The sequence below is a fragment of the Variovorax sp. GW823-FHT04B03 genome, assembly GCF_058796495.1.
Genome location: NZ_JBXAIT010000004.1, coordinates 335,843 through 390,374 on the forward strand (window position 1 = coordinate 335,843; position 54,532 = coordinate 390,374).

Consider the following 54,532-nt stretch of genomic DNA (forward strand, 5'->3'; position numbering starts at 1 on the left):
GCAGGTGGCGGCCATCATCCTGGAGCCGGTGCAGGGCGAAGGCGGCTTCTACGCTGCGCCGCCCGCCTTCATGCGCGCGCTGCGCGAGATCTGCGACCGCCACGGCATCCTGCTGATCGCCGACGAGATCCAGACCGGCTTCGCGCGCACCGGCAAGTGGTTCGCCATGGACCACCACGACGTGGTGCCCGACCTCATGACGATGGCCAAGAGCCTGGCCGGCGGCACGCCGCTGTCGGCCGTGTGCGGTCGCGCCGAGATCATGGACGCGCCGGCCCCCGGCGGCCTCGGCGGCACCTACGCCGCCAACGCGCTGGCCATTGCGGCGGCACATGCGGTGCTCGACGTGATCGAGGACGAACGCCTGTGCGAGCGCGCGCAGATACTGGGCGACCGACTCAAGGCACGCCTCGAAGGGCTGCGCGCCAAGGTGCCGCAGATCGCGGACGTGCGCGGCCTGGGTGCGATGGTGGCGGTCGAGTTCGCGGGTGCCGGCGGCGCGCCCGACCCCGAGTTCACGAAGCAGGTGCAAACCCGAGCGCGCGACGCGGGTTTGCTGCTGCTGACTTGCGGCGTGCACGCCAATGTGGTCCGCTTCCTGTTCCCCCTGACCATCGAAGACGCGGTGCTCGGCGAAGGCCTCGACATCCTCGCCGCCGCATTGCAAGCCTGAGACAAACCACCCATGCCACTGAAACTCCAAGACCCGACCCTGCTGCGCCAGCAGGCCTGCATCGCTGGCGCCTGGGTGAATGCCGACAACGGCACCACCGTCGCCGTCACCAACCCCGCCACCGGCGAGCAGATCGGCACCGTGCCGATGTGCGGCACCGAGGAAACCGTGCGCGCCATCGCCGCCGCCGAGAAGGCGCAGAAGGCCTGGGCCAAGGTGCCCGCCAAGGAACGCTCGGCCATCCTGCGCAAGCTCAACGACCTGATGCTGGCGAACGTGGACGACCTCGCGCTGATCATGACCACCGAGCAGGGCAAGCCCCTGGCCGAGAGCCGCGGCGAGATCGCCTACGCCGCCTCGTTCATCGAGTGGTTCGCCGAGGAAGCGCGCCGCGTGTACGGCGACACCATTCCCGCGCCACAGGCCGATCGCCGCATCCTGGCGCTGAAGCAGCCCGTGGGCGTCACCGCGGCCATCACGCCCTGGAACTTCCCCACCGCCATGCTCACGCGCAAGGCCGGGCCCGCGCTCGCGGCCGGCTGCGCCATGGTCGTGAAGCCGGCCACGCAGACGCCGTTCTCGGCGCTGGCCTTTGCGGTGCTCGCCGAGCGCGCGGGCGTGCCGAAGGGTTTGCTGTCGGTGCTCACCGGTTCGGCCAGCCAGATCGGCGGCGAGATGACGCGCAGCCCCATCGTGCGCAAGCTCACCTTCACCGGCTCGACCGAGGTGGGCCGCACGCTCATGAAGCAGTCGGCCGACACGATCAAGAAGCTGTCGCTCGAACTCGGCGGCAACGCGCCCTTCATCGTGTTCGACGATGCCGATGTGGATGCCGCCGTCGAAGGCGCGATGGTCTCCAAGTACCGCAACACCGGCCAGACCTGCGTGTGCGCGAACCGCTTGTACGTGCAGCGCGGCGTGCTCGAGGCCTTCACGCAGAAGCTCGTGGCCAAGGTCAACGCGCTGAAGGTCGGCAACGGCACCGAGGCCGGCGTCAACCAGGGCCCGCTGATCGACGCCAAGGCGGTCGAGAAGATCGAGGAGCACGTGGCGGATGCGGTCGCCAAGGGTGGCAAGGTGCTCGCGGGCGGCAAGCGCCATGCGCTGGGCGGCCTGTTCTACGAGCCGACCGTGATCGGCGGCGCCACGCCCGACATGCTGTTCGCGCGCGAGGAAACCTTCGGCCCGCTGGCGCCGATCTTCGCGTTCGACACCGAGGCCGAGGCCATCGCCGCGGCCAACGACACCGAGTTCGGCCTGGCCGCGTACTTCTACAGCCGCGACATCGGCCGCATCATGCGCGTGGCCGAGGCGCTCGAATCGGGCATCGTGGGGGTGAACACCGGGCTGGTGTCGACGGCCGAGGCGCCGTTCGGCGGCGTGAAGCAATCAGGGCTGGGGCGCGAAGGCTCGAAGTACGGGCTCGACGACTTCCTCGAGATCAAGTACGTGTGCCTTGCGGGGCTGGACAGCTAGCGCGTCAGCTCAGCAGCCAGTGCACGCTGAACAACCGCTCGGGGTCGGTCCACACCGCTCCGACGCGGAAGCCCGCGCGCACCGCCAGGGCCTGCAGGCCCTCGACGGTGAACTTGTGCGAGTACTCGGTATGCAGGGTCTCGCCTTCCTCGAACGAGAAGCGCTCGCCGCGCAGCTGCACGCTCTGCGCGCGCCGGCTCACGAGGTGCATCTCGATGCGGCGCATCGGCGCGTTGTAGAAGGCCGCGTGCGAGAAGCCATCGAGGTCGAAGTCGGCCGACAACTCCGCGTTCGCGCGCCGCAGCAGGTTGAGGTTGAACGCCGCCGTCACGCCCTGCGCGTCGTTGTAGGCCGCGTGCAGCCGGTCGGGGTCTTTCACCAGGTCGACGCCGATCAGCAGGCCGCCGCCGCGCAGCATGCGCGCCGCGAGCTGCAGGAACGCCAGCGCCTCGTCGGGCTCGAAGTTGCCGATGGTCGAACCCGGGAAGAAGCCCACGCGCCGGCCCGCCCCGGCCAGGGGCGCGGGCAGCACGAGCGGCATGGTGTAGTCGGCCGCGATGGGCTGCACCGCGAGCGCCGGGTAGTCGGCCTTCAGGCGCGCCGCCGCGGCTTCGAGGTGCTCGCCCGAGATGTCGATCGGCAGATAGCGCTTCGGTGAGTCGAGCGCATCGAGCAGCAGCCGCACCTTGGTGAGCGAACCCGCGCCGAACTCGACGATCTCGGCGTTCGGCCCGATCTGCGCGGCGATCTCGCCAGCGCAGGCCCCCAGGATGCCCAGCTCGGTGCGCGTGGGGTAGTACTCGGGCAGTTCGCAGATGCGGTCGAACAGCTGCGAGCCGGCCACGTCGTAGAAGAACTTGGGCGAGATGTGGCGCGGTGTGCGCGCCAGGCCGGCCTGCATGGCGCGGCCGAACTCGGACCACGGGGCGGTGTCGGTCGGTGTCGCGGCTTCCTGTCGCTGCAGGTGGCTGGCGAGGGCGAACGGGGCGGTCGGATTGCGCATGGTGCTCGGCTCCATCGAGGTGTCGGTCAAAGGTCTTTCGCGAGCCGCAGCCCCGAGAACTGCCAGCGTGCCGCCGGCGGAAAGAAATTGCGGTAGCTTGGCCGCGTGTGGCCGGCCGGCGTGGCCACGCTGCCGCCGCGCAGCACCAGCTGGCCCACCATGAACTTGCCGTTGTATTCGGCCGCGATGCCGGGCAGCGGCCGGAAGCCCGGGTACGGGTCGTACGAGGAACGCGTCCATTGCCAGACATGGCCGCTCATCTGCGCAATGCCGGGCGCGTCGAAGGCGGCCTCCCATTCGAACTCGGTGGGCAGCCGCGCGCCGGCCCATTCGGCGTACGCGGCGGCCTCGTAGAAGCTCAGCTGGGACACGGGCGCATCGGCCTCCATCGGCCGCACGCCGTGCAGGCCGAACACCTGCCAGCCGCCGGGCGCGGCAGGGCCGCCGCCCGCGCCGAGGGTGGCGATGCGCGGGTCGTCGGCTTCGAGCCAGTAGGCCGGGTGGCGCCAGCCCTGGGCCTGCACCGTGGCCCAGCCGTCGGACAGCCACAGCTCGGGCCGGCGGTAGCCGCCGTCGGCGATGAACTGTGCGAAGTCGCCACAGTTCACCAGCCGGTCGGCGATGGCATAGGGGCGCAGCAAGGCGGCGTGGCGCGGCGTCTCGTTGTCGAAGCAGAAGCCCTCGCCCGCATGCCCGACCTCGACCGTGCCGCCCGGCTGCTCCAGCCAGCGCACCTCGGCCGGCACGGCGGCCAGCCGCCGCGCGGGGCCGCTCGCGGGCCTGTAGGCCGGCAGCAGCGGGTTGCACGACAGCGCATGCAGGATGTCGGTGAGCAGCAGCTCCTGGTGCTGCTGCTCATGGTTCAGCCCGAGCGCGACGATGGCCTCGATGGCTGCCCAGTCGAGCGCCTCCGGCGCCGCGAGCAGCGCGAGCACCGCCTCGTCGACATGGCGGCGGTAGGCGTGCACCTCGTCGAGCGACGGCCGCGTGAGCAGCCCGCGCTGCGGCCGCGGGTGACGCGGCCCGAGCGCCTCGTAGTAGGAGTTGAAGAGGTAATGAAAACGCGCATCGAAGGGTTGGTACCCCGCCGCATGCGGCTGCAGCAGCACGGTCTCGAAGAACCACGTCGTGTGCGCCAGGTGCCACTTGGTCGGGCTGGCGTCGGGCATCGACTGGATGCACTGGTCCTCGGCGGACAGCGGCGCGGCCAGCGCCACGCCGGCGGCGCGCACCGTGCGGAATTGCTCGCGCAAGGCGCTCGCCACGGGGGCGATCGGCCGGGAAAACGTCATGGTGTCTCCAGTCGGGTGAGCCGGAAGTTTTAGCCCATACCGGCGACAAAAGCACGTAGGACAAGACGCCGCCGCCGCGCCGCCGCAGGAGCCCGTCCTGCGCGCAAGCGGCCCGGAACGCCCCGGCCCGCTGCGTATGATCCGGGCGATGCAAACCCCCTCTCCTTCGGCCAGGCCCCACGTTGTCATCATCGGCTGCGGTTTCGGCGGACTCGAGGCAGCGCGCAAGCTGCAGCGGGCCGACGTCGATGTGACGGTGATCGACAAGACCAACCACCACCTGTTCCAGCCCCTGCTCTACCAGGTGGCGACCGCCGGGCTCGCTGCGCCGTCGATCGCGGCGCCGGTGCGCGCCCTGTTCCGCAAGCAGGCCAACGTGACCACGCTGCTGGCCGAGGTGACGGGCATCGACCCGGCCGCGCGCACGGTGCAACTGGCCGATGGCAGCCAGGTGGCCTACGACCACCTGATCGTGGCGGCCGGCGCCACGCACAGCTACTTCGGGCACGACGAATGGGCGCCCGCCGCGCCGGGCCTGAAGACGCTGGCCGATGCCTTCGAGATCCGCCGCCGCGTGCTGATGTCCTTCGAGACGGCCGAGACCACCGCCGACCCCGAGCGCCGCCGCGCGCTGCTCACCTTCGTGGTGATCGGCGCCGGCCCGACCGGTGTCGAGATGGCCGGCACGCTGGCCGAGATCGCCAAGCACACGCTCGCGGGCGAGTTCCGCCGCATCGACCCCGGCAGCGCGCAGGTGCTGCTGGTCGAGGGCGGCCCGCGCGTGCTGCAGGCCATGCCCGAGAGCCTGAGCCAGAAGGCGCTCGAACAACTGGAACGGCTCGGCGTGGAGGTGCGGCTGAACGCACGCGTCACCGCCATCGACAACGCCGGCCTCGAAGTGCAGACCGGCGGCGGCCCCGACGGCGCGCCGCTGCAGAGCTACCGCATTCCCAGCAGTTGCGTGGTGTGGGCGGCCGGTGTCGCGGCCTCGCCGTTGGGCCGGCTGCTCGGCAGCGCCACGGGCGTCGAATGCGACCGCGCGGGCCGCATCAAGGTCGAGCCCGACCTGAGCCTGGCCGGCCACCCCGAGATCAGCGTGGTGGGCGACCTGGCCGCGGCCATGAGCCACGCGCCCGGCAAGCCGCCCAAGCCGGTGCCCGGCGTGTCGCCCGGCGCCAAGCAGGCCGGCCGCGCGGCGGCGGCGAACATCCTGCGCCGCCTGGCGGGCCAGCCCACGGTGCCGTTCCGCTACGCCGACTACGGCAACCTGGCCACCATCGGCCGCAACTCGGCCGTGGTCGACCTGGGCACGCCCTTCGGCCCGCTGCGCTTCAGCGGCCGGCCCGCGTGGCTGTTCTGGCTGTTCGCGCACGCGTACTTCCTCATCGGTTTCCGCAACCGCGTGGTCGTGATGTGGGACTGGGCCAGCGCCTACTGGAGCTTCCAGCGCAACGCGCGCGTGGTGGCCGACGTGCAAGGCCGCAGCGAGTCGTAGGCACGCCCCACGCCGCGCGATGACGTTGCTCTGGTGGGTCGTCTTTCATGCGCTCGATGCGCTGTTCTGGCTCTGGATCCTGCGCTGGGGCGGCGCGGCCTGGCTCGAAGGCACGTTTCTCTCGGGCTTTCTCGTGAGCATCTTCGCGCCACGCTGGGGCGCCGAGGGCCTGCGCATGTTCGCGCTGCTGATGCTGATCGTGTGCGCGATCAGCTTCGTCTGGGGGCTGTTCATGCCCGAGGTGCGCTGCTGGTACTCGGGCCACTGCTGAAGGCCCGAGGGCGCCCCTGCGAGGCGCCCCTGGCTGCGTCAGCTGCCGATCACCCCGCCGTCGATCTTCGTGATGACCACGGTCGCCGAGCGCGGCCGGCCCGCGCCGTCGGGCCACTTCGACACGGCGAGCGGGCGCTCGGGGTCGCTGCGCTCGTTGGCCGGCTCGCCCGGGTGCTGGATGTTGATGAACAGCGTGCGCAGGTCGGGCGTGGCCGTGAGGCCGGTGATCTCGCAGCCGGCCGGGCCGAGCAGAAAGCGGCGGATCTCGCCCTTGGTCGGGTCACAGGCCAGCATCTGGTTGTTCGGCAGGTTCGTGTAGTCGCCCTTGCCCAGCGTGGAGGTCGACACGTCGGTCTGGATCCACAGCACGCCGCGCGCATCGACCATCAGGCCGTCGGGGCTGCCGAAGGCGTCGCCCTTGACGTTGCCCTGCGCCTCGTAGCGCGTCTGCTTCGGGTCGCCCGCGAGCACGAGGTGGTTCCAGGCGAACTTCGTGGCGTCGAGGTCGCCGCTTTCCTTCCAGCGGATGATCTGGCCCATCGTGTTGTTGGAGCGCGGGTTGGCCGCGTCCATGAAGGGCTGGCCCGGGGCGCCGCGGTTGCTGTTGTTGGTGAGCGTGCAGTAGACCTCCTTCGTCAGCGGATCGACGGTGGTCCACTCGGGGCGATCCATCTTGGTGGCACCGAGGATGTCGCTGGCCTGGCGCGACTTGATGAGCACATCGCCCTGCGTGGCGAAGCCCTTGTTGGCCACCAGCCCGCCCTTGCCCTGCACCAGCGGCAGCCATTCGCCCGTGCCGTCGACGTCGAAGCGGCCCACGTACAGCGTGCCGTGGTCGAGCAGCTCGCGGTTGGCGGCGGCGCCGCCGGGGCGCACCTTGTCGCGGCTCACGAACTTGTAGATGTATTCGAAGCGCGAGTCCTCGCCCATGTAGACCACGGCGCGGCCGTCGTCGGTGAGCGCCACGGCGGCGCCTTCGTGCGCGGCGCGGCCCAGCGCGGTGCGCTTGCGCGGCGTGGAGTTCGGGTCTTGCGGATCGATCTCGACCACCCAGCCGTAGCGGTTCGATTCGTTCGGGTGCTTTTCGACGTCGAAGCGTTCTTCGTGCTCGTGCCAGCGGTACTTGGCGCCGTTGCCCTTCTTGAGGCCCCAGCGCTTCTGGTGCGCGTCGGGCGTGGCGGTGCCCTCGAAGTAGTCGGCGAAGTTTTCTTCGCAGGTCAGGTAGGTGCCCCACGGCGTCTGGCCGTTGGCGCAGTTGTTGAAGGTGCCGAGCACCTGCGTGCCCGAGGGATCTCCCGCGGTGCGCAGCATCGGGTGGCCGGCCGCGGGGCCGGTGAGCGTCATCGGTGTGAGCGCGGTGATGCGGCGCGCGAAACGCGAAGGCAGCACCTGCTGCCAGGCCGCGCCGTCGCGCTGCAGCTCGATCACCGACACGCCGTGCGCGTGCATTGACTTGCGCACCTTCGCGGCGCTCCAGGTCTTCATGCCGTCGGTGTGCAGCAGGCCGTCGTCCACGTACTCGTGGTTCAGCACCAGCAGGCCGCGGTTCGATCCGTCCAGCGGGAAAAAGGCCATGCCGTCGTGGTGCATGCCGGCCTGCAGCGCCTGGTCGTCGGCGGAGTCGGAAGCGTCGGTCTTGAAGGCGGGCATGCGGCCCGCGATGCCCGTGGGGTCGCCCCAGCGGTACAGCACCTGCGTGCGGTAGCCCTCGGGCACGACCACCTGGTCGACCGCCGCCATGGGCACGCTCTTGAAACCGATGGCGCGGCCCAGGCCGCTCACGGCGTTGCTACTGCCGCTGCCCGTGCTGGCACAGCCGGCCAGCGGCCCGAACAGGCCTGCCACGGCCGCCGCCAGGCCGCCGCGCACGAAGACCCGCCGCTGCGGATCGGACACGTCGTGGATGGTGGGATTGCCGGAGGGGTTCGAGTCCTCCATGCGCGCGAAGTCTTTGGCCATGTCCTGAAGGTCCGTGGGAATCGTGGGAACCCGCGATGCTCCCGCGCCCCCATGAAGCCGTCATGACAGGGGTTCGAAGCGCACGTCACCCCAGGGCTGCGAGCCGCCGTGGTTGCTGTTGTTGTTGCGTGGCTGCTCCCGCCGTTCGCGGCGCCAGTCCCAGGGCGGCGTCGGCGCGGTGTCGGCCCACAGGCCGATGTGCTGCGCGCGCGCCGCGGCCTCGAGGCGGAACAGGTCGCCGCCGCGCTTCTTCGCGATGCCGTGGTAGTCGTACACCCAGGCCCAGCCCTCGGCCACCAGGCGGCGGCCGGCGTCTTCGCCGTTGCAGCGCACGTCGGCCACAGTGCGGCCGTAGCGGTCAGTGTCGCGCTCGGTGATGACGGCCTTCTCGGCGTAGCACAGGCGGCTCAGCGCCTGGCGGCTGCGCTGGCCGTAAGGCTGCGCTTTCTCGGGTGCGTCGATGGCGGCGATGCGCACCTTGACCTGCTCGTAGGAGCCGCTGCGGCCGCAGCGCGCGGTGAGCGTGTCGCCGTCGCTCACGCCCACGACGAGGCAGGTGCGCGGCGATGCGGCGTGGGTCAGCAGCGGGAGGGAAAGGCCGAGGGAAAGAAGCAGGAAGGCGGGACGAAAGCGCATGCGGAAAGGGAGCGGAACACGGGGCCAAGAATGGCCGACGATTCTCGGCGCGAAGTGCGCGCTTCGCCCTGCGGATGCATTTGTTTTCGTCTTCGTTCAGCGCGCGGCCGGCGCGGCCGTCGACTTGCGCACCACCAGCTCCGGGCGCAGCACCACGGTGGACGCGGACAGCGCCTGTCCGTCGATCTCCTCGAACAGCATCTCGGCCGCGCGCCAGCCGAGTTCGCGGTGCGGCAGCCGGATGGTGGTGAGCGGCGGATCGACCATGTCGACCAGCGGCATGTCGTTGTGGCCGGTGATCGAGATGTCCTTCGGCACGCGCAGGCCGGCCTCGCGCAGCGCGTCGTAGGCGCCCAGTGCCACGAGGTCGTTGCAGCAGACCACGGCCTGCGGCGCGGCGCCGGCCGCGAGCATCTGCTTCATCGCGGCCGCGCCCGCTTCGCGGCTGTAGCTGGCGCACTCGACGATGCGCGCCGGCTTCATGCGGTGGTCGCGCAGCGCCTGCTCCACGCCCAGCAGGCGGCCCACGCCGGTGGGGATGGTCTGCGGCCCCGCCAGGTGCGCGATGCGCTTGTGGCCCAGGCCCACGAGGTGATCGACCGCGAGCTTCATCGCCAGCCGGTCGTCGCTCACCACGGCGGGCAGGCGGCCGGTCTCGTCGGCGCGGTTGACCAGCACCGCCGTCATGCCGGCCTTGGCGACGAAGTCGACCAGTGGGTCGTCGCGCGTGGTGGTGGCCAGGATCACGCCGTCCACGCGCTGCGCCAGCATGCGCTCGAGCACCGGCCGCGCGAGCGCCGGATCGACCACGTTGGTGACGAACACGAAGTAGCCGCGCGCCGCCGCGCTGGCCTCGATGCCTTGCAGGATCGGCGGGAACACCGCGTTCGTGATGTCGGGCACCAGCACGCCGATGGTGTGGGTGCGGCCCGTGCGCAGCGCCGAGGCCGCGCGGTTGGGCCGGTAGCCCAGGCGCTGCGCGGCCTCCTCGACCACGCGCAGCACCTCGTCGCTGATCAGCGAGCGCTTCTCGGGGCTGAGCGCGCGCGACACGGTCGACACATGCACCCCGGCGGCACGGGCGACGTCGCGGATGGTGACGGGGCTGGTAGGGGGATGGGTGCTCATTGGTGCAAACGATTGTTGGTCATCCGGTGCGCCATGGTTGGCGAATTCCCATTCTGACGTCTCGGATACCTGCCATTTTACTTTTCCGGAATCTGACTTAAGATCATGCAAACGATTGCAAGGATTGCAGATGAACATCGCCACCTCCCCCGATTCGGTGCTCGGCTTTGCGCTCGACGCCATGCAACGCACCCCCGATCCGCGCCTGCGCACCGTGATGGACGCACTCACGCGCCACCTGCACGCCTTCGTCCAGGAGGTGAAGCTGACCGAGGAAGAGTTCGAGCAGGCGCTCGAATTCATCGTCGCCATCGGCCACGCCACGGGCGAGACCAAGAACGAGGTGGTGCTGGCGGCCGACATCCTGGGCGTGTCGACCGTGGTGGCGCTGCAGAACAACCAGGACCCGCACGGCGAATCGCCGGCCGCGCTGCTCGGCCCCTTCTGGCGCGCCAACTCGCCGGCCTGCGCGGCGGGCGAGAGCATCGCGCGCTCGGGCACGCCCGGCACGCCGCTGGAGGTGACGGGCACGGTGTGCGACGTGAGCGGGCAGCCGATGGCCGATGTCACGGTCGACGTGTGGCAGGCCTCGCCGGTCGGGCTCTACGAGAACCAGGACCCGGAACAGGACGACATGAACCTGCGCGGACGCTTCACCACCGACGCGCAAGGCCGCTTTCATTTCCGCAGCGTGCGCCCCGCCGGCTACCCGGTGCCCACCGACGGGCCGTGCGGCGTGCTGCTGCGCGCGCAGCAGCGCCACCCGAACCGGCCCGCGCACCTGCACTTCATGCTGAGCAAGCCGGGCCACAAGGTGCTGGTCACGCAGGTGTTCGCCGACGACGACGAGAACCTGGAGAGCGACCCGACCTTCGGCGTGACGCGGCAACTCATCGGCCGCTTCGCGCTCGCGCCCGACGGCCGCAGCGCCACGCTGCAGTACGACTTCCAGCTCGAACCCGGCGAGATGAAGTTCCCCCGCCCACCGATCCCCTGATTCCGCAACTTCCCTTCATCCCATGAGCTTCGATCCCCAATCCCGACTCCACGGCAAGATCGCCGTCATCACCGGCGGCCTCGGCGCCATCGGCTATGCCACCGCCACGCGGCTGGCCGCGCTGGGCGCCACCTGCGTGCTGCTGCACCGCGGTGGCGACAACAACAACGCCGCCGCGCGCGCCGCCGCCCTGCCCTCAGACAGCGGCCAGCGCCACGGCGCGATCCGCGCCGACATCGTCGACACGCCGAGCCTGCAGGCCGCCGCCGCCGAGGTGAAGGCCGCGCACGGGCGCTGCGACATCCTGGTCAACAGCGCGGGCCACACGCAGCCCGTGCCCGCCGGCGACCTCGACGCGCTGACCGACGACCTCATCGACGAGCTGCTGCGCGCCAACTTCCGCGGCGTGTTCGCCACCATCCGCGCCTTCGCGCCGATGCTCAAGGCCACGGGCGACGGGCTGGTGGTCAACATCTCGTCCATCGCCGGTTTCACGGGCGTGGGCAGCAACCTCGCGTACGTCGCCGCCAAGGCCGGGCTCGACGTGGTGGGCGACGCGCTGGCCAAGGCGCTGGCGCCGGCGGTGCGCGTGGTGTCGGTGTCGCCGGGCGCGGTCGAGTCGGGCTTCGTGCCCGGGCGCGGCGCCGAGTTCGCCGACAAGATGGCCAGCACCACGCCGCTGGGACGCATCGGCAAGCCCGACGACGTGGCGGCCACCGTGGAGGCGCTGGCCACCACGCTGCGCTTCGTCACCGGCACGCGCATCGTGGTCGACGGAGGGCGCCACCTGTGAACAACGCGAAGACGCTCATCACCTGCGCCGTCACGGGCAACCTCGTGAAGCCCGAGCAGACGCCGCACCTGCCGATCACGCCGGTGCAGATCGCCGACGAATGCCTGGCCGCCGCCGAAGCCGGCGCGGCGCAGGTCCACATCCACGTGCGCCACCCGGAGACGGGCAAGCCCTCGATGGAGGTCGATCTGTACCGCGAGGTGGTCGACCGCATCCGCCGCGAGAACCGCGAGCTGATCGTGAACCTCACGACCGGGCCGGGCGGGCGCTTCATTCCCAGCGAGGACGACCCGAAGATCGCCGCGCCCGGCACCACGCTGCTGCCGCCCGAGAAGCGCGTGGAACACATCGCGCTGATCCGGCCCGACGTGTGCTCGCTCGACCTCAACACCATGAACTCCGGCCCCGACGTGGTGATCAACACGCCGAAGAACGTGCGCCGCATGGCGAAGGTGATGCGCGAGGCCGGCGTGAAGCCCGAGCTGGAGATCTTCGACTCGGGCGACATCCACCTGGCGCTGGACCTCATCGCCGACGGCACGCTCGACGGGCCCGCCATGTGGACCTTCGTGCTCGGCGTGAAGTACGGCTTCGCGCCCACACCCGAAACGCTGCTCTATGCGCGCAACCTGCTGCCGCGCGGCGCCTTCTGGAGCGCCTTCGGCATCGGCCGCACGGAGTTCCCGATCGTCGCGCAGTCGTGGCTGCTGGGCGGCCACGTGCGCGTGGGCATGGAAGACAACATCTACCTCGAGAAAGGCGTGCTGGCCGAAAGCAACGCGCAGCTCGTGGCGAAGGCGCGCGACATCCTGCGCAGCCTGGGCGGCGAGGTCGCCAACCCGCGCGAGGCCCGTGCGATGCTGGGGCTGGCCGACACCCGCGCCGTTCAGGGAGCCGCACGATGAGCGCCATCCTTCATGAACCGCGCGCCCTGCGCGTGAACGGCAAGGCCGCCAACCTCGAGGCGCTGCACCTGGAGGCCGCGCCGCAGCCCGAACCCATGGCGCCGCCCGGCCATGCCGTGGTGCGCGTGGCCGCCGCCGCCGTGAACCCGAGCGACGTGAAGGCCGCGCTGGGCCTGATGCCGCAGGCCGTCTGGCCGCGCACGCCGGGCCGCGACTTCGCGGGCACCGTCGTGAGCGGCCCGGCCGCATGGGTCGGCCGCGAGGTCTACGGCTCGGGCGGCGACGTCGGCATCACGCGCGACGGCTCGCATGCGCGCTACCTCGTGCTGCCCGAAGCGGCCCTGCGCGCCAAGCCCCAGGGCATCTCGATGGACGAGGCCGGCGCGGTGGGCGTGCCCTTCGTCACGGCCTACGAGGGCTTCAGGCGCAGCGGCATGCCGCAGGCGGGCCAGACGGTGCTGGTGCTGGGTGCCAACGGCAAGGTCGGGCAGGCGGCGGTGCAGCTGGCCGCACAGGCCGGCGCGCGCGTGATCGCGGTGCAGCGCGGCCCCGGGCCCTTCGCCGGGTTCGCGAGCGCGCCGGTCGACGTGGTCGATGCGCGCCACCACGCCGACGTGGGCGCGCAGGTGCGCGAACTCACCGACGGGCGCGGCGCGCACATCGTCTACAACACCGTGGGCAGTGCCTACTTCGAGGCCGCCAACAAGGCGATGGCCAAGGGGGCCACGCAGATCTTCATCGCCACGCACGACCGCGCGGTGCCCTTCGACATCTTCGCGTTCTACCGCGGCATGCACACCTACGTGGGCATCGACTCGCTGGCGATGGACTGCGTGGCCTCCACCGCGCAACTCGACGCGATGCGCGAAGGCTTCGAGCGCGGCACGCTGAAACCCTTTCCCGTGGCACGCCACTTCGCGCTCGACGAAGCGATCGACGCCTACCGGCTGGTGCTGTCGGGCAGCACCGACCGCGTCGTGCTGCGCCCCTGACCCCCCGAGGACACCCACCATGCATGTGACCCGTTTCAGCGAGGCGCCGCACTACGAGGCGCCCAACCACTTCGACATGCGCTGCCTGCGCCTGCAGGGCAAGGAAGCCGGCCCCTCGACGCAGATGTGGATGGGCATGAGCCAGATCCTGCCCGGCGGTCGCACCGGGCTGGACGGCTCGCCGATGGAGAAGCTCTACCTCGTGCTCGAGGGCGAACTGCACGTCGTCGGCGAACTCGACGGCGCGCACCAGGAAGACGTGCTGCTGCCCTACGACAGCTGCCGCTTCGCGCCCGGCGAGAAGCGCCAGCTCGAGAACCGAAGCAACCGCCCGGTGCTGGTGGCGCTGGTGATGGCGAACGCACCGCCCGCCTGACGCGCTCCTTTCCCAGTCAGTCAGTCATTCATCGCTCGCACCAACAAATCAACGGAGACAAGACGCATGAAGAAGACATTCCCCTGGAGCCGCCGACAGGCACTCACGATCGCTGCGGCACTCGCGGCCTGCACGCTCGGCGGCGCGCATGCACAAGGCGCGTGGCCGGGCACGCAGCCCATCAAGCTGGTCGTGCCCTTCACGGCGGGCAGCGGCACCGACATCGTCGCGCGCCTGGTCGCCGAAAAGCTCGGGCCCGCGCTGGGCACCAGCGTAATCGTGGACAACCGCCCCGGCGCGGGCGGCACGCTGGGCGCGGCCATCGCCGCCAAGGCGCCGGCCGACGGCTACACGCTGCTGGTGCATTCGGCCGGCCATCTCGTGAACCCGTGGATCTACAAGGGCCTGTCGTACGACACGCTGAAGGACTTCACGGGCGTGACGCCGATGGCCAGCCTGCCCAACGTGCTGGTGACCTCGCCGTCGCACTTCACCGACGTGAAAGACCTCGTGGCCAAGGCGAAGGCCAAGCCCGGCGGGCTGAACTACGGCTCCGCAGGGAACGGCTCGGCCACGCACATGAACGCCGAGGTGTTCCGCCTCGCGGCCGGCGTCGATGCGCAGCACGTGCCCTTTCGCGGCACGCCCGAGGCCATGACCGAGGTGATGGCCGGACGCGTCGACTGGTTCTTCGCGCCGATGGTGTCGGCGCTGCCGCTGATCAAGAGCGGCAAGCTCAAGGCACTGGCCGTGGGCACCGCCGGCCGCTCGTCCGCCCTGCCCGACGCGCCCACCACCGTGGAGGCTGGCGTGCCGGGCTCGGCCTACCTGTTCTGGGTCGGCCTGTTCGCGCCTGCAAAAACGCCGCAGCCCGTGGTGGAACGGCTGCAGGCCGAGGTCGCGAAGATCATGGTGTCGCCGGAACTGAAGGAACGGCTGGAGAAGCTCGGCGCCGAGCCCTTCACCATGCCCTCCGCGCAGTTCAACAAATTCATCGCCGACGAGACCGCAAAGGCGCAGCAGGTGGTCAAGGCCGCAGCCATCAAGGTGGACTGACCTCAGCGCAGCAGCGCCGCCAGCACCGGCGCAAGCCCCGCACCACCGGCCACGGCGGCAGCGCCGGCGCCCCACGCCACGGCGCGTGGGCGGTACGGCAACAGCAAGGCCACCGGCAACGCACCCGCCGAAAGCAAGCCCAGCCACGCGACCGTCCCGACCGTCGGGCCCCACGCCATCACGCAGGGCACGATGGCCGCGGCCAGCAGCACCATGCCGATCACGCGCAAGCCCGTGCGCCGACGCGCGGGCACTTCACGTCCGCGCGTCAGCTGCTCGTGGTGCCGGTCCATGGCAAAGCTCAGGCACGACATGCCCGCATACGCCAGCGCAAGGCCAAGCAACGAAGCCCATGCCGTCGTCATCGCGCCGCCTTCCGCAGCAGATGGCGCAACGCGCCCAGCGCTGCTGGGCCGAAGGCCACCACGCCCAGTTCGACGCCGAGGCTTTCCCAATCACTGCGCAGAAACTGCGCCAGCAGGTGATCACCCGTGGTCACGAAGTTGAGCACCGGCAGCAGCAGGCACAGCGCGGCCAGTGCACCGAGCTGCTCGCGCCACGCGCGCGCCGGCGAGCGCACGAAGGCATGCACCAGCGCCAGCGCCCACAGCGCAAAGAAGACCTGCAGTTCGCGGTCCGCGCGGTGCCCGATGCCGACCGGCACCAGCCGGTTGGCCCACAGGTAGCCCACGCAGGCAATGGCCAGCCCGGCGATGGCCGCGACATTCAGCGCTTCGACCAGCCGGTAGACCCGCGCGGTCGCACCGCCGAATTCGCCCAGGTGCTTCTGACGGCGCTTCACGATGAACAGCACGGCGCCCGAACCCATCATCGCGGTACCCGCGAGCCCGCACAGGAAGTAGAGCCACTTCATCGGCCAGCCGCCGAAGGTGACCATGTGCAGCCCGCCCATGGCCGACTGCGCGAGCATGGCCGCGCCGCCGTCCGCGGCGCCCGGCAGGCGCACGCGCTGCACCTCGCCGGTCGCGGCGGAGAACTGCACCATGCCGGTGGTGGCGCTGAGCCGGCGCGCGGATTCGTCCTCGCCGTTCCATCCGTACACGCCGATGCGCGCTGCCGCGTCGCCCGGATGATCGATGACGACCGCGCGCACCGGCTGGCCCATGCGTTCCTGGCCGCGCGCCGCGAAGGGTTCGAGCACGGGCACGGGCATCGCGCGGCCGGTGGCGGCGGGCTTGTCGATGTCGCCCAGCTCGGAGACGAAACGCACCTGCGCCTGCGGGCCGGTTCCGTAGTGCAAGGCCTTGGGGGCCGGCATGAAGCTGGTGCCCGAGATCACGAGGCCGGTGTAGGCGATCATGAACTGGAAGGGCAAGGTCAGCACCGCCACGGCGTTGTGCGCGTCGAGCCAGCTGCGCTGGCCTTTCTTGGGGCGGAAGGTGAAGAAGTCCTTGAAGATGCGCTTGTGCGTGATGACGCCCGACACCAGCGCCACCAGCATCGCCATCGCGGCGATGCCGACGATCCACAGGCCGACGGTGCCGGCGTGCAGCTCGTAGTGGAAGTCGACGAAGTGGTGGCCGCCGAGCGTGGCGCGCGCCGCGTGGCCGCCGTCTTCCTTCAGCGGCTTGCCGGTGGCGGGGTCGAGCGCGACGCCTGCGTACTGCCGGTTGGCGTCGAACCAGAACACCCGCAACTCGCCGCCGCCCTGCGCGTCCGAAGGCCACAGCTCCCACATCGAGGCGCCCGGGTGGTGCTCGGCCATGTAGGCCATGCCCCAGGCCAGGCGCTGCGCGCGGTCGGCCGTGGGCTCGCCCTTCTCCTTCTTGGCTGCGGCGGCGGCTTCCTCGGCGTGGTGCTCCGGCGTCATCCAGTGGGTGATGGGCTCGTCGAACACGGCCAGCGTGCCGGTGAGGAACACCGCGAACAGCAGCCACGAGAACCACAGGCCGCACCAGGTGTGCAGCCAGGCCTGGGCCTGGCGAAAGCCCCCTTGCGAGGGCGCCTTGGCTTTCTTCGTGCTCATGCGCCGCCTCCCGCGCCGCGCAAGGCCAGGCCGAGCCCGGCCAGCACCACGGCCGGCAGCAGCAGGCCGGCCCACGCACGCGGCAGCGACACGGGCGCGAACGCCCAGATCACGGCGACGGTGTAGACCGCGAAGCTGAACTGCATGCCCCCGAGCGCGGCCTCGGCGGGGCCGGCCGGCAGCACGGCGGCCAGGAAGACGGCGGCGGCCGAGGCCAGCGCGTAGCCGCCGAACACGGCGGCCGCGACGCGGGACAGCAGCCGCAGGGCGGGAGAAAAGGAGGAGGTGCGGGTGTTCATCGGGGACCGGAAAACGGGGCGCGGACATGCGCCCCTCCCCTACATGACAAACGAGAACGAAAAAAGGGTCATGCCCCCGCTCTTTTCCGGTCAGAACGCGTAGCTCAGCGTCGCCACCGCGTTGCGCGGCGTGCCGAAGTAGGCCTGCCCGTCGATGTTGCTGTAGTACTTCTTGTCGAAGAGGTTCTCGATGTTCAGCTGCAGCGCCAGCTTGGGCGTGAAGGCGTAGCGCGCCATCAGGCTCACGACCGCGCGCGAGCCCTGCTGGTAGCGCAGGTCGACATCGCCCACGCTGTAGGCGTAGTAGGTGCGGTTCTGCCAGTTGACGCCGCCGCCCAGCGTGAGCCGGTGCCACGCGCCGGGCAGCCGGTAGGTGGTGAACAGCGTGGCCTGCGTGGTCGGCATGGCGGTGTTGATGCGGTTGCCGTTGCCTTCGCGGCCCAGCGTGCGCGCGATGCCCGCGTTCAGCTGCCAGCCCGGAGCCAGCTCGCCCGACACCTGCAGCTCGATGCCCTTGCTGGTCACGCCGCGCGCGCCGTAATAGGCGCCTTCGCTCGAGTTGGGCACGAGCTTCGTGCCGTCGCGCTGCGCCACGTTCTCCTGCTCGGCGCGGAAGACGGCGATGGAGGTGTTCAGCTTGCCGTTCAGGTGCTCGCCCTTGAGGCCGATCTCGTAGCTCTTTCCGGTCACCGGGTTGAGGTACGAACCGCTGGCATCGCGGTAGTTCTGCGGCTGGAAGATGTCGGTGTAGCTCGCGTACACCGAGTAGTTCTCGCTCAGGTCGTACACCAGGCCCGCGTAGGGCGTGAACACCTCGTGCTTGCGCGTGGCCGGTGCGTCGGCGGTCAGGCGCGTGGAGCGCCAGCTGTTCTGGCGTCCGCCCACGATGAGCTTGAGCGAATCGGCCAGCGACAGGCGCGCGGCGCCGTAGTAGCCGGTCTGGCGCGTCTTGGTGATGGCCGAGACCTTCAGCGGGTCCCAGCCCGGCTCGGGGTACGACGCGGCGTTCCAGTCGTAGAAGTTGCCGGTGTCGGGCAGCGGGCTGGTGCGCGGATGGCTCGCCTCCACGTAGCGCGACTGGCTGTTGCTGACGCCCACCACGAGTTCGTGCGTGCGCCCCAGCAACGTGAACGGGCCGGTGGCCTGCAGGTCGAGGCTGTTCTGGCGGAACTGGTGCTCGAAGTAGCCGGGCAGCGAGCCCAGGCCGGTGCCGGTGAGGCGGTCGAGGTCGCCGTACAGGTACAGCAGCTTGGCGTTCTGCTTGCTCTGCCGGTGCGAGCCGTTGGCCTTGAGCTTCCAGCCGTTGTCGAACTGGTGCGTGAGGTTCGCGAAGGCGGTGGTGGTGGTCGTGTCCCAGTGGGTCCACGGTGTGCCGACGGTCTTGGAGCGGTCCCAGCGCGTGGCCGTGCCGTCGCTGAAGGTCAGCGGCAGCCCGCCCCAGGTCGACGAGGTGGGCCGCGTGGCCTGCGACTCGATGCCCACGCTCAGCGTGGTGCTGGGCGTGAGGTCGGCATCGACCACGCCGTACAGCACGTGCTTGCGGCCGTGGTACATGTCGATGAAGGAGTCACGGTCTTCCGTCATGCCGATGAGGCGGGCGCGCACGCGGCCGTCTTTCGTGACCGGCGTCTGCAGGTCGACCGTGCCGCGGCGCAGGTTCCACGAACCCAGCGCGAGCGATGCGTTGCCGGCGAACACCTTGCTGTCGGCGTGCTTGCGCACCAGGTTCACCGAGGCCGAGGGGTTGCCCGCGCCGGTGAGCAGCCCCGTCGAGCCGCGCACGACCTCGATGCGGTCGTACAGCACCGGGTCGTTGGTGGAGGCGCCGAAGAAGTCGGTGGTGACCGTGGTCGGCACGCCGTCGTACTGGTAGTTGTCGATGTAGAAGCCGCGCGCGTACAGGTCGGTGCGGTCGCTGTCGGAGCTCACCGAGAACACGCCGGGCACGCTCTGCATGGCCTGGCCGAGCGACAGCAGGTTCTGGTCGTCGATCTGCTGGCGCGTGATGACGGTGACCGACTGCGGCGTCTCGCGCGGCGAGAGCGCGAGCCCGGTGGCCGCCGCCGTGGCGCGCGTGGTGTAGGCGCCGGTGCCTTCGGTGGTGCCGCTGCGGTCGGCCTCGGCCGTGACGGTGACGGGCGAGAGCGTATCGACGCCGCCGGCCCCTGCGGCGGGCGTGCCGGCCTCGCGGCGGTTCAGCGTGTAGCTGCCGTCGGTGCGCGCCACCACCTGCAGGCCGCTGCCCGCGAGCAGGCGCTCGATGGCTTCGCGTGCGGTGTAGCGGCCCGCCACCGCGGGGCTGCTGCGCCCCTGCGTGAGCGCGGGGTCGAACGACAGCGCGATGCCGTTGCCGGCCGCGAAGGCGGCGAGCGTGCGGCCCAGCGGGCCGGCGGGAATGTCGTAGGCGTGGGACGCGGCGGCGTCGAGCGAGGACGACGACGCCTGCGCGAAGGCCGGCCCTCCCGCGCCGGCCAGGCCGCCGAGGGCGAGCGCCACCAGGGCATGGCGAAGGACGGTGTTCAGGCGGCGCTCTGCGAACGGGCGCAAGGCGGACGGGCGGGATGCAGACATGGAGACGGGCCTTTCGGTTGGGCAACGGTGGGTTCTTCACCCTCCTTGCCAGCCGAAACGAAAAAAAGTCTCACCCCCGGATCGATATATTTTTCGAAGCGCCCGTCGCGCGCTCTTCGGGTGCCGCTCGCGGCACGAGCGTGACCCAGTAGCCGCGCAGGCGCGTGGCCGCATCCACCGGGTAGGTCGACACCAGCATGCGCAGCACGCCGTCGGTGTCGGCCAGCGGAAAGGCGCCCGAGACACGCAGCTCGGCCACCGCCGCGTCGCACTGCAGCAGGCCGGGGCGGTAGCGCGACAGCTCGGCGGCGAAGTCGGCCAGCCGCATGCCGTCGGCCAGCAGCATGCCCTGCGTCCAGGCCAGCACCGAGGCGTCCGCCGGACGGAAGTCGTCGATGCCGTCGGCGGTAAAGCGGGCCTGCTGCCCCGCCGGCAGCACGCGCGCGGCGGCGCGCTCGGGCGTGATGCGCACCGCGCCTTCGAGCACGGCGATGTGGGTGGCGCCGCCCGCTTCCTTGCGCACGCTGAAGCGCGTGCCCAGGGCCTCCAGCGTGCCGCCGGCGCTGGCCACGCGGAACGGGCGGTGCGCGGCGGCGGGGTCGGGCGCGGTGGCGATGAAGATCTCGCCCGCCTGCAGCACCACGCGACGCTGCGTGCCGTCGAAATGCACATCGACCGCGCTGGCGGTGTTGAGCGTGAGGCGGCTGCCGTCGGCCAGCCGCAGTTCGCGGCGCTCGCCGGTGGCGGTGCGGTGCCCGGCCATCCAGCCGCGCTCGCCCGCCATCTCGACCGCCTGCCAGCCGAGCCAGCCGGCGGGCACGGCCGCCAGCAGCGCGGCCAGCCGGCCGAGGGTGGCGCGGCGGTTGTTCGCGTTGCCGCGCGCAGGTCGCGCGAGCGACGACATCGCCAGCGCCGGCGGCAGGCCGCCGAGCTTGTTCATCAGCTGCTCGGCGCGCGCCCAGGCGCGTGCGTGGTCGGGGTGGCTCTGGCGCCAGCGCTCGCAGGCGCGGCGGTCTTCGTCGGTGACGGCGCTGTCGTGCAGCCGCATCAGCCATTCGGCGGCTTCGTCGAGCACGCGCGGGGCGAGCGTCGATGTTTCGAAATTCATCGCGCTCATCAGAATGCCTTCGTGCTTCGCACTTCGGCGCGCGCTTGCTTGGGGCGGCCCGGCGCGGCGCTCATGCCATCACCGCCAGGCAGCCCCGGAAGCCCTGCTGCATGTAGCGCTTGACCGTGACCAGCGACACGCCCAGCTCGCGCGCGATGTCCTCGTACTTCATGCCGTCGAGCTGCGACAGCAGGAAGGCCCGGCGCGCGAGCGGCTTGAGGGCGTCGAGCATCGCGTCGATCTCGTGCAGCGTCTGCAAAATCACCAGCCGCTGCTCGGGCGACGGCGCCTCGGGCTCGGGCATCACGGCCAGCGCCTCCAGGTAGGCCCGCTCCAGCGCCTGGCGCTGGTACCAGTTCACGAGGATGTTCCTGGCCACGCTCGTGAGGTAGGCGCGCGGCTGCACGATGACCTCGGGGTTGCGCGCCGTCAGCAGCCGCGCGAAGGTGTCCTGCGTCAGGTCGGCCGCGTCGCACGAGTTGCCGAGCTTCTTGCGCAGCCACGACTGCAGCCAGCCGTGGTGGTCGCTGTAGAGGGTGTGGACTTGCTGGAAGGCGGCTTCGGCAGCGGACATGGCGGGCGGCACGGCGGCGGGGGCTCCGCCTACAAATAAGAATTATTCTCATTTTAAGCAAAAAGGCCGCAGTGCCGCCCTGCCCGCGCGGCGGACTGCGTGGCTCAGGCCGGCCGGGCCGCCGCGAGCGCCACCGCGTCCGCGCCCGCCGGATAGCGCAGCGTCGCATCCGAGTCGTTCGCGGCGCGCCAGACGGCCTCGGCCACGTCGGCCGCCGTGGTCACGGCCGTGGGGTTGCCCAGCGCCGCGAAGACGCCCTGCGCCAGCGGTGCGTAGTCCGGCGGGATCAGGCCCTGCATGCGCTGCGCTCCGTTCTCGGTGAACCGCGTGCCGGGCCCGTAGCCCGGCTCGACCAGCTTCACGCGCACGTCGAACGCCGCCAGCTCGAAGGCGAGCGAGGCGGTGAAGCCCTCGATGGCGGTCTTGCTCGCGGTGTACGCGGCCACCAGCGGCATCGGCGCGAGCGTGACGGTCGAGGTGACGTTGACCAGCACCCCCGAGCGCCGCGCCCGGAACTGCGGCAGCACGGCCTGCGCCATGGCCATCATGCCGAAGGTGTTGGTCTCGAACACCTCGCGCACGGTGGCCATGGGCGTGGCCTCGAAGGCGCCGAAGAGACCGACGCCGGCGTTGTTCACGAGCACGTCGATCGGGCCCGCGTTCTCGATGGCGGCGGCGATGCTGTCGGGCTGCGTCACGTCGAGCGGCAGCACGCGCAGGTTCGGCGCGTCGGGAAAGAGGCCGTCGCGCGGCGTGCGCATGGTGGCGACGACGCGCCAGCCCTGGGCGTGGAAGTGGCGCGCGGTGGCCAGGCCGTAGCCGGAGGAGCAGCCGGTGATCAGTGCGGTTTTCAATGGGGTTCCTTGGAAGTGGGTGATGAAGAGCCCCAACGATAGGGACGAGCGACCGGACTTGCTACCATCGAACGTCGCCATTTCTTTTGCAGGAGTCCAGCCATGGCCGATCCCCTGGCCGAGGTCATCGCGCTGCTTCGCCCGCGCGCCGTGTATTCCAAGGTGATCGCGGGCGCCGGCGCCTGGGCCGTGCGCTACACGGCCTTTGGCCAGCCCAGCTTCTGCACCATGCTCGAGGGCGAGTGCATCCTGGCGGTCGACGGCCAGCCGCCGCTGGCGCTGGCCGCCGGCGACTTCCTGCTGATGCCGGCCACGCCCGGCTTCACGCTGTCGGGACTCACGCCGGCACCGCCGGTGTTTCTCGATTCGCATGAGCAGGCGGCGCGCGAGGACGCACACAACGAGGTTCACCACGGCGACCGGAACGGCCCACCCGACGTGCGCATGCTCGGCGGCTATTTCGCCTTCGATTCGCCCGACGCGGCCCTGATGGTGTCGCTGCTGCCCTCGGTGCTGCACATGCGCGGCGTCGCGCGGCTGTCGCTGCTGGTGCAGCTCGTGCGCGAAGAGTCGATGGCGCAGCGGCCGGGGCGCGACCTCGTGCTCGGGCGGCTGGTCGAGGTGCTGCTGATCGAGGCGCTGCGCTCGGCGCCCGGCGAAGGCGCGCCGCCGGGGCTGCTGCGCGCGCTGGCGGACAGCCGGCTGGCCGTCGCCGTGCGGCACATGCACGCGGACCCCGCGCGCTCATGGACGGTGGAAGAACTCGCCGGCAAGGCCGCGCTCTCGCGCTCGGCCTTCTTCGAGCGCTTCTCGCGCGCCGTGGGCCTGCCGCCGATGGAATACCTGCTGGCGTGGCGCATGGCGATCGCCAAGGACCTGCTGCGCCGCGGCGGCTGCGCGCCGGCTGAGGTGGCCGCGCGCGTCGGCTACAGCTCGGCCAGCACCTTCAGCACGGCGTTCAGCCGCCATGTGGGCCAGGCGCCGGGGCGCTACGCGCGCCAGCCCTAGCAAAGACAAAGACGGAGATCAGGCCGCCGTGCCTTCCTTCTCCTGCAGCAGGCGCCACATCACCTTGCCGCTGCCGCTCTTGGGCAGCGCATCGACGAACTCCACCTTGCGCGGAATCTTGTAGACCGCCATGTTCTCGCGGCACCAGTCGACGATCTGCTGCTCGGTCGTGTCCTTGTGCGTGGCGCGCAGCACCACCACGGCCTTGACCGATTCGCCGCGGTAGTCGTCCTTGGTCGAGATGACGCAGGCCTCCTGGATCGCGGGGTGGCGGAACATCAGCAGCTCGACCTCGGCCGGCCACACCTTGAAGCCGCTCGCGTTGATCATGCGTTTGAGGCGGTCGGTGATGAAGAAGTAGCCCTCCTCGTCCATGCGGCCCATGTCGCCCGAGCGGAAGAAACGCTTGCCCTCGAACTCGACAAAGGCGGCCCTCGTGGCGTCGGGGCGCTTCCAGTAGCCCTGGAACACCTCGGGGCCGTGGATGATGATCTCGCCCGATTCGCCAATCGGCATTTCTTGCAGCGTGTCGGGGTCGACCACGCGCGCGTCGGTGCTCATGAACGGAATGCCCAGGCACTGCTGCTTGGGGTGGTCCGAAGGGTTGGTGTGCGAGGGCGCGGCGGTCTCGGTGAGGCCGTAGCCTTCCTGGTACTTCAGGCCGTACTGCTCGAACAGGCGCTGCGCCACGGCCTGCGGCATGGCGGCGCCGCCGCCGCCGATGTGGGTCATGCTCGTGAGGTCGTAGCTCGCGAAGTTGGGGCTGGCCATGAGGTCGATGACCATGGTGGGGATGTTGGTCCAGCTCGTGACCTTCCAGCGCGAGATGAGCCGGCCCGCCACGTCGCGGTCCCAGCGCGGCATGATGACCAGCGTGGCCGCCGCGAGGATCGAGGTGTGCATCATGCTCACCACGCCGGTGATGTGGAACATCGGCACCACGGCCAGCACCACCGCCTCCGACGTCGCCTGGCCCCAGAGCTGGCCGGCCATCGCGTTGTGCATGAGGCTCGAATGGTGATGCACGCAGCCCTTGGGCAGGCCGGTGGTGCCGCTGGTGTAGGGCAGCAGCGCCATGTCGTTGGCGCCCACCACGTGCGCGGGGGCCGGGTGGCCGGCCGCGAGCGCGTCGGTCCACGCCATGACCTGGCCGTCGGCCAGCGCGGGCAGCGGGTGGCGCGTGCCGAGCCAGTCGGCCCAGGCCGGCGCGGGGGCGTCGTCGCCGGTCACGCCGGCATCGAAGGCGTCGGTGAACTGGCTCACGATGAGGTGCGACAGGCGCTGCTCGGGCGGCAGTGCGTCGCTGGCCTTGGCCAGCTCGGCCGCGAGGTCGCCGGTGGTGATCGCCACCTTGGCGTCGGGGTCGACGATGTAGTGCTTGAGCTCTTCGGCCCGGTTCATCGGGTTGACCGGCACCACGACGGCGTTGGCGCGCAGGATGGCGAAATGCGCGATCACCAGCTGCGGGCAGTTCTGCATGTTCAGCACCACGCGGTCGCCGCGCTGCACGCCCAGCGCATGCAGCGTGCCGGCCAGCCGCTCGACCTGGTCGGCCACGTCGCGGTAGCTCAGCACGCGGCCGAAGAAGACCAGCGCGGCCTTGTCGGGGTAGCGCGCCGCCGAGGTGGCCAGGTTGTGCCACAGCGAGGTCGCGGGGACGGTGATCGAATGCGGGAGGCGCTTGGGCCAGAACTTGTAATGCGGGCGTGGTTGCATGGTCTGTGAACAGGCGAAGGAGGAGGAAGGAGAGGGGAAGGAAAGCGGTGCGAAAAGGCGCAATGCGCCAGCCTAAGCCGCACCGGCCGCCGCTCCCATCGGGGAAGCCCCCGGGGCGTCACCTTGGCGACGCCCATTCTTCGTACGTCGGGTAGGCACAGCGCATCGGCTATCGTGCGGGCTCCGCTTCACCTGTGCCTGCCTGCCATGCCCGATCCCGCCCGCCCCACCTTGCGCCGACGCATCGCCCTCTTCGGTGCCGCACTGGCCGCCCTGGCCGCGGCGGGCTGCTCGCGGGTCCCCCGGTTCGGCATGTCGGCCCCGGCGACGGAGCAGCCGTCCAAGGAACCACCGACATGGTTCGTGGCCGACTGCTGGCTCGGAACCGAGGACGTGGTCCCGCCGCACAAGGGCAAGGCCGGCGGCTCGGCGGCCGGCACGCTGACGCTGGCCACCGGGGTGTTCGAATGGCGCGTGAACGCCGCACGCCTGAGCGGCCCGGCGACGATCGTCGGCTTCTACGGCCCCGCCGCCACGGGCAGCAATGGCCCGCTGGCGATCCAGCTGCCGCTGCCCAGCGAGGGGGAGCCGCGCAACGACGGCGCCGGCTACGAGCGGACCGGCACGAGCCGGTTGACGCCCGCCCAGATGGCCGACCTGATGGCCGGCCTCTGGTATGTCAGCGTGTCGACCCAGGCCTGGCCGGGCGGCGAGGTCCGGGGCCAGCTCAAGCGCAGCACCTGGGGCGTGCACGGCGGCTGACGTCGGCCCCCGATGCGATGCGCTCTGCGACTACAGACAGGCGCGGATTTCGGAGCGATACCTGCGGTTCTCCCTCCGATCCACCCTCCACCCTGACTGAAGGAATGTCCATGGCAGCAGACAAGCACGCAAGCGTTCACTGGGAAGGCGCCGGCAAGACCGGCAAGGGCCTGGTCAGCACCGAGACCGGCGCCCTCAAGGACTACCCCTACGGCTTCGCCAGCCGCTTCGAAGACGACCGGCGCGGCACCAACCCCGAGGAAATCGTCGGCGCGGCCCATGCGGCCTGCCTGACGATGGCCTTCGCCTTCGCGCTGGAAGCGGCAGGCCTGACCGCGACGCGCATCGACACCAAGGCCGCCGTGCGGCTGGTCAAGGACGGCGCCGGCTTCAAGATCGACCGCATCCAGCTCGAACTGGACGCGGCCGTGCCGAACCTTGACGAAGCGAAGTTCCAGGAAATCGCCGCCGCCGCCAAGGCCGGCTGCCCGCTGTCGAAGGCGCTGGCGAGCGTGCCCGAGATCACGCTGAAGGCCACGCTGGCGAGCTGACCGCGCTGCTTATGATCGTCTCCACAAAAAAGGAGACGGATCATGAGCAAGCCCACCCGGACCGCATCGGCGGTCCTTTCTTTCGCCCTCGGCGCGTTCGGTGCGTTCGGCACCACGGCGGCCCTGGCCGCCTACCCCGACAAGCCGATCAAGGTCGTCATCGGCTTCCCGGCCGGCGGCCCGCTCGACCAGCACGCGCGCCTTTTGACCGACAAGCTGCAGGCCGTGCTCGGCCAGCCGCTGATCGTCGACTACAAGCCCGGCGCGGGCGGCTCGGTCGGTGCCGACTTCGTCGCCAAGAGCCCGGCCGACGGCTACACGCTGGTGCTGGCCAACACCGGCGTGGCGGTGATCAACGGCGCGCTCTACAGCAAGCTGCCCTACAACACGCAGCGCGACTTCGTGCCGATCGCGCGCACCGCGATGCAGCCGCTCGCCTTGCTGGTCACGCCCAAGCTGCCGGTGCAGAACCTCAAGCAGTTCATCGACTACGCCAAGGCGCGGCCGGGCCAGGTCAACTACGGCTCGGCGGGCAACGGCGGCATCAGCCACCTCGTGCCCGAGATGTTCAAGACCGCGACCGGCCTCTTCATGGTGCACATCCCCTACCGCGGCAGCGCGCCGGCCTTCACCGACCTGATGGGCGGGCAGGTGCAGTTCATGGCCGAGTCGATTCCGCAGGCCGCCAACTATCACAAGCAGGGCAAGGTGCGCGCGCTGGCCGTGACCAGCCGCGAGCGCAACCCCGCGCTGCCCGACGTGCCGACCGTCATCGAGTCGGGCGTCAAGGGCTTCGAGGTGGTGGGCTTCTACGGTTTCCTAGCACCGAAGGACACGCCCAAGGACGTGGTCGCCAAGCTCAGCGATGCGTTCAGGCAGGTGCTGACCAGCCCCGAGGTGCGCGAGCGCATGGTGAGCCAGGGCGCGGACCCGGCCTACCTGGGCAGCGAAGACTTCGCACGCTTCCTCGCGACGGAAACGCCGCGCTGGGACAAGGCGGTGAAGGCCTCCGGCGCGCGGATGGACTGACCCCCGCTGGCGTTCAGCGCGGCGTGGCCGCGTGCCGCTCCAGCTGCGCGCGGTCGAGCAGCTCGATGCTGCGGTAGCGCACACGCAGCGTGCCGTCTTCCTCCCACAGCTTGAGCTGGCGGTTCACGCTCTGGCGCGACACGCCAAGCATGAACGACAGGTCTTCCTGCGACACGCCCAGCAGCGTGCCGCCACCGTCCTGCGCCGGCGCGACCGCGCGCGCGTCCAGCGTGAGCAGCCGGTGCGCCAGCCGCACGGGCAGCGGCATCAGGATCACGTCGTCGATCCAGGCCAGCGCCTGGCGCAGCCGCAGGCACACGAGCCGGGTGAAGGCCATGTGCACGTCGGGATGGTCGGCCACCAGCCGGTGGAAGTCGGCCGCCGCGACCACGGCCATCTCGGTGGTGTCGACGGCGCAGGTGTCGTAGACGCGCTCGCGCCCCACCAGCAGCGAGACCTCGCCGAACCAGTGGCCCGGCTCGAGCATCGCGATCACCGCCTCGCGCCCGCCCGGCGCGACCACGCTCACGCGCAACGAGCCGCTGACCACGCCGAACAGCGCGTCGGGCGACGAGCCCTTGTGGAACAGCGATTCGCCGCGCACCAGCGTGCGCCGGTGCGCCACCGCGAGCAGGCGCTGCTGCACGTCGTCGGCCAGCCGCATGTCGCTGTTGTGCACGGGCGAAGGCTGCGCGTCCGGCGCGGCGGGGCTGGCGCTGGAAGAAGGGGAAGAGCGTGGCATCGCGGGTTTGTCCGGGGCCTCGATTGCCAACACCGGACAGTCTGGCGTCGAGGGGCTGTCGATAGTACGCAGGCCACCCGGGTCGACGCATTCGCGGCAACCCGATGTCCCCTGTCACCCCTGTCGCATGGAGCACACCCCGATGACCACCCTGACCGACCTGCAAGCCCGCCGCGAGCGCCTCGTGCTCGACCATTTCGCCGACGAGACCCGCCAGGACTTCGACGCGGTGCTGGGCACCTTCCCGCACCCGCACTACGAGCTGATTCCCAGCGGCGAGGTGCACGACGGCATCGCCGACGTGCGCCAGTACTACACCGACACGCGCCGCGCCTTCCCCGACCAGCGCCACGAGATCATCCAGCTGCGCCATGCCGACGATTCGGTGATCGTCGAGTTCTGGCTGCTCGGCACGCACCGCGGCCCGCTCAAGGGCCTGCCGCCGACGGGCAACAGCTTTCGCTGCCGCATGAACGCCTTCTTCATCTTCGAGGGCGACCGGCTGGTGTGCGAGCGCGTGTACTTCGACACGCTGACGATGCTGCGCCAGCTGCTCGTGGGCGTGCCTGCGGAGATGGTGGGCGGGCTGGTCGCCGGCCTGCTCGGCCAAACCGCCCCGCGGGCCGAGGCCGCCACGGCATGACCGGCACGCCCGCCCGGGCGCTCGAAGGGCGCCATGCGATCGTGACCGGCGGTGCGCGCGGCATCGGCCTGGCGATCGCGCGGCGCTGCCTCGCGAACGGCGCGAGCGTCGCGCTGTGGGATGTCGAGGCTGCGACGCTGGCGGAGGCCATGGCGCAACTGGCGCCGCTGGGCACCGTGGTCACATCGTTGGTCGACGTGCGCGACGAAGACCAGATCGCCCGCGCGGCCTCGCAGTCGCAGGAGCGCTTCGGCCGCGTCGACGTCCTCGTCAACAACGCGGGCGTACTCGGGCCGACGGTGCCCGCGTGGGAGCACACGCCCGCGCAATGGCGCCACGTGCTCGACATCAACCTCACGGGCGCCTGGCTGTGCTGCCGCGCCATCGCGCCGCTGATGCTGGCGCAGCGGCGCGGGCGCATCGTCAACATCGCCTCGGTCGCGGGCAAGGAAGGCAATGGCTTCAACGCCGCCTACTCGGCCTCGAAGGCCGGGCTCATCGCGCTGACCAAGTCGCTCGGCAAGGAGCTGGCGTCTTCGGGCGTGCTGGTGAACTGCATCACGCCGTCGGCGGCCGACACGGCCGTCTTCGCGGGCGTGCCCGCCGAGCACCGCGAGCAGCTGCGCACCGCCCTGCTCTCGCGCGTGCCGATGGGGCGCTTTGTCGACGTCGACGAGGTGGCGGCGATGGCGGCGTGGCTGGCTTCGGACGAGTGCTCGTTCAGCACCGGGGCGGTGTTCGATATCTCCGGAGGGCGCTCGATGTACTGAGCGACGCACCAGGCAGCCCACGCATCCAGACACAGGAGACCCTATGACCCGAGACCCCGACCCCACCGGCTTCGCGCAGATCACCGAGCTCGACGGCACGCGCCACGCCGCCATGCCACAGGACCGCCTGCGCGCCATCCGCCACGGCGCCGAAGCCCTGCGCGAGCGGCTGCTCGACGCGCCGCCCGTGCACTTCGCGCGCAGCTTCAACCTGCTGCGCATTCCGTACCCCGCGTGGTTCGCCTTCACCGGCGTGTACTCGCAGCAGCTGCTCAAGCCGCACATGGTGCATCTGCTGGCGCGCACCGTGCTGGTCCAGTACGACGACTTCGAAGGCCGGCTGCGCACGCTGCTCTTCACGCCGGCCGACTTCGAAGCCGGCAACGAGACGCCCTACTTCAAGCGCCTGAGCGACCAGACGCCGAAGTTCCTGCACAAGGCCATCGCGCCGGTCTACCAGACCGTGCTGCAGGCGCTCGCCGGCTGCGGCGTGGCGCCCGAACAGATCGACCACATCACCTACGACCACCTGCACACGCAGGACGTGCGCCGCTGGCTCGGCAGCGCCAACGCGCCGGGCCTGCTGCCGAACGCGAAGCTGCTGGTGCACCGCCAGGAACTCGCGAACGTGCAGGGCCTGCTGCCGGTGCAGGCCGAGTGGTACTGCCCGCACGGCCTGGACGGGGTGCCGGCCGAACGCATCGCCGCCTTCGACGGCAGCCTGCAGCTCGGGCCCGGTGTCGCGCTGGTGCACACGCCGGGGCACACCGAAGGCAACCACTCGCTGGTGTACCGCACGGGCGACGGCCTGCGCGTGAGCAGCGAGAACGGCGTGGCGGCCGACAGCTGGGCGCCGCTGCAGTCGCGCCACAACGGCATCCGCCGCTATGCGCAGGCCACGGGCGCCGAGGTGATCCTCAACGGCAACACGCAGGAGAGCAGCAACGACCAGTACCTGTCGATGGTGCTCGAGAAGACGCTCGCGGGCACCTCGGCGCTGCACGGGTTCAGCAACGTCGTGCCGTCGGCCGAGTGCTCGCCGCATTGGCTGTTTCCGGGCGCGCCCACGAGCCACCTGTGGGGCGAAACCAGCTTCGGCGCGTTCGTGCGAGCCTGATCCGCCCGGCACGCGCACCACAGCCAACAAGAAAAGGAGACACACCGATGAACACCGCCACCCTCGACGCCGCCGCCGCCGGCGCGCACGCACCGGCCTCGGCCGATGCGCGCGACGACGCCGCGCTCTTTCGCAAGATCACCTGGCGGCTGATGCCGCTGCTGTGCGCCTGCTACGTGCTGAACTACCTGGACCGCACCAACGTCGGCTACGCGCAGCTGCAGATGAAGGACCAGCTGGGCTTCAGCGATGCGGTGTTCGGCCTGGGCGCCGGCATCTTCTTCCTGGGCTATGCGGTGTTCGAGATCCCGAGCAACCTGATGCTCGCGAAGATCGGCGTGCGCGCCACGCTGCTGCGCATCATGGGCCTGTGGGGCCTGGCCTCGGCGGCGATGATGTTCGCCACCACGCCCACACAGTTCTACGTGCTGCGCTTTCTCATCGGCGTGTTCGAGGCCGGCTTCGCGCCCGGCGTGCTGTTCTACCTGACGCTGTGGTTCCCCTCGCGCCGCCGCGCGCAGGCGACCGCGCTGTTCTTCATGGCCTTCGGCGCGGCGCCCATCGTCGCGGGGCCGATCGCCGGGCTCACGATGACCTACCTCGATGGCGTGCTGGCGCTGCGCGGCTGGCAGTGGCTCTTCCTGCTCGAAGGGCTGCCGAGCGTGCTGCTGGGCGTGATCGCCTTTCGCACGCTGTCGAACAGCCCGGCGCAGGCGCCCTGGCTCTCGGCGGCCGAGAAGCAGCGCGTGGCCCACCTGCTGGCCGAGGACCAGGCCGCGCACGGCGCCGCCGGGCGCCACACCTTCGGCGCGGCGATGCGCGACGGGCGCGTGTGGCTCATCGGCTTCATGTCCTTCCTGATCATCCTGGGCATCTATGCGCTGTCGTTCTGGCAGCCGACGATCCTGAAGTCGATGGGGCTCAGCGTGCTGCAGATCGGCTTCTATTCGGTGATTCCCGCCGTGGCCGGCATCGCGGCCAACATCGTCGTGGGGCGCCACTCCGACCGGCACCAGGAGCGCCGCTGGCACTTCGCGCTGGGCGCGCTCGCGGGCGCAGCCGGGCTGGCGCTGACCACGCTCTTCATGCACAGCCCCGTGGCCGCCGTGCTGTGCCTGGCGCTGGCGTCGATGGGCATCTCGAGCGCCTTCACCGTGCTGTGGGCGATTCCCGGCAGCTTCATGTCCAAGAGCGCCGCGGCGGCGGGCATTGCGCTCATCAGCACCATCGGCGGCAGCGCGGGGCTGGTGGCGCCGATGATGGTGGGCGCACTCAAGACGCTCACGGGCGGCTTCACGGCCAGCCTGTATGTACTGAGCGGCGCGCTGGTGCTGTCGGCGCTGCTCATGCTGCTGGCCCTGCCCCGCAGCGCGCTCGGCCAGCGCTAGCGCGCACCGCCGGCGCACCGCGGCCGGCCCATTTCGGTGCACACGGCTTGCATACCAGTTGGCACGGAAGCTGCTGATATGCAGGCCTATGGCCATCTCCGCATCCGAAATCAGTGCACGCATCGTCGAAGCGGTGATGGCGCAGAAGCTCGCGCCCGGCGCGCGCCTGGGCGAGCAGCCGCTGGCGATGCTGTTCGATTGCAGCCGCACCATCGTGCGCGAGGCGCTCACGCGGCTGGCCGCGCGCGGCATCGTCACGGTGAGCGCGCGGCGCGGCTGGTTCGTCATCGAGCCCTCGCAGGACGAGGCGCGCGAGGCCTTCGAGGCGCGGCGCGTGATCGAGCTCGGCCTCATCCGCAGTACCGACAAGATCGACAAGGCCGCCCTGCGCCAGTTGAAGGCGCACCTGCAGCGTGAAAAGGCCGCACTGAAAGAGAGCGACGTCGGCCACCGCAGCTTCCTGTTGGGCGACTTCCATGTGTGCCTGGCCGAGTGCCTGGGCAACACGCTGCTGGCCGACACGCTGCGCGACTTCACCGCGCGCACCACGCTGATCGCCATGCTCTACCAGAGCACGCACGACGCGGTGCAGTCGTGCGAAGACCACGTGCAGATCGTCGCGGCGCTGGAGCGCGGCGACCACGCCGCCGCCGAGGCGCTGATGGCCGAACACATCGGCACGGTGCAGTCGGCGCTGCGCGTGCAAGCGCCTGCCGACCCGCTCGCGCAGCTGCGCGATGCGCTGGCACCGCTCAACAACACCCCCGCGCCGAAGCGCCGCCGCAAGGCCGCGCCCGCCGACGACGCCACCACCGATTCATCGACCTACCTAGGAGCCCTGCTATGACCTCTTTCGCCTCCCGCCGTCTTGCCCTCGCGCTGGCCAGCGTCGCCCTGCTGGCCGCCACCGGCGCCGCCCAGGCGCAGAACGCGCTCGACAACGTGCTCAAGGCCAAGACCATCAAGATCGCCGTGCCCACCGACTACCCGCCGTACGGCTCGGTCGACCGCAACATGCAGCCGCAGGGCCTGGACGTGGAGATGGCGCAGCTCGTCGCCGCCAAGCTCGGCGTGAAGGTCGAGCTGGTGCCGGTGACCAGCGCCAACCGCATCCCCTACCTGCAGACGCGCAAGGCCGACCTCGTGATCTCCACGCTCGGCAAGAACGTCGAGCGCGAGAAGGTGATCGACTTCAGCGCGGCCTATGCGCCCTTCTTCCAGGCCGTGTATGCGGCCAAGAGCATGAAGCTCACGAGCTTCGCCGACATGGCCGGCAAGACCGTCGCCGTGACGCGCGGCGCCATGGAAGACCAGGAACTGAACAAGGTCGCGCCGCCGAACGTCGACTACCGCCGCTTCGAGGACAACAACGCGACGATCGCCGCCTTCGTGGCCGGCCAGACGCAAACCCTCGCCACCAGCGCGGCGGTGGCCGGCGACATGCTCGCGAAGAACCCGAAGGTGAGCGCCGAGTACAAGCTGCTGCTCAAGGACAGCCCCTGCTTCATCGGCATCGCGAAGGGCGAGACCGCATTGAAGACCCGGGTCAACGAGATCATTGCCGCCGCCAAGAAGGACGGCACGCTCGATGCGATGTCCAAGAAGTGGCTCGGCAAGGCCGCCGGCGACCTCCCCGTCTGAGCTGAAGGCGCGGCCATGGGCATTGAATTCGACTTCGGCGCGGTGCTCGCCGAGTGGCCGCTGCTGCTGCGCGGCGTGGCGTGGACGCTGGGCCTCACGGCCGTCGGCACCGTGCTCGGCCTGGCCGTGGGCACGCTGTGCGCGTGGGCCCGCTCGGGCGGGCCGGCGTGGTTGCGCGCGCTCGTGGGCGCGTATGTGGAGCTGATCCGCAACACGCCCTTCATCGTGCAGCTGTTCTTCATCTTCTTCGGGCTGCCGGCCGCAGGCGTGAAGCTCTCGCCCGAGGTGGCGTCGGTGATCGCGATGGTGATGAACCTGGGCGCGTACTCCACCGAGATCATCCGCGCCGGCATCGAGGCCACGCCCAAGGGGCAGATCGAAGCCGCCGTGAGCCTGGCGCTCAGCAAGGCGCAGGTGTTCCTGCGCGTGGTGCTGCCGCCGGCGCTCAAGAAGGTGTGGCCCGCGATGGTGAGCCAGATCGTCATCGTGATGCTGGGCTCGGCGGTGTGCGGGCAGATCTCGACCGAGGAGCTGAGCTACGCGGCCAACCTGATCCAGAGCCGCAACTTCCGCGCCTTCGAATCCTTCATCGTCGCCACGCTCATCTACCTGGCGCTGGCCGTGGCGCTGCGCCGCCTGCTCCAGTGGGCGGGGCCGCGCTTCTTCTTCGGCCGCTGACCGCGAGGCCTTTGCACCATGGTCGATTTTTCTTTGTGGGACATCCTGCGCAACCTGCTGATGGCGCTGCGCTGGACCGTCGTGCTCTCGCTCATTGCCTTCGTCGGCGGCGGGCTCGTGGGCGCGCTGCTGCTGTTCGCGCGGCTGCGCGGCGGCAAGGCGGCGCAGCGGGCCGTGGGCCTGTACGTGCAGCTGTTCCAGGGCACGCCGCTGCTGATGCAGCTGTTTCTCGCCTACTTCGGCATCGCGCTGTTCGGCATCGACGTGTCGGCGTGGACCGCCGCGAGCGTGGCGCTCACGCTCTACACCAGCGCCTTTCTCACCGAGATCTGGCGCGGCTGCGTGGCCTCGATCCCCAAGGGCCAGTGGGAGGCCTCGGGCAGCCTGGCGCTGAGCTTCGGCGAGCAGATGCGCCATGTGATCCTGCCGCAGGCCGTGAAGATCGCCATCGCGCCCACGGTCGGTTTCCTGGTGCAGGTGATCAAGGGCACGGCGCTGGCGTCGGTGATCGGCTTTGTCGAACTCACCAAGGCCGGCAGCATGATTTCGAACGCCACCTTCCAGCCCTTCGTGGTGTTCAGCTGCGTGGCCCTGCTTTACTTCGTGCTGTGCTTCCCCGTGAGCCTGTACGCCAAGACCCTCGAGAGGAAGACCCATGGCCGCCGTGCTTGAACAAACCCAACCCGAAGCCGCACCGTTCGCCGCGCCCATCGTGCGCATCACGGCGCTGCGCAAGTCCTACGGCACGAACGAGGTGCTCAAGGGCATCGACCTGGACGTGAAGCGCGGCGAGGTGATCGCCATCATCGGCAAGAGCGGCTCGGGCAAGAGCACGCTGCTGCGCTGCATCAACGGGCTCGAGGTGTTCCAGGAAGGTGCACTCACGGTCGACGGCAAGCCGCTGCTGCACGAGAGCGCGATGGCCATGCGCACGCTGCGCCAGCGCGTGGGCATGATCTTCCAGGGCTTCAACCTGTTCCCGCATCTCACGGTCGGCAAGAACGTGATGCTCGCGCCCACGCTGGTGAAGAAGCGATCGTCGATGGAAGCCGCCTCGCAGGCGCGCAAGCTGCTCGAACGCGTGGGCCTGGCCGAGAAGTTCGATGCGATGCCCGAGCAGCTGTCGGGCGGCCAGCAGCAGCGCGTGGCCATTGCGCGCGCGCTCGCGATGGAACCGGCCGTGCTGCTGTGCGACGAGATCACCTCGGCGCTCGACCCCGAGCTGGTGGGCGAGGTGCTGCGCGTGGTGGAGTCGCTGGCCGACGAAGGCATGACGCTGTTGATGGTCACGCACGAGATGAGCTTTGCGCGCAAGGTCAGCGACCGCGTGATCTTCATGCACCAGGGCCGCGTGCACGAGATGGGCCCGCCGGCGGAACTGTTCGGTGCGCCGCAGACGCCCGAGCTGAAGCAGTTCCTGTCGTCGCTGCACGACTGACCTGACCGCGCGCGTGGCAGCGGCAGCAGCGGCCGCCGCTACAGGTGCTGCGATTCGTCGATGCCCAGCCGCAGCCCCGCGGCCAGCGGCGGCACCAGCCGCCCGCCGCGCCGCTCGACCTCTTCGCCCGCCTTCAGCAGCTGCTGCACCTGCTGGAAGAGTTCGTCGCCGGCCGCGGTCAGCTGCACGCCCTGCTGGCTGCGCGCGAACAGCGCGTGCCCGAGGATGCCTTCGAGCTCCCTCACGCGGGCCGTGATGGCCGGTTGGCTGACAAAGAGGTGGCGGGCCGCCGCGTTGACGGAGCCCAAGGTCGCGGCCCAGTGAAAGGCCTCCAGTTGCCGGAAGGTGATGCGCAACACCGCAGCCACCTTTCAGCCGGGGGCTGTTGTGGACGTGCAGGGGTACACCGCGGCCTGTTCGCTCTTCTGCTTCATGTCTGCCTTCTTTCAAAGCAATTCAATCGCATCGAATGGCGAGAAGGCCACGCAACGGGGAATTCTAATTGCGTGAATTCCCATGACCACGGACGCAAACCACGGATCCAATCCAATTCAACAGAGGTGATTCCTTCTCATCAAATCCTTGAATTAACCGACTCCCAGGCTTGTAAGGCATCGCCGGGAGTGAATTGAGAATTTAGTGCAATTGCAGTTCCTGTTAAAGAGAAATTTTTTGATATAGAACTTTGGTGGTAGGTGCAATTCGGCCGAAAGCCACGGGAATCGGTGAGCCTTGCGGGCCTGGCCGGGGCCGCGCGTCAATGCGCCGTCAATGCGCGCTCCCGCCAGGCCCCCAGGCCTTCCGGCCCGAAGCGCTCGGCGATGCGGTGCAGCCAGATGGTGAAGTGCGCCGGGGCCCGCGCCAGTTCGCGGTGCAGGTCGGGCAAGGCCAGCCACCGCCACTCGCGCACCTCGCCGGGGTCGGGTTGCGGCAGGTCGTGCGCGATGCCGACGAACACATGGTCGTACTCGTGCTCGACCAGTTCCGCGGACACCGCCTCCCGGTAGAGAAAGGCCGTCACCGGCTGCAGCGCGCACCGCAGGCCCAGCTCTTCGTGCAGCCGCCGCAGGGCGGCCGCGCCGGTGTCCTCGCCGGGGCGCGGATGCCCGCAGCAGCTGTTGCTCCACAGGCCGGGCGAGTGGTACTTGCCCAGCGCGCGCTGCTGCAGCAGCACCCGGCCCTGCGTGTCGAACAGGAAGATCGAGAACGCCCGGTGCAGGATGCCCTCGCGGTGGGCACTCATCTTCTCGACCGCGTGCAGCGGCCGGTCTTCGGCGTCGACGGCGATCAGGAATTCGTCCATGAGCTGTTCCAGAAGTGAGGGCCCGGAGCCTCGCGGCCCTGCGATTTCCGTGGCCTGGCGGCTTCGAAAAAACAGGTTCACTTCTTTAGCACGTATTTTTTTCCAGACTGCAATAAGAAATTCAAATTAGTTCGAACTGATTACATCTACGAAGAATATAAAAAATGGAATAAACACAAATAATTACACAGATAACAAAAATATCGAATCCGATTAACAAATGCGCCCAAATCGCCCCACAGGTATTTCTTGCGCATTTCGAACCGTGGTTCCTGGTTCGCCCGCGCCGCACGGTCAATGGCGCGCCATCGGCAACGCGTGATCGCCGGCGCTTTCCCGCGCGCCCCGGGCCGGGTTAACCTCGCCCTCATGGCCCGCCTTCGCACCGCATCGATCATTCGCCCGCTCTCGCGAGAGCGGGTGAGCTAGCGCACGGTTCGAAACCACGCCATGCAACCCGCCCCAGGAGGCGGGTTTTTCTTGTCCGTCTCCCGAGGTCTGTTCCCCCCACCCGCAGGAGACCGAATGACACCGACACCCCCCTCATCGCCCGTGCTGCACATGGTCTGCGGCAAGATCGGCGCCGGAAAGTCCACGCTGACCCGGCGCCTGGCGCAGGCGCCCGCCACCGTGTGCATCAGTGAGGACACCTGGCTCGCCGCGCTCTACCCCGGTGAAATCCACGCACTGCCCGACTACGTGCGCGCCGCCGGCCGGCTCAAGCAGGCGATGGGCGAACACGTCTGCGCCCTGCTGGGCGCCGGCGTGTCGGTGGTGCTCGACTTTCCGGCCAACACGGTGAGCCACCGCGCTTGGGCGCGCGGCCTCTTCGAGCAGGCCGGCGCGGCGCACCAACTGCACTTTCTCGACGTGCCGGACGAGGTCTGCAAGGCGCGGCTGCGGGCGCGCAACGCGGCAGGCGAGCACCCCTTCGAGACCTCCGACGCGCAGTTCGACCTGATCACCCGCCACTTCGTTCCGCCCACGGCCGAGGAAGGGTTCCACGTGATCCGGCACGCCTGACACCGGTGCCGGTAAGCTGCGCGCCGATGCACATCGAACCCGCCCTTTCCAGCGAAGCGCCCGCCGTCGCGGCCGTGTTGACCGAAGCCGCGCAATGGCTCGCCGAGGGCGGACGCCCGCTCTGGAGCGCCGCCGACACCGGCCTCGAACGCATCCAGCGCGACACCGACGCCGGCCGCTACGTGGTGGCCAAGGAGAACGGCGACTGGGCCGGCGTGATGCGCCTCGATCTGGAAGACCCGTCGTTCTGGCCCGAGATCGCGCCCGGCAGCGCGCTGTTCGTGCACAAGCTGGCCGTGCGCCGCGCCTGGGCGGGCCGGGGCGTGTCGCGCGCGCTGCTGGGCCATGCGCGCGACCACGCCCGCGCGCTCGGGCGCCCCTGGCTGCGGCTGGACTGCGTGGCCGACCGCACCGCGCTGCGCACGCTGTACGAAGGCTTCGGCTTCGCGCTGCACAGCTGCATCGACCTGCGCGGCGGGACGTTTGCGCGCTACGAACTGCGCATCGACGGCTGACCGTCCGACACGCCGACGCGCCCCTTCGGCGCTGGCGGGAACATCGCCGCCTGTGGCAAGCTCGCAAGCTCCATGACCGACCGAATCCCGCCCTCTCATTTCCGCCGTCGGGTGCTGCGCGCGCTGCTGGGCGCCGCCGCCCTGCCCGCGCCGTTCGCGGCGCTGGCCGGCTTCAACTTCTTCACCAACGAGTACACCGCCACGCGCGAGGAACTGCAGTCGCAGATCGCCAAGCGCTTTCCGGTGGCCGAGCGCTATGCCGAGATCTTCATGGTCGGGCTGCGCGACCCGCAGCTGGGCCTGGACGGGCGCGCCAACCGCGCGGCCATCACGGCCACGCTGACCATCGCCAGCCCGCTGCTGGCGGCCTCGCCGGTGCAGGGCGTGGTGTCGGTGAGCAGCGCGCTGCGCTACGACGCGGCGGCACGCGCGCTGCGGCTCGACCAGCCCAAGGCCGAGCGGCTCGAGCTGCAGGGCGTGGAAGGCCGCGACGCCGAGCGCCTGCAGAAGGTCGGCGCGGTGGTCGCGCAGGAACTGCTGCAGGGCCAGATCCTGCGCAGCTTCACGGCCGACGAGCTCACGGTCGGGCGCAAGACCTACGAGGTGGGCGACATCACGGTGCAAGACAACGGCATCAAAGTGCAACTCAAATGAAACAACGTGCCGCCTTTCTCCTGATCGCCGCCGCCCTGCTCGGCGCCGGCTGCGCCGCCATCGCCCCCAAAGTGAAGCAGCATTTCGACCTGCAGGCCCACCGCGGCGGACGCGGCCTGGCGCCCGAGAACACGCTGGCCGCGTTCTCGAACGCAATGAATCTGGGCGTGACCACGCTCGAACTCGACATCGGGCTCACGGCCGACGGCGTGGTGGTGGTGTCGCACGACACGGCGCTCAACGCCGACCACACGCGCGACGCGCGCGGCGCCTGGCTCACGGCCAAGCCCGCCCCTTCCGTGCGCTCGCTCACGCTGGCGCAGCTGCAGACCTACGACGTGGGCCGCCTCAACCCCGAGAGCAACTACGGCAAGCAGTTCGCGCTGCAGCAGCCGCGCGACGGCGAACGCATTCCCACGCTGGCCGCGCTGTTCGCGCAGGTGCAGGCGCGCGGCGCCGATGCCGCACGGGTGCACTTCAACATCGAGACCAAGATCGACCCCACGAAGCCCGACGAGACCGCCGCGCCCGAGCCCATGGTGCGCGCGCTGCTGGCCGAGATCGACAAGGCGAAGATGGCCGACCGCGTGACCATCCAGAGCTTCGACTGGCGCACGCTCGCGCTGGTCGGCCAGCTCGCGCCGCAGCTGTCGCGCGCCTACCTCACCGCGCCCCGCACACTGAAGGACAGCCGCTGGACCGCCGGCCTCGACGCCACCGGCTTCGCCTCGGTGCCACAGCTCGTGAAGGCCGCGGCCGGTGCATCGGCCGGGCCGCTGATCTGGTCGCCGGCGCACGCCGACCTGGGCGCCCCCGCGATCCGCGAAGCGCAGAAGCTCGGCATGAAGGTCGTGCCCTGGACCGTGAACCAGCGCGCCGACATGGTGCGGCTCATGGACGCGGGCGCCGATGGCCTGATCACCGACTACCCCGACGTGCTGCGCGACCTGATGCGCGAGCGCGGACTGGCACTGCCACCACCAGCGAAGGCCACCTCATGAGCACCGTGACGCAACTCGACACCATCGCCTCGGGCATCGCCGCGCTGCAAGGCGGCGGCGGCTCGGTCGCCACGCTCTCCACGGCCGCGCGCGCCAGCACCGAGCTGCTCGCCGTCCTGCCGCCGCGCTACGGCGAGGTGCTGTTGAACCTGCTGGACCGCCTCGAATCGAGCGCGCTTTTCAGCGAGGAAAGCTGCTCGTTCAGCCAGAAAGACCTGCTCGACAACCTGCAGGTGTGGGTCGACAAGGCCCGCGGCCAACTGGTGTCTTGAGGCGCCGGCGCCCCGCCCCGGTTTATCATCGCGCCCAACCATGCGCACCCTGCTGCTCGCCCTCATGATCGCCCTGCTGCCCATCCGCGGCTGGCTCGGCGATGCCATGGCGGTCGAGATGGTGCGGCATTCGCTGCCCGCCGCCGAGGCGGTGGTGGCCGCGGCAAACGGCATCGCCGAATCGCACTGCCATGACGCCACCATGGAGGCCGACACCGGCCACGACATGGCGGCCATGCACGGCAGCAGCAGCGATTCGCAGCAGTCCCACGGCACCGACCACGCGAACTGCGGCACCTGTGTCGCCTGCCAGGTCTGCCACACGGTGGCGCTCGGCGGCATGCCGCTGGTCGACACCCCGCATGCGGCGCCCCAGGCGCCGCCGGCCGCGCACGCGGCCCGCTTTGCCAGCGCCGAGCCCGTCCTGGGCTTCAAGCCGCCCATTTCCTGATCTTCCTGCCCGTAGTCCGTCCGCAGTGAGCCCTTCCCGGCTCGCAGCGTTCGCCGTATTGCCCATGGAGATCGCTCGTGAATTCCCTTGCTCGCCGGCCGTATGCCGGCATCCCCCGCTATCGAACAGATAGCCCGCCCCTCGGGCGAAAAAGTCACTTTTCATTCCTCAGAACCGCCACCGCGCTGACCGCTGCGTTGGTGCTCGCCGGCTGCGCCAGCCTGGCGCCCGACGGCGGCGCCGGCGACGTGCAGGCGCTGGTCGACGGCAACCCGCTCATGGCGGGCGCCGCGGCCCAGCGCAAGCCGGACGACGCCTCGCAGCAAAGCGTCGACGCGCTGCTGGCCAAGCCGCTGGACGCCGAGGCCGCCGTGCGCATCGCGCTCGTCAACAGCCCGCGCGTGCAGGAGGCCTTTGCGACGCTGCAACTGAGCGACGCCGACCGCGTGCAGGCCGCGAGCCTGCCGAACCCGGTGCTGTCCTTCAGTCGGCTGGCGCAGGGCAGCGAGCGCGAGTTCGAGCGCATGCTGACTTTCAACGTGGTGGGCCTGCTCACGCTGCCGTGGCAGGCGCGCTGGGCCGGCCAGCGGCACGAAGCGGCCAAGCTGCAGGCCGCGCAAAGCGTGCTGCTGCTGGCCGCCGACACCCGCCGCGCCTGGGTGCGCGCGGTGGCCGCACAGCAGAGCGTGAGCTACCTGCGCGATGCGAAGGAAGCGACCGAAGCCGGTGCCGAACTGGCGCACCGCATGGCCAAGGTCGGCAACTGGAGCGCGCTGCAGCGCACGCGCGAACAGCTGCTGCTGGCCGACGCGTCCGCGCAGCTCGCACGCGCCGAACAGGCGGCCGTCGCCAGCCGCGAACAGCTCACGCGCCTGCTGGGCCTGAGCGGCGCGCGCACCGGCTACACCCTGCCCGACCGCCTGCCGCCGCTGCCGAAGGCCGCGCCCGAGCTCGGCGACGTGCAAGCCCTGGCGCTGCGCGACCGGCTCGACGTGCGCTCGGCGCAGGCGCAGAACACGGCCGTGGCCGGTTCGCTCGGCCTGACGCACGCCACCCGCATGATCAATGCGATGGAACTGGGCGTGGTGCGCAACACCACCTTCGAGAACGACGCCGATCGCTCGAAATCGACCACGCGCGGCTTCGAGCTCGAGCTGCCGATTCCGATCTTCGACTGGGGGCAGGCCCGCAGCGGCCGCGCCGAGGCGCAGTACCTGCAGTCGGCCGCGCGCGTGCGCGACGTGGGCGTGCTCGCCGCCAGCGAGGCGCGCGAAGCCTGGCAGGGCTGGAACACCGCCTACGCCCTGGCGCGCCGCTACCGCGACGAGGTGCTGCCGCTGCGCAAGCAGGTCAACGAGGAGATGGTGCTGCGCTACAACGGCATGCTCGCCAGCGTGTGGGAGCTGCTCGGCGAAACGCGCGCCAGCATGCTCGCCGTGAACGCCGGCATGGAGGCCCAGCGCGATTTCTGGCTGGCCGACACCGATCTTCAACTGGTGCTCACGGGCAGTTCGCCCGGCGGCATGACGGCCCTGCAGACCGCGGCCACCAACGAACCTGCGGCGGGAGGCCACTGACATGAACCGTCGCAACTTCTTTGCGGGCGCCGCCACGGCCGTGGCCGCCACCACCGTGAGCCGCGTGAGCATGGCCGCGCTGCCCGAGCCGGTGACGCAGGCATCGACCGCCACCGCGCCACCGCTGGTGCCGCCCAACGGCCGGCCCTACAACCCCGTCGTCACGCTCAACGGCTGGACGCTGCCCTGGCGCATGAACGCCGGCGTCAAGGAATTCCACCTCGTCGCCGAACCCGTCGTGCGCGAGATGGCGCCCGGCTTCAAGGTCAACATGTGGGGCTACAACGGCCAGTCGCCCGGCCCGACCATCGAGGTGGTCGAGGGCGACCGCGTGCGCATCTTCGTGACCAACAAGCTGCCCGAGCACACGACCGTGCACTGGCACGGCCAGCGCCTGCCCAACGGCATGGACGGCGTGGGCGGCATCACGCAGCCGCACATTCCGCCGGGCAAGACCTTCGTCTACGAGTTCACGGCGCGGCGCCCCGGCACCTTCATGTACCACCCGCATGCCGACGAGATGGTGCAGATGGCGATGGGGATGATGGGCTTCTGGGTCACGCACCCGAAGGCGGAGCATCCGCTGATCGAGAAGGTCGACCGCGACTTCTGCTTCCTGCTCGGCAGCTTCGACGTGGAGCCCGGCAGCGCCACGCCCAAGGTCAACACCATGACCGACTTCAACATCTGGAGCTTCAACAGCCGCGTGTTCCCGGCCATCGACACGCTCAACGTGCGCAAAGGCGACCGCGTGCGCATCCGCGCGGGCAACCTCACGATGACCAACCACCCGATCCACATCCACGGCCACGAGTTCGAGGTCACGGGCACCGACGGCGGCCCGGTGCCGCGCACCGCGCGCTGGCCCGAGGTGTCGGTGGACGTGGCGGTGGGCCAGATGCGGCAGATGGAGTTCATCGCCGACGAGGAAGGCGACTGGGCGCTGCACTGCCACAAGGCACACCACACGATGGGTCCGATGGGCCACGACGTGCCGACCATGATCGGCGTGGACCACAAGGGCGTGGCCGAAAAAATCAAGAAGCTCGTGCCCGACTACATGGTGATGGGCGACAAGGGCATGGCCGACATGGGCGAGATGGAAATGCCCATTCCCGAGAACACCGTGCCCATGATGACCGGCACCGGCCCCTTCGGCTCGGCCGAGATGGGCGGCATGTTCACGCTGCTCAAGGTGCGGCGCGACCAGAAGCCGGGCGACTACCGCGACCCGGGCTGGTTCAAGCACCCGGCCGGCACGGTCGCGCGCGAGGTGTCGGCCAGCGGCGCGCCCGTGGCGCCGCGCAAGACGGGCGCCGCGCCCGCCAGCCCCGACAGCGGCAGCGCCACCGTGCGCAAGCCCTCGGGCCATGGGGCCCACAACCACTGATCGCATCTGTCCAATTTCTTTGAGATTCCATTCATGAACACCCGTTTCTCCCCCCTCGTCGCCGGCATCGCACTCGCAGCCGTCACCACGCTCGCCACGGCCCACGAAAGCCACGCACCCAAGACTGGCACCGCTGCCGCCTCGCTCGCACCCGAGCAGAAAGCCTGGGGCATCGCCGGCAAGGCCAGTGCCGTGAAGCGCACCATCGACATCGCGATGGCCGACGACATGACCTTCACGCCCTCGGTCCTCGAGGTGCGCGAAGGCGACACCATCCGCCTGCGGCTGAAGAACCGCGGCAAGGACCTGCACGAGCTCGTGCTTGGCACCACCGCCGTCATCGAGGACCATGCCGCCATGATGAAGAAGCACCCCGGCATGGAGCACGACGAGCCCTGGATGGCGCATGTGCAGCCGGGCAAGACCGGCGAACTGATCTGGACCTTCAACCGCGCCGGTGACTTCGACTTCGCCTGCCTCGTGAAGGACCACTACGAACTCGGCATGGCCGGCCGCGTGCGCGTGCGGGCCGCTGCTGCGCCCGCACGATGACCCACTGAAAGGAACCCCACCATGCAACGACGAACCCTCCTGAAACTCGCCGCCGCCACCGCGTCCCTGCCGCTCGCCGCGCAGGCCGCCGCGCCGATGGTCGAGATCTGGAAAGACCCGAACTGCGGCTGCTGCCAGGACTGGGTCAAGCACCTCAACAAGAACGGCTTTGCCACGCGCGTGCACGACGAGGGCAACGGCCCTGCGCGCGAGCGGCTCGGCATTCCGGCGAAGCTGGGTTCGTGCCACACCGGCCGCGTCGGCGGCTACGCCATCGAAGGCCACGTGCCGGCGCGCGAGATGCAGCGCCTGCTGAAGGAAAAGCCCAAGGCCGTCGGCCTGGCCGTGCCCGGCATGCCCATCGGCTCGCCCGGCATGGACGGCCCGGCCTACGGCGACCAGCGCGACGCCTACGACGTGCTGCTGGTGCTGGCCGATGGCAGCACGCGCGTCTTCCAGAGCTACCGCTGACCCCTTCTTCACCCTTCATCCCATCCAAACAAGGAAGGAACCCGACCATGAAAAAAGTCCTCACCGCCCTCTCCACCCTCGTGCTCGCTGCCGCGGCGTTCGCGCAGGCCGCACTGCCCCAGGTCGACGGCGAAGTCCGCAAGGTCGACACCGACGCCAAGAAGATCACCCTGCGCCACGGCGACATCCCGAACCTCGAGATGACTGGCATGACCATGGTGTTCCGCGTGAGCGACCCGGCGCTGCTCGCCAAGGTGAAGGCCGGCGACAAGGTGAAGTTCACCGTCGACAAGGTCGACGGCGCACTCACCGTGCTGTCGATCACGCCGGCGAACTGAACCTCAGGACCTGAAGCGCCCCGGATCGAAGGGCGCCAGCGGTATCTCCGGCGCAACGCCCGCCAGCAGATGCGCCGCCAGCCGCCCGGTTCGCGCCGAGCCGCACAGGCCGACATGGCCATGCCCGAAGGCCAGCACGATGTCGGCGCTGGCCGCCGACGGGCCGATGCACGGCAGGCCGTCGGGCAGGCTCGGGCGGTGTCCGAGCCAGTGCGCCACCGAAGGCGCACCGGGCGCGGGCGGTGCCAGCGACGGGAACATCGATTGCAGGTGCGCGTGCAGGATCTCGGCGCGGCGCCAGTCGGGCGCCGCTTCGAGGCCCGCGATCTCCACCTGGCCCGCCGCGCGCAGGCCGCCGTCCATCCAGTGCGCGATGAGTTTGCCGTCGGCCACCATGGTCGGCGTGCGCGGGCCGGCCGTGGCGGCTTCGAGCACCACGTGGTAGCCGCGCTCGGACTCCAGCGGCACCGCCGAGCCTGCCGCCGCGGCCAGCGGGCCCGAGCGCGCGCCGGCGCAGATGGCGGCGCCGTCGCAGGCGATCTCGCCGGCCTCCGTGCGCACGGCGCGCAGCCGGCCGCCCTCGATGCGAAAGCCGGTGGCCCGCGCGGCGACGCGTTCGGCGCCCGCGTCGAGCGCACGTTGAGCGAGGGCCGCCACGTAGGCGCCCGGATTGCGGCAGTGGCCGGCTTCGGGCACGAAGATGCCGAGCGTGTAGCGCGTGGCCAGATCAGGCTCGCGGCGGCGCAGTTCGTCCGCCGGCCATTCTTCCCACTGGACACCGGCGCGCCGGCGCACGCGCCAGCCCAGCGCGTCGCCGTCGAACTCGGCGCGCGAACGGTAGGCATGCAGCAGCCCGCGCCGTTCGATGAGCTGCGGCACGCCGGCCTCGGCGGCTAGTTGCGCATGCAGCGCGGGCGCATCGGCCAGCAGCGTGCGCAATGCGTCGGCGGTGCGCTGCACGCGCGCCTCGGTCCAGCCCGAGGCCAGGTAGCGCAACAACCACGGCAGCGCGCGCGGCAGGTGGCGCCAGCGCAACGCCAGCGGCCCGAGCGGGTCGGCCAGCCAGCCCGGCACCTTGCGCCAGGCCCCCGGCAGCGCGGGCGGCACCACGGAGTGCGACGACAGCCAGCCGGCGTTGCCGTAGCTCGTGGCCTGCGGGCCACCCGGCTCGCCGGGCTCCACCAGCGTCACGCGCAAGCCCGCGCGCAGGGCCTCGATGGCGGTGGCGCAGCCCACCGCGCCCGCACCGATCACCACCACGTGGCGGCTGCCGCCCTCGGGGGAGAAACTTCTTGCAACTGTCATTGTGGGGATCGTAAAGGTCGCGGTCCCATAATCGGCCGCCATGTCCGCTGCGTCTTCTTCCCCCTCTTCTCGCGCCGGTGCCATCACCGACGTCGCCGGCATCGAAGTCGGCCATTTTTCCGACACCCGCCGCCCCACCGGCTGCACCGTGATCATTGCGCGCGACGGCGCCGTGGCCGGTGTCGATGTGCGCGGCGCCGCGCCCGGCACGCGCGAGACCGACCTGCTCTCCCCCGGCAACCTCGTGCAGGAAGTGCATGCCGTCATGCTCGCGGGCGGCAGCGCCTGGGGCCTGGCCGCCGCCGAGGGCGCGATGCGCTGGCTCGAGGAGCGCGGCGTCGGCATGGACGTGCGCTTCGGCACCCTGCCCATCGTGCCGGCCGCCGTGCTGTTCGACCTGCCGATGGGCGACGCGCGCATCCGCCCCGACGCGGCCGCGGGCTACGCCGCCTGCGAAGCCGCCTCGACCGACGCGCCCGCCGAAGGCAACGTGGGCGCGGGCACCGGCGCGCTGGTGGGCAAGCTCTTCGGCGTGCACCGCGCGATGAAGGGCGGCATCGGCACCGCCTCGGTCACCGTGGGCGGCGTCACGGTCGGCGCGCTGATCGCGGTCAATTCGCTGGGCGACGTGATCGACCCCGACACCGCCCTGCCCGTGGCCGGCGCGCGCACCGAGGACGGCAGCGCCCTGCTCGACACGCGCCGCGCGCTGCTGCGCGGCGAGCTGCCCAAGCCGCTGCTGGCGGGCACCAACACCACCATCGGCGTGATCGCCACCGACGCGGTGCTGACCAAGGTGCAGGCCAACCGGCTCGCCATGGTGGCGCACGACGGTCTGGCGCGCGCCATCAACCCGGTGCACACCATGAGCGACGGCGACACGCTGTTCGCACTGGCCACCGGCCGCGTGCCGCTCGAAGGCGATGCGCCCGGCATGACCGTGCTGAGCACCATGGCCGCCGAAGCCACCGCGATCGCCACGGTGCGCGCGGTGCGCGCCGCACGCGCGATGACCGTGGGCGAGCTGCACATTCCCTGCGCCGCCGACCTGGCCGCACCGCGCGGCTGACGCGCGCACCGCACGACGAGGCACCCCATGGCGTTCCCCCGCACCCTGAAGCTGATCCTGCTGTCGATCCGCGACCTGATCGCCTCGGCCGGCCCGATCGTGTTCATCGTCATCGGCCTGCTGATTGCGGCCTACTGGTGGTTGCAGCCGCAACCGCCCAAGCACGTGACGCTGGCCACCGGCCCCACGGGCAGCGCCTATGCGCAGTTCGGCAAGCGCTACGCCGACGCCCTGAAGCACAGCGGCATCACCGTCGAACTCAAGGCCACCTCGGGCTCGACCGAGAACCTGCAGCTGCTGCGCACCGGCGGCGCCGACGTGGCCTTCGTGCGCGGCGGCAGCGCCGACCCGGTGGCCGACGAAGAGGCCGGCCTGCGCTCGCTGGGCGCGCTGTTCTTCGAGCCGATCTGGCTCTTCTACCGCACCGACACCGCGCAGAAGATCGACCGCAAGACCGGCACGCTGACCTCGCTCACGCAGCTGCGCGGCCTGCGCGTGAACGTCGACCTGCCCGGCAGCGGGCTGCCCGAGATCATGGAGCGGCTGCTCAAGGCCAACCGGCTCGGGCCCGACGACCTGCTGCTGTCGAACCTCGAGCAGGCCGCCGCGGCCGAGGCGCTGCAGGCCGGGCTGCTCGACGCCATCGTGCTGTTCTCTGCGCCGCAGTCGCCGCAGGTACAGCGGCTGCTGCGCGCCGGCGACATCCAGCTCATGGACTTCGGCCAGGCCGAGGCCTACACGCGGCGCTTTCCGTTCCTGTCGGCCGTGTCGCTGCCGCGCGGCGTGGTCGACCTGTCGAAGGACCTGCCGCTGCACGACGTGTCGCTGCTCGCCGCCACCACCTCGCTGCTGTCGCGCGACGAGACCCACCCGGCCCTGCGCCAGCTGTTCGCGCAGGCCGCGCAGACCGTGCACAGCGACGCCGGCTGGTTCAACCGCGCGCGCGACTTTCCCAACACCCGCACCAGCGAACTGCCCGTGAGCCCCGAGGGCGACCGCGCCATCAACGGCACGCCGCCCTTCTGGCAGCGCTACCTGCCGTTCTGGGCCAGCAACCTGGTCGAGCGCATGTGGCTGGTGCTGGGCGGTGTGCTGGTACTGATGCTGCCGCTGAGCCGCGTGATCCCGCCGCTGTACCAGTTCCGCGTGCGCCGCCGCGTGTTCCGCTGGTACGCGCGGCTGCGCGACATCGAGGCCAAGGTGGACGGGCGCCAGAGCCAGGCCGAGCGCGACAAGCTGCTGGAAGAACTCGACGACCTCGACCGCGTGGTCAACAAGGTGGCCGTGCCGCTGTCGTATGCCGACGAGCTCTATGCCCTGCGCAACAACATCTACGCGGTGCGCAAGCGGGCACTCGCGGGCTCGGCGGGGGCAGCCGCCGCTGCGCCGGTCCGCGCGGCCACCTGACAAAAAGGCCCGGGCGCGCGCTTGCTGTCCACGCTGATCGATTTCGCCGACCCGCGCACCGACGGGGCGACCCGGTTGCGCGCCGCCTTCGGCGCGCCGGTGCGCGTGCTGGTCGCCCATGCCCCGCACGAGGTGCGCCCCGTGCTGGAGGCCGTCGAGGCGCTGGCCCGCGAAGGCCGCTGGTGTGTCGGACACCTGCGCTACGAGGCCGCCGCGGCGTTCGATCCGGCGTTCGAGGTGCATGCGCCCGACGGGCCACTGGCCTGGTTCGGCGTGCACGACGCAGCATTGCCGTGGCCCGACGCGCCGGCGCCCGCCGTGGCGCCCGTCGCGTGGTCGGCCGACCTGTCGCGCGAAGCCTTCGACCGCAACATGCAGGCGATCCACCACGCCATCGCAGACGGCGTGCTGTACCAGCTCAACTACACGGCGCCGCTGCGCGCCACTTTCGACGGCGACGCGCAGGCCTGGTTCCATGCGCTGAGGCAAGCGCAGCCCAACGGCTACGGCGCCTTCATCGACACCGGCGACGAGCAGGTGCTGTCGGTGTCCCCCGAGCTGTTCTTCGACCGCGACGGCGACCGCATCCTCGTGCGCCCCATGAAGGGCACCGCGCCGCGCGGCGCCACGCCCGCCGAAGACGCGGCCCACGCGCTGCGGCTGCGCACCGTGCCCAAGGAGCGCGCCGAGAACGTGATGATCGTGGACCTGATCCGCAACGACCTCTCGCGCGTGGCCCAGCCCTTCTCCGTGCGCGTGCCGCGCCTCTTCCACACCGAGGCGCTGCCCACCGTGTGGCAGATGACCTCCGACGTGGAAGCCCGGCTGCGCGAAGGCACGACGCTGGCCGACCTGTTCGCGGCGCTGTTCCCCTGCGGCTCCATCACGGGCGCGCCGAAGGTGAGCGCCATGCGCATGATCCGCGCGCTGGAGCCCGACGCGCGCGGCGTGTACTGCGGCGCCGTGGGCGTGGTGCGGCCCGGCGGGCACGCGACCTTCAACGTGCCGATCCGCACCGTCACGCTGCGCGGCAACGCCGCACGCTGCGGCATCGGCAGCGGCATCACGGCCGATGCGCAGGCGGATGCGGAGTGGGACGAGTGGCGGCACAAGCGTGCCTTTCTCGGCGCGGCGGTATCTTCGCAACCATGACGTCCTTCGAACTGCTCGAAACCCTGGCGCTGACCGATGGCGCATTGCGCGATGCGCCCGCGCACCTGGCCCGCATGCGCAACGCGGCTGCGCACTTCGGCTATCCGTGGCACGAAGCACACGTGACGGCCTGCCTGGACCAGTTGCGCACCGCGCATGCCGCAGGCACATGGCGCGTGCGCCTGCTGCTCGACGCACAAGGCCAAGCGCGCGCCGAAGCCTTCGCCATGGACGCTGCGCCACCGCGCGTGCGCCTGCAGCTGGCCGCGCGCGCCTTCGATGAGGCCGACAGCGAGTTCTCGCGCTTCAAGACCACGCGCCGCGCGCACTACGAAGCCTTCGCGCCCGCCGAGCCGGGCGTGTTCGACACGCTGCTGTGGAACCGCGATGGCGAGATCACCGAATGCACGCGCGGCAACATCGCGCTGCGGCTCGACGGCCGCTGGGTCACGCCGCCGCTGCACTGCGGCCTGCTCGACGGCATCGGGCGCGCGCGCCGCCTGCGCGACGGGCAACTGGCCGAGGCGGTCGTGCGCGTGGACGACCTGCCGTGCGTCGAAGCCCTCGCCTTCGTCAACAGCCTGCGCGGCTGGCTCGACGCGGACCTCGTCGGCCACGGCGTTCCCTGAACGACAAAGCGCGCGGCCCCTTGCGGAACCGCGCGCTCTGGTCGTCGAAGCGGCCGAAGCCGCCCGCGTCCTGTCTTACTTGAGGGCCTTGTAGCGCATGCGCTTCGGCTTCGCGCCTTCTTCGCCCAGGCGCTTCTTCTTGTCGGCTTCGTACTCCTGGTAGTTGCCGTCGAAGAAGGTCCACTGGCTGTCGCCTTCGGCCGCGAGGATGTGCGTGGCGATACGGTCGAGGAACCAGCGGTCGTGGCTGATGACCATCACGGTGCCGGCGAACTCGAGCAGCGCGTCTTCCAGGGCGCGCAGGGTTTCCACGTCCAGGTCGTTCGACGGTTCGTCCAGCAGCAGCACGTTGCCGCCCGCGATCAGCGTCTTGGCCAGGTGCAGGCGGCCGCGTTCACCGCCCGACAGCGTGCCGACCTTCTTCTGCTGGTCGGCGCCGTTGAAGTTGAAGCGGCCCGCGTACGCGCGGCTGGCCATCTGGAACTTGCCGACGTTGATGATGTCCAGGCCGTTGGAGATGTCTTCCCACACGGTCTTGTCGGACGCCAGCTCGTCGCGGTGCTGGTCGACGAAGGCCATCTTCACGGTCTGGCCGATGACGACCTCGCCCGTGTCCGGCTTTTCCTTGCCCGCGAGCAGCTTGAACAGCGTCGACTTGCCGGCGCCGTTCGGGCCGATGATGCCGACGATCGCGCCCGGCGGCACGGTGAAGCTCAGGTTGTCGATCAGCATGCGGTCGCCGAAGGACTTGCTGACGCCGTGGAACTCGAACACCTGCTGGCCCAGTCGCTCGGCCACAGGAATGAAGATTTCCTGCGTTTCGTTGCGCTTCTGGTATTCCATGTCGCTCAGCTCTTCGAAGCGGGCCAGGCGCGACTTGCTCTTGGCCTGGCGTGCCTTCGGGTTCTGGCGCGACCACTCGAGTTCCTTCTTCAGGGCCTTGGCGTGGGCTTCTTCGCTCTTTTGCTCCTGCGCCAGGCGTTCGCCCTTCTGCTCGAGCCAGGTGCTGTAGTTGCCCTTCCAGGGAATGCCGCGACCGCGGTCCATTTCCAGGATCCACTCGGCGGCGTTGTCCAGGAAGTAGCGATCGTGGGTGATGGCCACCACGGTGCCCGTGAAGCGCTGCAGGAACACTTCGAGCCACTCGACCGATTCGGCGTCCAGGTGGTTGGTCGGTTCGTCGAGCAGCAGCATGTCGGGCTTGGACAGCAGCAGACGGCACAGCGCCACGCGGCGCTTTTCACCGCCCGACAGCAGGCCGATCTTGGCGTCCCACGGCGGCAGGCGCAGCGCGTCAGCGGCGATTTCGAGCTGGTGCTCGGAATCGGTGCCGGCGGTGGCGATGATGGCTTCGAGCTGGGCCTGCTCGGCCGCCAGCGCGTCGAAGTCGGCGTCTTCGGCACCGTAGGCGATGTAGACCTCTTCGAGGCGCGCCTTGGCCGCGAACACCGCGCCCATGGACTCCTCGACCGATTCGCGCACCGTGTGCTCGGCGTTGAGCTTGGGTTCCTGCTCCAGGTAGCCGATCGTCATCCCCGGCATGGGCAGGGCCTCGCCCTCGAATTCCTTGTCCACACCCGCCATGATCTTGAGCAGCGTGGACTTGCCCGAGCCGTTCAGGCCGAGCACGCCGATCTTGGCGCCGGGGAAGAAAGAGAGCGAAATGTCCTTCAAGAGCTGCCGCTTGGGCGGCACGGTCTTGCTGACGCGGTTCATCGAATAGACGTATTGAGCCATCTGTGAATGATTACCTTGGGTAGCTTGGGATTTGCGTAAAAGCACGGTCGTCCGGACAGTGATCCGGGCGCGGCGAACCCATGATTATCGACTCATGCGACAATAGTCCTCGTTGCCGGGTCCAGTTGCCCGCAAACCGGCTCTCTGCCGGGGACGAAGAAAACCCCAAATCACCGCGGGTCTTCCGGCTCCCACCCCTGACCTTCATCTGCCTTGACTGGCTCGGCGTCACCCCAAAACGACGCTTGGCGGGCCGATGCCACTGCGCCGTGTATGGCGCTTGTTGTTTCCACAATGAATTTTGACGAACTGAAGCTGGCTCCCGCCATCTTGAAGGCTGTGCACGAGCACGGCTACGACACCCCCACCCCCATCCAGGCGCAAGCCATTCCCGTGGTCCTCGACGGCCACGACCTGCTGGGCGGCGCCCAGACCGGCACCGGCAAGACCGCGGCCTTCACCCTGCCGATGCTGCACAAGCTCACCATGAGCCGCAGCGCCACCAACAAGTTCGGCGGCATCGGCATCCGTGCCCTCGTGCTGACCCCCACGCGCGAACTCGCGGCCCAGGTCGAAGAGTCGGTGCGCACCTACGGCAAGTACCTGCAGCTCGACTCCACCGTGATCTTCGGCGGCGTGGGCATGAACCCGCAGATCAGCAAGCTCAAGAAGGGCGTCGACATCCTCGTGGCCACCCCCGGCCGCCTGCTCGACCTGCAGCAGCAGGGCATGCTCGACCTGAGCCAGGTCCAGATGCTGATCCTGGACGAAGCCGACCGCATGCTGGACATGGGCTTCATCCACGACGTGAAGAAGATCCTGGCCCTGGTGCCCAAGGAAAAGCAGAGCCTGCTGTTCTCGGCCACCTTCAGCGACGAGATCCGCGACCTCGCCGGCTCGCTGCTCAAGAATCCGCAGAGCATCCAGGTCACGCCGCGCAACACCACGGTGCAGCGCATCACGCAGGTGATCCACCCCGTGGGCCGCGGCAAGAAGAAAGCGCTGCTCGCGCACATCATCAACGAGAACAAGTGGAGCCAGGTGCTCGTGTTCACGCGCACCAAGTTCGGCGCCAACAGCGTGGCAGAGTTCCTCACCAAGAACGGCATCGAGGCGATGGCGCTGCACGGCAACAAGAGCCAGAGCGCGCGCACGCAGGCGCTGGCCGGCTTCAAGAGCGGCGACATCCGCGCCCTGGTGGCCACCGACATCGCCGCCCGCGGCATCGACATCGACGAGCTGCCGCACGTCGTGAACTACGAGATCCCGAACGTCAGCGAAGACTACGTGCACCGCATCGGCCGCACCGGCCGCGCCGGTTCGAGCGGCGAGGCCGTGAGCTTCGTGTGCCTGGACGAAGAAGGCTTCATGCAGGAAATCGAACGCTTCACGAAGCAGACGATCCCGGTGCAGAAGGTCGAGGGCTTCGGTCCTGAAGAAGGCGAACGCGCCGAGCCGATCGCCATGGGTCGCCAGACGATCTGGGGCGGCGCCGGCCGTCCGCCGAGCCGCGAAGTCATGCAGGCAGCCGCCAAGGCCGCCCGCACCGAAATGATGTCGCGCATCCGTGAGAACAAGGCCGGCCAGGGTGGCGGCAACGGCGGTGGTGGCGGCGGCAATGGCGGCGGTCAACGCCGCGGTGGCGGCCAGGGTGGCGGCGGCCAAGGCCGCAATGCCAACGGTGGCGGCCAAGGCCAGGGCCAGGGCCCGCGCGGCCAGGGCGCAGCCCGTCCCGCACAGGGCCGCGGCCCGCAGC

The 54,532-nt window shown here is 70.1% G+C and carries 55 protein-coding genes and 1 pseudogene (2 of these 56 cut by a window edge); 38 read left to right on the forward strand and 18 right to left on the reverse strand.

The features are described from left to right. Positions 1-673, forward strand: the 3' portion of a protein-coding gene (gabT, locus tag AC1RAD_RS18900) for a 4-aminobutyrate--2-oxoglutarate transaminase (protein ID WP_492736579.1). 599 nt of this gene lie to the left of the window's left edge; the window shows 673 of its 1,272 coding nt (coding positions 600-1,272); the start codon falls outside the window, past its left edge; the stop codon is at positions 671-673. A 12-nt stretch (positions 674-685) separates the two neighbouring features. Continuing rightward, entirely contained in the window at positions 686-2,149 is a 1,464-nt protein-coding gene (locus AC1RAD_RS18905; RefSeq protein ID WP_492736581.1) for an NAD-dependent succinate-semialdehyde dehydrogenase, read from the forward strand. Positions 2,150-2,153: 4 nt separating this feature from the next. On the opposite strand, the gene egtD is transcribed toward AC1RAD_RS18905, so the two are convergent. Next, positions 2,154-3,152, reverse strand: coding sequence for an L-histidine N(alpha)-methyltransferase (egtD, locus tag AC1RAD_RS18910; RefSeq protein WP_492736583.1), 999 nt, complete (start codon positions 3,150-3,152; stop codon positions 2,154-2,156). A gap of 26 nt (positions 3,153-3,178) precedes the next feature. Next, complete coding sequence (gene egtB / locus AC1RAD_RS18915; RefSeq protein WP_492736585.1) at positions 3,179-4,444, reverse strand: ergothioneine biosynthesis protein EgtB; 1,266 nt, start codon at positions 4,442-4,444, stop codon at positions 3,179-3,181. 148 nt (positions 4,445-4,592) lie between these two features. Between egtB and AC1RAD_RS18920 the strand changes: the two genes are divergently transcribed. Beyond that, positions 4,593-5,939, forward strand: a complete 1,347-nt coding sequence (locus AC1RAD_RS18920; protein WP_095747680.1) for an NAD(P)/FAD-dependent oxidoreductase — start codon at positions 4,593-4,595, stop codon at positions 5,937-5,939. A 19-nt stretch (positions 5,940-5,958) separates the two neighbouring features. Next, positions 5,959-6,210 carry a hypothetical protein gene (locus AC1RAD_RS18925; protein ID WP_101489518.1) on the forward strand — a complete coding sequence of 84 codons (252 nt, stop codon included), beginning with the start codon at positions 5,959-5,961 and terminating at the stop codon, positions 6,208-6,210. A 38-nt stretch (positions 6,211-6,248) separates the two neighbouring features. Here AC1RAD_RS18925 and AC1RAD_RS18930 read toward each other — a convergent pair whose 3' ends face one another. The 3 genes from AC1RAD_RS18930 to AC1RAD_RS18940 all read right to left on the reverse strand — a co-directional run bounded on the left by AC1RAD_RS18930 (position 6,249) and on the right by AC1RAD_RS18940 (position 9,935). Continuing rightward, a complete protein-coding gene (locus AC1RAD_RS18930) occupies positions 6,249-8,171 on the reverse strand; it encodes a PhoX family protein (protein ID WP_492736587.1) in 1,923 nt (640 codons plus the stop codon). 60 nt (positions 8,172-8,231) lie between these two features. Then, positions 8,232-8,807 carry a thermonuclease family protein gene (locus tag AC1RAD_RS18935; protein WP_492736589.1) on the reverse strand — a complete coding sequence of 192 codons (576 nt, stop codon included), beginning with the start codon at positions 8,805-8,807 and terminating at the stop codon, positions 8,232-8,234. Positions 8,808-8,903: 96 nt separating this feature from the next. After that, positions 8,904-9,935 carry a LacI family DNA-binding transcriptional regulator gene (locus AC1RAD_RS18940; RefSeq protein WP_492736591.1) on the reverse strand — a complete coding sequence of 344 codons (1,032 nt, stop codon included), beginning with the start codon at positions 9,933-9,935 and terminating at the stop codon, positions 8,904-8,906. 130 nt (positions 9,936-10,065) lie between these two features. Here AC1RAD_RS18940 and AC1RAD_RS18945 point away from each other — a divergent pair, with 130 nt between their 5' ends. From AC1RAD_RS18945 to AC1RAD_RS18970, 6 genes are all read left to right on the forward strand, one after another. Then, entirely contained in the window at positions 10,066-10,932 is an 867-nt protein-coding gene (locus tag AC1RAD_RS18945; protein ID WP_492736593.1) for a dioxygenase family protein, read from the forward strand. 22 nt (positions 10,933-10,954) lie between these two features. Further along, positions 10,955-11,725: an SDR family NAD(P)-dependent oxidoreductase gene (locus AC1RAD_RS18950; RefSeq protein ID WP_492736595.1), complete on the forward strand. Its 771-nt coding sequence runs from the start codon at positions 10,955-10,957 to the stop codon at positions 11,723-11,725. After that, positions 11,722-12,630 (forward strand): beta-keto acid cleavage family enzyme, encoded by a 909-nt coding sequence (locus AC1RAD_RS18955; RefSeq protein ID WP_062482144.1) that lies wholly within the window; start codon positions 11,722-11,724, stop codon positions 12,628-12,630. Before AC1RAD_RS18950 ends, AC1RAD_RS18955 begins: the two co-directional genes overlap by 4 nt. Continuing rightward, positions 12,627-13,622, forward strand: a complete 996-nt coding sequence (locus AC1RAD_RS18960; protein ID WP_492736597.1) for a quinone oxidoreductase family protein — start codon at positions 12,627-12,629, stop codon at positions 13,620-13,622. Before AC1RAD_RS18955 ends, AC1RAD_RS18960 begins: the two co-directional genes overlap by 4 nt. Before the next feature lie 19 nt (positions 13,623-13,641). Continuing rightward, positions 13,642-13,998, forward strand: a complete 357-nt coding sequence (locus AC1RAD_RS18965; RefSeq protein ID WP_070062522.1) for a cupin domain-containing protein — start codon at positions 13,642-13,644, stop codon at positions 13,996-13,998. Positions 13,999-14,064: 66 nt separating this feature from the next. Next, positions 14,065-15,054: a Bug family tripartite tricarboxylate transporter substrate binding protein gene (locus AC1RAD_RS18970; protein WP_492736599.1), complete on the forward strand. Its 990-nt coding sequence runs from the start codon at positions 14,065-14,067 to the stop codon at positions 15,052-15,054. Between the two features lie 2 nt (positions 15,055-15,056). Here the strand turns inward: AC1RAD_RS18970 and AC1RAD_RS18975 are convergent, their stop codons facing one another. From AC1RAD_RS18975 to AC1RAD_RS19005, 7 genes are all read right to left on the reverse strand, one after another. After that, positions 15,057-15,419: a DUF3325 domain-containing protein gene (locus AC1RAD_RS18975; protein WP_492736601.1), complete on the reverse strand. Its 363-nt coding sequence runs from the start codon at positions 15,417-15,419 to the stop codon at positions 15,057-15,059. Beyond that, a complete protein-coding gene (locus AC1RAD_RS18980) occupies positions 15,416-17,041 on the reverse strand; it encodes a PepSY-associated TM helix domain-containing protein (RefSeq protein WP_492736602.1) in 1,626 nt (541 codons plus the stop codon). The genes AC1RAD_RS18975 and AC1RAD_RS18980 overlap by 4 nt, the downstream gene beginning before the upstream one ends. Further along, positions 17,038-17,340 (reverse strand): DUF3649 domain-containing protein, encoded by a 303-nt coding sequence (locus AC1RAD_RS18985; protein ID WP_095948980.1) that lies wholly within the window; start codon positions 17,338-17,340, stop codon positions 17,038-17,040. The genes AC1RAD_RS18980 and AC1RAD_RS18985 overlap by 4 nt, the downstream gene beginning before the upstream one ends. 90 nt (positions 17,341-17,430) lie before the next feature. After that, on the reverse strand, positions 17,431-19,911 hold the full coding sequence (fhuE, locus tag AC1RAD_RS18990) for a ferric-rhodotorulic acid/ferric-coprogen receptor FhuE (RefSeq protein WP_492736605.1): 2,481 nt from the start codon (positions 19,909-19,911) through the stop codon (positions 17,431-17,433). A gap of 70 nt (positions 19,912-19,981) precedes the next feature. Then, positions 19,982-21,028 (reverse strand): FecR domain-containing protein, encoded by a 1,047-nt coding sequence (locus AC1RAD_RS18995; RefSeq protein WP_492736607.1) that lies wholly within the window; start codon positions 21,026-21,028, stop codon positions 19,982-19,984. A gap of 61 nt (positions 21,029-21,089) precedes the next feature. Further along, positions 21,090-21,593 carry a sigma-70 family RNA polymerase sigma factor gene (locus AC1RAD_RS19000; RefSeq protein WP_492736609.1) on the reverse strand — a complete coding sequence of 168 codons (504 nt, stop codon included), beginning with the start codon at positions 21,591-21,593 and terminating at the stop codon, positions 21,090-21,092. A gap of 104 nt (positions 21,594-21,697) precedes the next feature. Next, positions 21,698-22,447 (reverse strand): SDR family oxidoreductase, encoded by a 750-nt coding sequence (locus AC1RAD_RS19005; protein ID WP_492736611.1) that lies wholly within the window; start codon positions 22,445-22,447, stop codon positions 21,698-21,700. 102 nt (positions 22,448-22,549) lie between these two features. Here AC1RAD_RS19005 and AC1RAD_RS19010 point away from each other — a divergent pair, with 102 nt between their 5' ends. Further along, on the forward strand, positions 22,550-23,455 hold the full coding sequence (locus AC1RAD_RS19010) for an AraC family transcriptional regulator (RefSeq protein WP_492736613.1): 906 nt from the start codon (positions 22,550-22,552) through the stop codon (positions 23,453-23,455). A gap of 18 nt (positions 23,456-23,473) precedes the next feature. Here AC1RAD_RS19010 and AC1RAD_RS19015 read toward each other — a convergent pair whose 3' ends face one another. Further along, the gene (locus tag AC1RAD_RS19015; RefSeq protein WP_492736615.1) at positions 23,474-25,171 is read right to left on the reverse strand and encodes a long-chain fatty acid--CoA ligase; all 1,698 of its coding nucleotides are present in this window, start codon (positions 25,169-25,171) and stop codon (positions 23,474-23,476) included. A gap of 231 nt (positions 25,172-25,402) precedes the next feature. Here AC1RAD_RS19015 and AC1RAD_RS19020 point away from each other — a divergent pair, with 231 nt between their 5' ends. The 3 genes from AC1RAD_RS19020 (at position 25,403) to AC1RAD_RS19030 (ending at position 27,513) form a co-directional block, all read left to right on the forward strand. Beyond that, the gene (locus AC1RAD_RS19020; protein WP_492736617.1) at positions 25,403-25,933 is read left to right on the forward strand and encodes a CHRD domain-containing protein; all 531 of its coding nucleotides are present in this window, start codon (positions 25,403-25,405) and stop codon (positions 25,931-25,933) included. Positions 25,934-26,043: 110 nt separating this feature from the next. Next, complete coding sequence (locus tag AC1RAD_RS19025; RefSeq protein WP_492736619.1) at positions 26,044-26,484, forward strand: OsmC family protein; 441 nt, start codon at positions 26,044-26,046, stop codon at positions 26,482-26,484. Positions 26,485-26,526: 42 nt separating this feature from the next. Beyond that, positions 26,527-27,513: a Bug family tripartite tricarboxylate transporter substrate binding protein gene (locus tag AC1RAD_RS19030; protein WP_062475921.1), complete on the forward strand. Its 987-nt coding sequence runs from the start codon at positions 26,527-26,529 to the stop codon at positions 27,511-27,513. Between the two features lie 13 nt (positions 27,514-27,526). Here the strand turns inward: AC1RAD_RS19030 and AC1RAD_RS19035 are convergent, their stop codons facing one another. Further along, a complete protein-coding gene (locus AC1RAD_RS19035) occupies positions 27,527-28,255 on the reverse strand; it encodes a Crp/Fnr family transcriptional regulator (protein WP_487848250.1) in 729 nt (242 codons plus the stop codon). Between the two features lie 142 nt (positions 28,256-28,397). Between AC1RAD_RS19035 and AC1RAD_RS19040 the strand changes: the two genes are divergently transcribed. The 9 genes from AC1RAD_RS19040 to AC1RAD_RS19080 all read left to right on the forward strand — a co-directional run bounded on the left by AC1RAD_RS19040 (position 28,398) and on the right by AC1RAD_RS19080 (position 35,930). Next, positions 28,398-28,898 (forward strand): ester cyclase, encoded by a 501-nt coding sequence (locus tag AC1RAD_RS19040; RefSeq protein WP_354343730.1) that lies wholly within the window; start codon positions 28,398-28,400, stop codon positions 28,896-28,898. Continuing rightward, positions 28,895-29,668, forward strand: coding sequence for an SDR family NAD(P)-dependent oxidoreductase (locus tag AC1RAD_RS19045; protein WP_492736622.1), 774 nt, complete (start codon positions 28,895-28,897; stop codon positions 29,666-29,668). Before AC1RAD_RS19040 ends, AC1RAD_RS19045 begins: the two co-directional genes overlap by 4 nt. 43 nt (positions 29,669-29,711) lie before the next feature. Further along, on the forward strand, positions 29,712-30,785 hold the full coding sequence (locus tag AC1RAD_RS19050; protein ID WP_492736624.1) for an MBL fold metallo-hydrolase: 1,074 nt from the start codon (positions 29,712-29,714) through the stop codon (positions 30,783-30,785). Positions 30,786-30,832: 47 nt separating this feature from the next. Then, a complete protein-coding gene (locus AC1RAD_RS19055; RefSeq protein WP_492736625.1) occupies positions 30,833-32,173 on the forward strand; it encodes an MFS transporter in 1,341 nt (446 codons plus the stop codon). A gap of 88 nt (positions 32,174-32,261) precedes the next feature. Beyond that, positions 32,262-33,020, forward strand: a complete 759-nt coding sequence (locus AC1RAD_RS19060) for a GntR family transcriptional regulator (protein WP_159275933.1) — start codon at positions 32,262-32,264, stop codon at positions 33,018-33,020. Next, complete coding sequence (locus AC1RAD_RS19065; protein WP_095746233.1) at positions 33,017-33,814, forward strand: transporter substrate-binding domain-containing protein; 798 nt, start codon at positions 33,017-33,019, stop codon at positions 33,812-33,814. Before AC1RAD_RS19060 ends, AC1RAD_RS19065 begins: the two co-directional genes overlap by 4 nt. Positions 33,815-33,829: 15 nt before the next feature. Continuing rightward, complete coding sequence (locus tag AC1RAD_RS19070; protein WP_062475944.1) at positions 33,830-34,492, forward strand: amino acid ABC transporter permease; 663 nt, start codon at positions 33,830-33,832, stop codon at positions 34,490-34,492. An 18-nt stretch (positions 34,493-34,510) separates the two neighbouring features. After that, entirely contained in the window at positions 34,511-35,164 is a 654-nt protein-coding gene (locus tag AC1RAD_RS19075; RefSeq protein ID WP_354343738.1) for an amino acid ABC transporter permease, read from the forward strand. After that, positions 35,148-35,930, forward strand: coding sequence for an amino acid ABC transporter ATP-binding protein (locus AC1RAD_RS19080; protein ID WP_492736627.1), 783 nt, complete (start codon positions 35,148-35,150; stop codon positions 35,928-35,930). The genes AC1RAD_RS19075 and AC1RAD_RS19080 overlap by 17 nt, the downstream gene beginning before the upstream one ends. A 38-nt stretch (positions 35,931-35,968) precedes the next feature. Here the strand turns inward: AC1RAD_RS19080 and AC1RAD_RS19085 are convergent, their stop codons facing one another. Further along, positions 35,969-36,289 carry a LysR family transcriptional regulator gene (locus tag AC1RAD_RS19085; protein WP_159275929.1) on the reverse strand — a complete coding sequence of 107 codons (321 nt, stop codon included), beginning with the start codon at positions 36,287-36,289 and terminating at the stop codon, positions 35,969-35,971. Positions 36,290-36,687: 398 nt separating this feature from the next. Then, positions 36,688-37,233: an isopentenyl-diphosphate Delta-isomerase gene (gene idi / locus AC1RAD_RS19090; RefSeq protein ID WP_492736629.1), complete on the reverse strand. Its 546-nt coding sequence runs from the start codon at positions 37,231-37,233 to the stop codon at positions 36,688-36,690. 525 nt (positions 37,234-37,758) lie between these two features. Here idi and AC1RAD_RS19095 point away from each other — a divergent pair. The 11 genes from AC1RAD_RS19095 (at position 37,759) to AC1RAD_RS19145 (ending at position 45,477) form a co-directional block, all read left to right on the forward strand. Continuing rightward, positions 37,759-38,256: a P-loop nucleotide/nucleoside kinase family protein gene (locus AC1RAD_RS19095; RefSeq protein WP_492736631.1), complete on the forward strand. Its 498-nt coding sequence runs from the start codon at positions 37,759-37,761 to the stop codon at positions 38,254-38,256. 26 nt (positions 38,257-38,282) lie between these two features. Then, entirely contained in the window at positions 38,283-38,771 is a 489-nt protein-coding gene (locus AC1RAD_RS19100) for a GNAT family N-acetyltransferase (protein ID WP_492736633.1), read from the forward strand. A 72-nt stretch (positions 38,772-38,843) separates the two neighbouring features. Beyond that, positions 38,844-39,425, forward strand: coding sequence for a YceB family lipoprotein (locus AC1RAD_RS19105; protein WP_062475964.1), 582 nt, complete (start codon positions 38,844-38,846; stop codon positions 39,423-39,425). Then, positions 39,422-40,426, forward strand: coding sequence for a glycerophosphodiester phosphodiesterase (locus tag AC1RAD_RS19110; RefSeq protein ID WP_492736634.1), 1,005 nt, complete (start codon positions 39,422-39,424; stop codon positions 40,424-40,426). The genes AC1RAD_RS19105 and AC1RAD_RS19110 overlap by 4 nt, the downstream gene beginning before the upstream one ends. Beyond that, positions 40,423-40,698 (forward strand): hypothetical protein, encoded by a 276-nt coding sequence (locus tag AC1RAD_RS19115; RefSeq protein ID WP_492736635.1) that lies wholly within the window; start codon positions 40,423-40,425, stop codon positions 40,696-40,698. Before AC1RAD_RS19110 ends, AC1RAD_RS19115 begins: the two co-directional genes overlap by 4 nt. Positions 40,699-40,738: 40 nt before the next feature. Then, the gene (locus AC1RAD_RS19120) at positions 40,739-41,149 is read left to right on the forward strand and encodes a hypothetical protein (protein WP_492736636.1); all 411 of its coding nucleotides are present in this window, start codon (positions 40,739-40,741) and stop codon (positions 41,147-41,149) included. Positions 41,150-41,349: 200 nt separating this feature from the next. Continuing rightward, positions 41,350-42,726 (forward strand): TolC family protein, encoded by a 1,377-nt coding sequence (locus tag AC1RAD_RS19125; protein WP_492736968.1) that lies wholly within the window; start codon positions 41,350-41,352, stop codon positions 42,724-42,726. Between the two features lies 1 nt (position 42,727). Next, entirely contained in the window at positions 42,728-44,116 is a 1,389-nt protein-coding gene (locus tag AC1RAD_RS19130; protein WP_095948997.1) for a multicopper oxidase family protein, read from the forward strand. Positions 44,117-44,149: 33 nt separating this feature from the next. Then, positions 44,150-44,668 carry a cupredoxin domain-containing protein gene (locus AC1RAD_RS19135; protein WP_492736637.1) on the forward strand — a complete coding sequence of 173 codons (519 nt, stop codon included), beginning with the start codon at positions 44,150-44,152 and terminating at the stop codon, positions 44,666-44,668. A 21-nt stretch (positions 44,669-44,689) separates the two neighbouring features. Further along, positions 44,690-45,139, forward strand: a complete 450-nt coding sequence (locus tag AC1RAD_RS19140; RefSeq protein WP_153282826.1) for a DUF411 domain-containing protein — start codon at positions 44,690-44,692, stop codon at positions 45,137-45,139. Between the two features lie 47 nt (positions 45,140-45,186). Then, the gene (locus AC1RAD_RS19145; RefSeq protein WP_062475985.1) at positions 45,187-45,477 is read left to right on the forward strand and encodes a copper-binding protein; all 291 of its coding nucleotides are present in this window, start codon (positions 45,187-45,189) and stop codon (positions 45,475-45,477) included. A gap of 3 nt (positions 45,478-45,480) precedes the next feature. Here AC1RAD_RS19145 and AC1RAD_RS19150 read toward each other — a convergent pair whose 3' ends face one another. Beyond that, a complete protein-coding gene (locus tag AC1RAD_RS19150) occupies positions 45,481-46,782 on the reverse strand; it encodes an NAD(P)/FAD-dependent oxidoreductase (RefSeq protein WP_492736638.1) in 1,302 nt (433 codons plus the stop codon). 40 nt (positions 46,783-46,822) lie between these two features. Between AC1RAD_RS19150 and AC1RAD_RS19155 the strand changes: the two genes are divergently transcribed. The 3 genes and pseudogenes from AC1RAD_RS19155 (at position 46,823) to pabB (ending at position 51,039) form a co-directional block, all read left to right on the forward strand. Continuing rightward, positions 46,823-47,851 carry a P1 family peptidase gene (locus tag AC1RAD_RS19155; protein ID WP_062475992.1) on the forward strand — a complete coding sequence of 343 codons (1,029 nt, stop codon included), beginning with the start codon at positions 46,823-46,825 and terminating at the stop codon, positions 47,849-47,851. 27 nt (positions 47,852-47,878) lie between these two features. Next, positions 47,879-49,258, forward strand: coding sequence for a TAXI family TRAP transporter solute-binding subunit (locus AC1RAD_RS19160; RefSeq protein WP_062475995.1), 1,380 nt, complete (start codon positions 47,879-47,881; stop codon positions 49,256-49,258). Between the two features lie 24 nt (positions 49,259-49,282). Then, positions 49,283-51,039, forward strand: a pseudogene (gene pabB / locus AC1RAD_RS19165) (aminodeoxychorismate synthase component I). Between the two features lie 75 nt (positions 51,040-51,114). Here pabB and ettA read toward each other — a convergent pair. Then, positions 51,115-52,776 carry an energy-dependent translational throttle protein EttA gene (gene ettA, locus AC1RAD_RS19170; protein ID WP_062475998.1) on the reverse strand — a complete coding sequence of 554 codons (1,662 nt, stop codon included), beginning with the start codon at positions 52,774-52,776 and terminating at the stop codon, positions 51,115-51,117. A 294-nt stretch (positions 52,777-53,070) separates the two neighbouring features. Here ettA and AC1RAD_RS19175 point away from each other — a divergent pair, with 294 nt between their 5' ends. Continuing rightward, on the forward strand, positions 53,071-54,532 hold the 5' portion of the coding sequence (locus tag AC1RAD_RS19175) for a DEAD/DEAH box helicase (RefSeq protein ID WP_062476001.1). Its footprint extends 341 nt past the window's final position; only the first 1,462 of its 1,803 coding nucleotides appear in the window; the start codon lies at positions 53,071-53,073; the stop codon falls past the right edge of the window.

Excerpts from the sequence above, each read along its gene's own strand:
- AC1RAD_RS18905 (WP_492736581.1), top strand. The coding sequence starts at position 686 with ATGCCACTGAAACTCCAAGACCCGACCCTGCTGCGCCAGCAGGCCTGC.
- egtD (WP_492736583.1), bottom strand. The coding sequence starts at position 3,152 with ATGCGCAATCCGACCGCCCCGTTCGCCCTCGCCAGCCACCTGCAGCGA.
- egtB (WP_492736585.1), bottom strand. The coding sequence starts at position 4,444 with ATGACGTTTTCCCGGCCGATCGCCCCCGTGGCGAGCGCCTTGCGCGAG.
- AC1RAD_RS18920 (WP_095747680.1), top strand. The coding sequence starts at position 4,593 with ATGCAAACCCCCTCTCCTTCGGCCAGGCCCCACGTTGTCATCATCGGC.
- AC1RAD_RS18925 (WP_101489518.1), top strand. The coding sequence starts at position 5,959 with ATGACGTTGCTCTGGTGGGTCGTCTTTCATGCGCTCGATGCGCTGTTC.
- AC1RAD_RS18930 (WP_492736587.1), bottom strand. The coding sequence starts at position 8,171 with ATGGCCAAAGACTTCGCGCGCATGGAGGACTCGAACCCCTCCGGCAAT.
- AC1RAD_RS18935 (WP_492736589.1), bottom strand. The coding sequence starts at position 8,807 with ATGCGCTTTCGTCCCGCCTTCCTGCTTCTTTCCCTCGGCCTTTCCCTC.
- AC1RAD_RS18940 (WP_492736591.1), bottom strand. The coding sequence starts at position 9,935 with ATGAGCACCCATCCCCCTACCAGCCCCGTCACCATCCGCGACGTCGCC.
- AC1RAD_RS18945 (WP_492736593.1), top strand. The coding sequence starts at position 10,066 with ATGAACATCGCCACCTCCCCCGATTCGGTGCTCGGCTTTGCGCTCGAC.
- AC1RAD_RS18950 (WP_492736595.1), top strand. The coding sequence starts at position 10,955 with ATGAGCTTCGATCCCCAATCCCGACTCCACGGCAAGATCGCCGTCATC.
- AC1RAD_RS18960 (WP_492736597.1), top strand. The coding sequence starts at position 12,627 with ATGAGCGCCATCCTTCATGAACCGCGCGCCCTGCGCGTGAACGGCAAG.
- AC1RAD_RS18965 (WP_070062522.1), top strand. The coding sequence starts at position 13,642 with ATGCATGTGACCCGTTTCAGCGAGGCGCCGCACTACGAGGCGCCCAAC.
- AC1RAD_RS18970 (WP_492736599.1), top strand. The coding sequence starts at position 14,065 with ATGAAGAAGACATTCCCCTGGAGCCGCCGACAGGCACTCACGATCGCT.
- AC1RAD_RS18975 (WP_492736601.1), bottom strand. The coding sequence starts at position 15,419 with ATGACGACGGCATGGGCTTCGTTGCTTGGCCTTGCGCTGGCGTATGCG.
- AC1RAD_RS18980 (WP_492736602.1), bottom strand. The coding sequence starts at position 17,041 with ATGAGCACGAAGAAAGCCAAGGCGCCCTCGCAAGGGGGCTTTCGCCAG.
- AC1RAD_RS18985 (WP_095948980.1), bottom strand. The coding sequence starts at position 17,340 with ATGAACACCCGCACCTCCTCCTTTTCTCCCGCCCTGCGGCTGCTGTCC.
- fhuE (WP_492736605.1), bottom strand. The coding sequence starts at position 19,911 with ATGTCTGCATCCCGCCCGTCCGCCTTGCGCCCGTTCGCAGAGCGCCGC.
- AC1RAD_RS18995 (WP_492736607.1), bottom strand. The coding sequence starts at position 21,028 with ATGAGCGCGATGAATTTCGAAACATCGACGCTCGCCCCGCGCGTGCTC.
- AC1RAD_RS19000 (WP_492736609.1), bottom strand. The coding sequence starts at position 21,593 with ATGTCCGCTGCCGAAGCCGCCTTCCAGCAAGTCCACACCCTCTACAGC.
- AC1RAD_RS19010 (WP_492736613.1), top strand. The coding sequence starts at position 22,550 with ATGGCCGATCCCCTGGCCGAGGTCATCGCGCTGCTTCGCCCGCGCGCC.
- AC1RAD_RS19015 (WP_492736615.1), bottom strand. The coding sequence starts at position 25,171 with ATGCAACCACGCCCGCATTACAAGTTCTGGCCCAAGCGCCTCCCGCAT.
- AC1RAD_RS19025 (WP_492736619.1), top strand. The coding sequence starts at position 26,044 with ATGGCAGCAGACAAGCACGCAAGCGTTCACTGGGAAGGCGCCGGCAAG.
- AC1RAD_RS19030 (WP_062475921.1), top strand. The coding sequence starts at position 26,527 with ATGAGCAAGCCCACCCGGACCGCATCGGCGGTCCTTTCTTTCGCCCTC.
- AC1RAD_RS19035 (WP_487848250.1), bottom strand. The coding sequence starts at position 28,255 with ATGCCACGCTCTTCCCCTTCTTCCAGCGCCAGCCCCGCCGCGCCGGAC.
- AC1RAD_RS19040 (WP_354343730.1), top strand. The coding sequence starts at position 28,398 with ATGACCACCCTGACCGACCTGCAAGCCCGCCGCGAGCGCCTCGTGCTC.
- AC1RAD_RS19045 (WP_492736622.1), top strand. The coding sequence starts at position 28,895 with ATGACCGGCACGCCCGCCCGGGCGCTCGAAGGGCGCCATGCGATCGTG.
- AC1RAD_RS19050 (WP_492736624.1), top strand. The coding sequence starts at position 29,712 with ATGACCCGAGACCCCGACCCCACCGGCTTCGCGCAGATCACCGAGCTC.
- AC1RAD_RS19055 (WP_492736625.1), top strand. The coding sequence starts at position 30,833 with ATGAACACCGCCACCCTCGACGCCGCCGCCGCCGGCGCGCACGCACCG.
- AC1RAD_RS19060 (WP_159275933.1), top strand. The coding sequence starts at position 32,262 with ATGGCCATCTCCGCATCCGAAATCAGTGCACGCATCGTCGAAGCGGTG.
- AC1RAD_RS19065 (WP_095746233.1), top strand. The coding sequence starts at position 33,017 with ATGACCTCTTTCGCCTCCCGCCGTCTTGCCCTCGCGCTGGCCAGCGTC.
- AC1RAD_RS19070 (WP_062475944.1), top strand. The coding sequence starts at position 33,830 with ATGGGCATTGAATTCGACTTCGGCGCGGTGCTCGCCGAGTGGCCGCTG.
- AC1RAD_RS19075 (WP_354343738.1), top strand. The coding sequence starts at position 34,511 with ATGGTCGATTTTTCTTTGTGGGACATCCTGCGCAACCTGCTGATGGCG.
- AC1RAD_RS19080 (WP_492736627.1), top strand. The coding sequence starts at position 35,148 with ATGGCCGCCGTGCTTGAACAAACCCAACCCGAAGCCGCACCGTTCGCC.
- idi (WP_492736629.1), bottom strand. The coding sequence starts at position 37,233 with ATGGACGAATTCCTGATCGCCGTCGACGCCGAAGACCGGCCGCTGCAC.
- AC1RAD_RS19095 (WP_492736631.1), top strand. The coding sequence starts at position 37,759 with ATGACACCGACACCCCCCTCATCGCCCGTGCTGCACATGGTCTGCGGC.
- AC1RAD_RS19100 (WP_492736633.1), top strand. The coding sequence starts at position 38,283 with ATGCACATCGAACCCGCCCTTTCCAGCGAAGCGCCCGCCGTCGCGGCC.
- AC1RAD_RS19105 (WP_062475964.1), top strand. The coding sequence starts at position 38,844 with ATGACCGACCGAATCCCGCCCTCTCATTTCCGCCGTCGGGTGCTGCGC.
- AC1RAD_RS19110 (WP_492736634.1), top strand. The coding sequence starts at position 39,422 with ATGAAACAACGTGCCGCCTTTCTCCTGATCGCCGCCGCCCTGCTCGGC.
- AC1RAD_RS19115 (WP_492736635.1), top strand. The coding sequence starts at position 40,423 with ATGAGCACCGTGACGCAACTCGACACCATCGCCTCGGGCATCGCCGCG.
- AC1RAD_RS19120 (WP_492736636.1), top strand. The coding sequence starts at position 40,739 with ATGCGCACCCTGCTGCTCGCCCTCATGATCGCCCTGCTGCCCATCCGC.
- AC1RAD_RS19130 (WP_095948997.1), top strand. The coding sequence starts at position 42,728 with ATGAACCGTCGCAACTTCTTTGCGGGCGCCGCCACGGCCGTGGCCGCC.
- AC1RAD_RS19135 (WP_492736637.1), top strand. The coding sequence starts at position 44,150 with ATGAACACCCGTTTCTCCCCCCTCGTCGCCGGCATCGCACTCGCAGCC.
- AC1RAD_RS19140 (WP_153282826.1), top strand. The coding sequence starts at position 44,690 with ATGCAACGACGAACCCTCCTGAAACTCGCCGCCGCCACCGCGTCCCTG.
- AC1RAD_RS19145 (WP_062475985.1), top strand. The coding sequence starts at position 45,187 with ATGAAAAAAGTCCTCACCGCCCTCTCCACCCTCGTGCTCGCTGCCGCG.
- AC1RAD_RS19150 (WP_492736638.1), bottom strand. The coding sequence starts at position 46,782 with ATGACAGTTGCAAGAAGTTTCTCCCCCGAGGGCGGCAGCCGCCACGTG.
- AC1RAD_RS19155 (WP_062475992.1), top strand. The coding sequence starts at position 46,823 with ATGTCCGCTGCGTCTTCTTCCCCCTCTTCTCGCGCCGGTGCCATCACC.
- AC1RAD_RS19160 (WP_062475995.1), top strand. The coding sequence starts at position 47,879 with ATGGCGTTCCCCCGCACCCTGAAGCTGATCCTGCTGTCGATCCGCGAC.
- ettA (WP_062475998.1), bottom strand. The coding sequence starts at position 52,776 with ATGGCTCAATACGTCTATTCGATGAACCGCGTCAGCAAGACCGTGCCG.